We start from the raw sequence: 45,693 nt of genomic DNA, 5'->3' as shown, positions 1-45,693 counted from the left end.
GCCCGGTAGCTAAGTTCGGAATCGATAACCGCTGAAAGCATCTAAGCGGGAAGCGAGCCTTGAGATGAGTTTTCCCTGGCGCTATAAGCGTCCTAAAGGGTTGTCGTAGACTACGACGTTGATAGGCAGGGTGTGTAAGTGCTGCGAGGCATTGAGCTAACCTGTACTAATTGCCCGTGAGGCTTAACCATACAACACCCAAGGGGTTTTGTGGACTCAAAGACAGACCTTGAATGAGTTTGAAGAGAATAACTTTTAGATAAGCTTTCCAGATTATTTTTCCTTCAGTTTTTAAAAGCTGAAAGTAAAAGCAAAATTTGCTTGGCGACCATAGCATTGTGGACCCACCTGATTCCATGCCGAACTCAGAAGTGAAACACAATAGCGCCGATGGTAGTGTGGGGCTTCCCCATGTGAGAGTAGGACATCGCCAGGCTTTAAATTACGTTTTCAGTTAACTTATCGTTTAGAGAAATACTGAAAGCAAAACTAGAAACAGCACACAAGTAAGACTGATTTTAGTAACAATTTGTTGGAGGGATGGCTGAGTGGTCGAAAGCACCGGTCTTGAAAACCGGCAACCGTTAATAGCGGTTCTAGGGTTCAAATCCCTATCCCTCCACCACCATTAGAAAGCCCGCTGAAAAATCAGCGGGCTTTTTTATTATCTGCTTCAAATCATTATGTATCAGCCAAATATTTACACATTCATTTAATTCACTTGCGGATACTGTCAGAGCTTCCTAAATCATCTCATTAGGCTGTTTGCTAACAAAGTTAATGAAGCTCTTGGATAAGTAAAATCGAGCTGATATCAGCTTACATAGTGATAAATAAGAGACAACTTGATGTGCGGAGAAGGTTACTTACTAAGTAACTTTATGGTGTTCAGAACCTTCTGTACCAGTTGTTTGCTTAGTCGATTTTTCTTATCTTAAACTCACTTGTTAGCACTGAGTCGTACTCTTTTCCTGTGTACTTGGTATTGAAGATACTTTTGTTTTGCTCTGTCTGTTCTGAAGATATTCCTATCCATTGTGCAAATGTGTCTGAAAAGTCTCTCAGATTGTATTTGACCGAATGTATTTTCGTTTCTTGTGGGTCATTACTCATTGCTATGAAAGGTACTTCTACTGCCTGCCTAGAAAAATGTGAGCCAGTACCGTGAATTAGATACGGTGGAACGTTTACAGACGTTAGGCCATGATCCGAAAAATAAATGATTTTATATGTTTTATCATGCATCGTGAGTAAGTCTCTAAGCTTCTCTATAAAAGCCACGCCATAAGCCACTGATTTTGAATAGCATTCTAGGTATTTGTTATCTGAGGGTTTTAGTGAAACCTCCTCATCAAATCTCTTACAAAAGTCATAGTGTGACCCCATGGTATGAATGAAAATGACTTTCGGTTTATTAGTTTCTTCACGAATCGCCTTGATCACTTCTGGTAGGAGAATATTATCGGGTTCAGCTTTATCATAAGACGTATTTTTATAATATTGGTAATGAGCCCTACTCGCGATTGCGGATACCTGTGTCTCGTATTGCCCGATCTTAGCTTGATTTGATATCCAATAAGTTTTCATTCCAGCATCATTAGCAAGATCTATCACATTTAAGCCTTTATCATGCCTGTTTACATCTAGGCTCTTTGATAATATTCGAGGAACTGAAAAATATGTAACAACGGATGGGGAAATAACACCATTAAATATTTCTGCTCCTTTTATCTTTCCATTCTCTTCGTTATACGATGGGTAATAATTTTTAATCACAGATTCACCGATATTTACGATATAAATATCCTTTAATATCTTATTTGTATGGACGTTCTCCCATTTTGAAGAGATTATTGATTTTCCTCCTTCGAGAAGAGATAGTTCATAATATAAAGAAATAGGTTTAATAACTGTAATTAGTCCTAAAAAACTAAACCACACTTCATGATGGATTGTTTTTAAGTATTCTTCATTGAGGTATGTCGTCTTTTTATTATCATGTAAGCTATAAAATTTTGTGATTAATATGCTGGAAAATAATATTAACATAATTAATGAAAATGACTTACCAACCTTTCCTAAGGTAATGTTAAATGATAAAAAAAGTAGAATGGAAAATATAGTAATCTTTACATATGTTATGACGCTAATGATTTTTATATGTTCAAGTGCTTCACCTCGATTAGACTCTAAAACCGAACCTAAGACACCTAAATCTAAGCTGAGAGAGTTTAACCTTAAGTAGAAGTCGAAAGTCATTATTACCGTGAGAAGAAGAAATACAAATCTATTACCGACAAATGCTATTATAGTTGCTATAAATAACATGTTTAAACTCAATATTGACAGGGTAAACCATACATTATCATCAGCCCCAGTTATCAACAGGTAAAATGTCATGATACTTAAAGGAATCAGAGTCTTAATATCAATATTTTGTCTAGTTCTCATATGTTTTTGGGTAGCTTTTTTTATCGGCCCTTCGATGAGTGTAGTCATTGATGTATGGAGAGGCAACGTAAAGGCATATCCAAATACGCACAATAATATCTCCAATATTATCGTTAATTCAGGCAGTTTGATTGCACATGCCGGCGGGGGAATCGATGGTTTAAAATATACAAACTCCTTAGAGGCTGTAGAGAAGTCGATAGAAAATGGTTTTAAGATGATAGAGCTAGATCTTCTTGTATCGTCGGATGGAAAGATCGTCGCTGTTCATGACTGGAACTCTTTCCATTTGATGACAAATTCTAATAAAAATGGTCCTATTGCTTCAGAAGAGTTTGAGTTAAAAACAATTAACGATAATTATCACACTTTAAATATTTCAGAGGCGATTGAAATTTTAAGTGAGAATGAGGTTATATTAGTTACGGACAAAATAGAAAACCTTGTACTATTATCAAAAAGTATAATTGATAAAGACAAATCTATTGTCGAAGTTTTTAGTTTAAAAAAATATAATGAAGCAATAAAGTTAGGGTTCAATAACGTTGCATTAAATATAGATTTAAATACGCCGCTTATTATTGATTGGATTGAATTGAATAAAATAAGAACTGTGACTTATCGAGGTGATAACCTCAGTTTGCTTGGGAATGAATATAAAAAGGCTATTACACTGAGTAATATGGGGATCTCAGCGATGATATATTCAAGCAATGATTTGGATTTGGACACTATCAAAGCGTATGGGATCGTTAATTTCGCGATCTATGTCGATTTTGTTCTACCGTTAGATCGTTTATAAAACTGTAACTTGCACAAAAGCAGAGCGGTTACGCTCTGCTTTTGTGTTTAACTGAATGCTCTATGTGATTTTTCTAGAGGTGGTTTACTTCGCCACGTTACCCGCCACGTTCAGTGCATCCCAAGTACGAGCAAATGGTGGGGCGTAGCAGAAGTCCATATAGCCTAACTGCTGAGTGGTCATTTTCGCCGTGATAGCAACAGCTAATGCGTTGATTCTGCCCACAGCTCCTTTCTTACCAATGATTTCTCCACCAAGTAGTACATTGGTTTCTGGGTGGTAAACCAGCTTCACTTTTATGTCTTCTTGACCTGGATAGTAGTCGGTTTGGTTCTTGTCAGAAATTGTTGATACTTTCACATCTAAGTTATGTTCTTTCGCCAGAAGTTCATTCACGCCAGTACATGCCAGCTCGTAATCGAGAACTTTCAAGCAAGATGAACCTAAGAAGCCTGACATGTAAGTATCTTTACCTGCTAGCTTATCAGCCATCATGCGCGCTTGTTTGTTAGCAGTGGTTGCAAGTGGTACATATACTGGTTTGCCTAATGCCATGTGATGAACCACTGCACAGTCGCCTACAGCATGAATGTAAGCGTCTTCAGTTGCGCCATATTCATTCACTAACAATGCACCATTTGAAGATTTTGGTAGTTCGAATACTTCTGTGTTTGGTTTGAAGCCGAGCGATAGGATCACGACATCCGCTTCTACAATACCGTTATCGGTCTCTACAATGTAACCGCCTTGCTCTGCATCGCGAATTGCAGACACGCTGCACCCTGTTTTAAGGTCTGCACCTGATTCTCTAATAGCCCCTTCAACTACTTCAATGATCTCTGGGCTGAACTGGCGGCTCATGATGTGCTGTTCACGTTCGATGATGGTTACGTGCTTGCCGAGGCCATGAGCTGCGTCGAACACTTCTAGACCTATAAAGCCAGCGCCAATTACGCACACTCGTTGCTTATTACTGTCTTTCAAAGCTTCTTTTACTGCTAATCCATCTTCCATGCTTGTCAGTGTATATACGTGTTCTGAGTTGTATTCACCGAACGAAGGAACAATTGGGCGTGCGCCTGTGGCAATCACCACCATATCGTAATCGATGATGCTTTCTTCGCCTTGATGACGAACTTTAATCTGCTTTTCAGTGCGGTCTAGTGCGACCATTTCAGTTTCAATGCGAACGTCTAAGCCTGATTTAATCGCTTGTTCTGGCGTACGAGAAATCATGCGTTCTGTGTCATCAAACATGCCGCCCGCAAAGTAGGGTAAACCACATGCTCCAAAAGAGATGTAACTACGCTTATCTAGAACAATGACTTCGTCTGTTGGCTGATTACGTTTGTATTTTGCTGCGAAACTCATACCAGCGGCGCTACCGCCTATAACAACAACTTTCATATTTATTACCTAAATAACCTGAACTCAGGAAAAACAGAAGAGCACTCATGAGGAGTGCTCTTAATTAAGCGTGGGAATTATACTGCTGCTTCTTTTGAAACCGTCGCAGCAACATCAGCGTCGTATTGCTCTGTGTTTAACGAGCCGTTTTTCTTAGCCGTTAGAACACCAGATAACATAGAGCCTGAGATGTTAAGTGCGGTACGAGCCATGTCGATTAGCGCTTCGATAGAAACCAGAATCGCTACCACAGTAATATCTAGACCCATGATGGTTAGTACCGCTACTGCGGCGAACGTTGCACCGCCACCAACACCTGCGATACCGAATGAAGCTATCGCGATAACAGCAATCAGTTGTAGGATGAAGCCTAAGTCAACGGGCATACCCATAACTTGTGCTGCCATGATGGCTAGCATTGCTGGGTAGATACCTGCACAACCGTTCTGACCGATACTGGTACCGAATGTCGCTGACATGTTTGCTGTTTCTTCGTCCACACCTAGGCGCTGAGTCTGTGTTTCAACGTTTAGTGGGATAGCCGCCATGCTTGAGCGAGAACCAAAGCCGAATACCAATACTGGCCAGATTTTCTTCATGAACTTAGCAGGAGAAAGGCCGAACATAGACACCATGACGAAGTGAATGCCGAACATCACGCCGATTGCCACGTAGCTCGCTAGTAGGAAGCGGCCCATTTCAGCTAGTGCGAATAGGTCGTTGGTCATCATGAACGTGGTCATCAGAGCGAATACACCGTAAGGTGTTAGCTTCAAAATTTCACGTACCATTGACAGTACAACTTCTTTTGCAGAGTTGATGAAATCAACGAAGTTTTGCACTTTTTCAGGCTTACGGTTTTTCACTTGCAGGATACAGTAACCAAGGAACATACCGAACAATACTGTCGATAGTGTAGAGGTACGCTGAGAGCCTGTTAGCATGTCAAAGATGTTGGTTGGGATGATAGACAGAGCCATACCAGAAAGACCACTGCTCGCCATTGCATCTTGTGTTGCTACCAGTGAATCGCCGCGCGCTTCAATCGCGCTGTTTGTTCCAATGGTGCTCACTAACGCGTTTGCATCGATACCAAATAGGTAAATACTTGCGATACCAACTGCCGCTGAGATTGCACAAGTGAAAAGTAGAATACCGATGATTTTTGGTGCGATACGAGATAGTGCGCCACCACCTTCAACGTTCATGATCGAAGAGATCATCGCCACGAATACGAGTGGGATAACGATCATTTGTAGAAGTTTGATGTAGCCTTTACCGAACACTGAAATCAGTTCAGCAAAGCCGGAAGTTGCGACGTTACCAACACCGAAAACAAGTTGAATTGCGCCACCGAACAGCAAGCCAGCAGCAAGCGCACTCAGTACGCGGAAATTAAAACTTTTCTTTTGCTTTTTGAAGTTCGACAGCAGTGCGTAGAACCCAAAGAACAGTATGCTTAATCCAATAAATGAAACGCTCATGAGAATCTCCTATGATACCCATTAATACCTAAATCGGTTATTTTTTATATGCGATGGCTTCAACTTCAACCAGTGCGTCTTTTGGTAGTCGTGCTGCTTCAACACAAGAGCGAGCAGGTGCGTTCTCTGTACCAAACACCTCTGTGTACACTTCGTTAAAGGCAACGAAGTTTTCCATGTCAGATAAAAAGCAGGTTGTCTTAAGCACTGTGTCCAGTCCCGCGTTACTCGCTTCTAATACAGCTTTTAAGTTTTCTAGCGACTGACGAGCCTGTTCTTTAATACCGCCTTCAACAAACAGCATGGTTTCTGGAACGAGAGGTAATTGACCTGATGTATAAACCATGTCGCCGTAAGACGTACCTTGTGAGTAAGGCCCAATAGCTGCTGGTGCTTGTTCAGTGGCAATGATCTGTTTCACGATGTAACTCCTAAATTATTGGTTTTATTCTGATTTAAATTCACGGATAAACTTGTAAACCGCCTGACGGCTAATCCCAAGTTGTTCTGATACTTGTGTCGTCGTCTCTTTTAGCTCAAATACGCCGTTATCAAATAAACAACGAATGATGGCTTTGTTACGACTTTTGCAGGAAATCGTTTCGTCTTGTTCCACTTCTTTTATTGCAGCGGTCAGCGCTTGTTGAATCACGTCGTTTGCACTTTTGCTGAAAGTCTCACTGACTAGTGTTTGAGACACATTGCACGTTGGCATCAACGTTTTAACGATTTCAGGGAATGGGAAGGATAAGTTCATGTTGATACACAGCATGCCAATCGGCTTTTGCTGTGGTCCGGCTAGCACACAGGTCGTTGATTTAAGTAGGGAACCGTCTGCTGCATTGGTGAAGTAACTCTTTGGAGAAACTTCGCCGGTTTTCTCGAATTTACTCCACATACGTAAACCTAAGTCTGTGATAGGAGAGCCGATTTCACGACCGGTATGATGACCGTTGACGATTTTCACGACCGAGTTTTCTAAGCTTTCAAATGAATGAATGACTACTTCACAGTAGGGGCCAATCAAATCAGCGAGCGTGTCTGCTAAGCGGAAGTAATTGCTTAAACATTCTCTGTCTTCATCGGTGAATCTAACTTGTTTTACATTCATAGTTTCGGTTTACATTTTTGAACTTGATGGCTGAAATCTACTCCTTTGGTGGTATTTGAGCAAGGTGCAGTAAACTTCTGTAAACCGTTAAAAAGCGTCTAAAACATCAACAAATAGCGGGAATTCAACTGAAATTAAGAGTGAAATTTGAACAGGATCACCAAACTATCCTCAATATGGTTTAATTTCTTAAACCCCATCAAAGTTTAAATATTTAAAATCAAAGATTGCATTTTTGAACACTTTAATGATCTAGAACAAATTCATGATTGAGGTGAAACGAGCATTCCATAATGGAGTGCTTTTTTATATGCGAGCTTATTAGTTATTGGAGGTGTTTATCTCTCGATCAAAGATCTATAAGACGTTGCCGTCATTATTGAGCTTTTTATTGTCAAATTACTGTGAATTACCTCTGTATATAAGTTGATATTCCCCATCAAATCTCTCCTTCTTTTTACATTTAAAACAGCGAGTTAAGTTTGTCTAGACAAGTTAGTTAACTGCTTGAAATATTTCATTTCTGCAAATAAACCGACACGTAACTTTAATAATCAGACGTCAAAGTGGCCTTAAATCAAACAGGGACACTGACGATGAATAACATCATTGAAGTTAAGAAGGTCAACAAGACATTCGGCTCAAATCAAGCGTTGAATGGAATCAATCTGACTATTACCAGCCGTAAGATGACGGCACTACTTGGGCCATCGGGCTCCGGAAAATCAACACTGCTTCGACATTTAAGTGGTTTGATCATTGGTGATAAGAACGCGGACTCTCAAATCAACGTGCTTGGTCAAACTGTGCAGGCGAATGGCAAGGCAGACAGTAATGTTCGCAACTGCCGTGCACAAGCGGGTTACATCTTCCAACAATTCAATCTCGTTAACCGCTTATCAGTGATGACCAACGTACTGATTGGTGCATTGAGCTCTACTCCTAAGTGGAGAGCGCTAACGGGTATGTTTACGGTTGAGCAGCAGCAACAAGCACTTGAAGCACTGCGTCGAGTAGGCATGGAAGACTTCGCGGGCCAACGTGTTGGTAACCTATCTGGTGGTCAGCAGCAACGTGTAGCGATTGCTAGAGCTTTGATGCAGAAAGCCAAAATCATATTTGCGGATGAGCCTATTGCCTCACTCGATCCTGAGTCTGCACGTGTTGTGATGGAGCTACTCACTGATATCAATCAGAAAGAGGGCATTCCAGTCATCGTCACACTTCATCAAGTCGACCACGCACTTAAATATTGCGAAAACATTGTGGCTTTAAAAGATGGCCAAGTGTTTTACGAAGGAAAAAGTGCAGAGCTGACCAAGCCACAATTGGAAAGTTTATACCGTTCGAAAAAATCAGTCGACACGCAAAATATTCAACCATCTGACGTGCTTGCTGCGTCGTTCTAAATATCAGGGAAGTAAGATGTTTTATTCAATGAAGTCGGGAATTAAGAAGGCGATAACGCTAGCAACTGCACTTATGGCAACGCTGACAGCAAGCCATGCAATTGCAAAAGAAGAGATTAACTTCGGCATTATCGCGACCGACGCTCAGCAAAACTTACGTCAGCGTTGGGAGCCTCTCTTAGATGATCTTGGTGAGGCGTTAGGGGTATCAGTGAAGGCCTATTTTGCCCCTGATTACGCGGGAATCATTCAAGCGCAGCGTTTTGGCAAGGTTGATTTTGCCTATTACGGCAACAAAGCAGCAATGGAAGCGGTGGACCGTGCTGATGCCGAGATATTTGCGCGTTACATCGATGAAGATGGCCTTCAAGGCTACTACAGCTTGCTTATCGTCAATGCGGAAAATGACAACATCAACACACTGCAAGACGTTCTCGATCAGCACGAAACGCTCAAACTTGGTAATGGTGACCCAAATTCTACGTCTGGTTTTTTAGTCCCTAACTTTGAGGCGTTCGCAAACAACGGAATTTCTGCAAATGACTTTGACCGTACTGTTATTGCAAGTCACGGCTCGAATGTGATGGCGGTTGCGAATAATCAAGTGGACGTCGCAACTAACCACACTATGAACCTTATCCGTATTGAAGAGAGCAACCCTGAGTTGTTCAAAAAACTAAAGGTGGTTTGGCAGTCAGAGCTTATTCCTTCAGACGTGGTGACGTATCGCAAGAATCTCGATGCAGATATGAAGAAGAAAGCACGTGATTTCTTTGTCAACTACGGCAAGAACGGTAATAAACAGCAACTTGAGAACCTACACCAATTGGCGTGGTCTGGATTTGCGGCAACTGATAACAATCAATTACTTCCCATTCGTCAAATGGAAGCGTTCAAGAAGCTAGTTGAAGCGGAGAACAACAGCAACCTAAACGAGAAAGACAGAACAGATCGCATGGCGCAATACCAATCGGAAATCGACCAGCTGCAAACAGAAATTGATGCGCTGAAAGGTTAATCCCAACTATTGCGCCGCTGTGGGCGGCGCAACAACAGAGTAAGAGAACAATGACTGCAATAACTCAACGTTACGAGCCTTCATCGAAGCTGTCGATTAAAAACGGCGTAATTGCTGTGATAACGCTACTGGTCCTTAGCTGGGCGTGGCAAGGCGCAGAAATGGCACCAATGATGTTCTTTGAACACCCGGAGAACATGGTTCAGCTTGGTAAAGACTTTTTTCCAGCTGACTTCAGTGAAAGCAATGTGTACTTCAGCGAAATGCTGGTGACGATTCAAGTGGGGATCTGGGGAACCGTGTTATCGATTCTGTTAGCGATTCCATTTGGCATTCTGAGTGCTGAAAACCTGATGCCGAGCTGGGTGACATTTCCAATTCGCCGACTGATGGATTGTCTACGCGCTATCAACGAAATGGTGTTTGCGATGCTGTTTGTAGTGGTCGTTGGGCTGGGACCGTTTGCTGGTGTGATGGCACTGTTTATTCACACTACCGGTGTGCTTGCCAAACTGTTTGCTGAGGCCATTGAAGCGATTGAACCCGGGCCGATGGAAGGCGTGAAAGCGACTGGTGCAAACCCATTTGAGGTAATTCTATACGGTGTAATTCCACAAGTGATGCCACTCTGGATTTCATATTCGCTGTACCGCTTAGAGTCGAATATTCGCTCGGCAACGGTTGTAGGTATGGTTGGCGCGGGTGGTATCGGTGTACTGCTTTGGCAATCTATCTCAGGTTTCCAGCTACAACAAACCGCAGCAATCATGTCGATCGTTATCGTGACGGTGAGCGTTATCGACTTCGTTTCTCAAATCATCCGTAAGAAGTTTATCTAGGCATCTTAGATGTCTATTTAAGCAAACTTGTCTAGATAAGTAATTGAATTATAGAGAAGGAACACTTTATGCCCGTTTACTTAGATATTGCTTCGCAGCTTGAACAAGAGGTGAAAGATCGTTTTGTTCCCGGTGATTACCTGCCTCCGGAGTCCAAACTGGCTGAGCGCTTTGCCGTGAATCGTCACACGCTTCGCCGCGCTGTCGATGAGTTGGTATCCACGGGATTGATTCAACGTCATCAAGGCAAAGGCAACATGGTGATTCGTGAGCCAAGTGAGTATCGACTTCATTCTGGAGCACACTTCACCAAGAACCTGATTGAACAAGGTGCGATGCCACGATGTGAAGTGCTTCAGTCTCGCCTTATCAATGTATCCCCCAAAATTGCGGGTTACTTGAAGATTGAAGAGGGGAGCAAGGTTATTCACATCCGTACTCTGCGAAAAACCGGAGAGACACCGAGAACCATTATCGACCACTACCTGCCGAATCTGGCGTGGTGGCCGATTCTCAAGAACTTCACCAACGGTTCTTTGCACCAGTTTATTCAGCGTGGCTTGGATACTGATTTAGAGCGAAAAGAGACTCGTGTGGGGGCGAAAATCCCAAGCAATGAAGAGTGTCGTTTACTGCAAATCAGCACTAGCACTCCGCTACTCAAAATTAAAACCACCAACGTAATCAAAGGCACGCAAGTGATAGCGGAATTTTCAAGTTCCAACACCCGTGCCGACGCAACCGAAATTGTAATGGAGCACTAAATGACAGCTTTGAAAGAGCGACAAAAGTGGATGTCAGTACTCGCGCAGAGTCAGTTTTCAGAACTAAAAACGCGCTGGGAAGTATTAGGGCTAGAAGTGGAATACGCCATGGTTCGTCAGCCAGAGATTGGTTTAGCACAAGTGCGAGCTCGTATGGGCTCAACAGGTCGTCAGTTCAATATGGGTGATGTCACCGTGACTCGAGCCGTAATCAAGCTAACAACTGGAGAGCTTGGCTACAGCTACCTACAGGGACGAAGTAAGCCGCATGCAGAGCTAGCAGCAGTAGTCGATGCCTTGATGCAAAACGGGCAACAAGCCGAAGTGATCAACGCGCAACTTATAGAACCGTTGGCAGCGATGAAGCACGAACGAGACAGTCGACGTCGCCAAGAAGTCGCCTCAAGCAAAGTGGACTTTTTTACCATGGTTCGCGGAGAAGACTAGGCCCGTGGAGAAGACTGGCTTAGTAAAGAAAAGCTTCGCGGAGAAGCTTGTTTCGGAGAGAAGAACAGCTTCGCTCGCAAGCAAAAGAACCACATGTCATTCAAGAATAAGATTAACGAATTAAACAGGTTAGAACGAATTCAATGAGTATGATTTCTCCTGCATTTCAAGATGCAGTTCATGACAGCCAGCAGTGCTTTCGATTGCTGCTGAAGGCGATGTCAGAACCCGGCACCGTAGTAACACTGAACCGTTGTGAAGGCTTTGGTTCAATGATGAGTGCTGCTGCTCAAACACTACTTTCAATGGCCGACAATGCGACGCCAATTTGGCTATCTGCGACATTACAGGCCGACCACGCCGTCACTGAAAACGTTAAATTTCATGTTGGCGCACCGATTGTAGAGCAGCCTCAACAGGCCAGTTTTGCGGTGATATCAGAGCAAGATTTACTGGATATTGATTGGTCAGAACTGACATTTAATCTCGGCAACGAAGAGTATCCAGATACTTCAACAACGGTTGTTATTGAAGTGGATAGCTTAACGTTTGGTACTGAGCTGCACCTGAGTGGCCCGGGCATTCAAAGTGAGCAAATCGCTTCATTCACCGGATTACCTGAAAGTTTTATTGCTTACCTTAAAGAACGTCAATCATTGGTGAAGTTCCCATTAGGTGTTGATTTTATCTTTGTCGCAGAGCAGCAAGTGCTGTGTCTGCCTCGTACAACCAAAGTGGAGGCGACATCATGTACGTTGCTGTAAAGGGTGGGGAAAAGGCGATTAGCTTGGCGCACCAACTGCAAGCCAAGAAGCGTCGCGGTAATCCAGAGCTTCCAGAGCTGACTGTAGAGCAGATTCAAGAGCAGTTGTCGGGTTCGGTGGACCGAGTGATGACGGAAGGCGGTATTTATGACAAACAACTTGCGGCATTAGCAATCAAACAAGCGGCTGGCGATCTTGTCGAAGCGATTTTCTTGTTACGCGCTTATCGAACTACATTACCTCGCTTGATCACAGCGCAACCTGTCGATACGAGCGCTATGCGAATCGAGCGCCGTATTTCGGCAACCTATAAAGATTTACCTGGCGGCCAAATCTTAGGTCCAACCTACGATTACACACATCGATTGTTGGATTTTAGCTTGCTTGCAGAAGGTGAGGCTCCCCAAATCCCAACTCAAGATGTCGCTGAGTCTGAACCTTGTCCACAGGTATTGGGTATTCTTGAAAACCTCGACATGATGTTGATGGAACATGACGACCTGCAGACTCCCGAAGACATCACTATGAATCCGGTGAACTATCCATGCGACCGAAGTGCACGCCTACAAAACTTGGTGCGTGGCGATGAAGGGTTCTTACTTGCACTGAGTTACTCGACTCAGCGTGGCTATGGTCGTAATCACCCATTCGCGGGTGAGATTCGTACCGGATTTTCAACCTTATCTATTGAACCTGAAGAACTTGGATTCAGCATCGATATTGGTGAAATTGAGCTAACAGAGTGTCAGATGATTAATGGCTTTGTTGGTAATAAACAACAGAAAGCCAAACTCACTCGCGGCTACGGTTTAACGTTTGGTGCAACTGAGCGTAAAGCGATGTCGATGGCGTTGGTTGATCGTTCTTTGCAAGCTGCTGAGTTTGATGAGCCTGTTGATAGCCCAGCTCAAGATGAAGAGTTTGTGCTTTCTCATTCAGACAATGTTGAAGCCGCTGGCTTTGTGTCCCACCTAAAACTGCCTCACTACGTCGATTTCCAAGCGGAATTGGAACTGCTTAGAAAAATGCACAAAGAGCACGATGAATTGATGGCTCAGCCAGCTAATGACGAACACGGAGGTCAGTCATGAACACAGCAACACTTAATGCGCCGATAGACAACACTTCACAGATATTGAACTCTGAGGAGACAGCATCTGACAACCCAGTAGGGGCTACGGGGTACAACTATGGCTACCTTGACGAGCAAACCAAGCGAATGATTCGTCGTGCGTTGCTTAAAGCTGTGTCTATTCCGGGTTACCAAGTTCCATTTGGCGGTCGTGAAATGCCCATGCCTTACGGGTGGGGAACCGGTGGTGTGCAGATCACCGCGGCGATTATCGGCCAGCCAGACACGCTAAAAGTGATCGACCAAGGTGCTGACGATACAACTAATGCTGTATCGATTCGTGAGTTCTTCAAGGCTATCGCCAGTGCGAAAACGACTGAGAAAACCACCGAAGCGAGCATCATTCAGACACGACACCGTATCCCAGAAGTCGATCTTCAAGAAGACCAGATCTTAGTGTATCAGGTGCCGATCCCTGAGCCGTTGCGCTTCATTGAGCCACGTGAAACCGAAACTCGCAAAATGCATGCGCTGCAAGAGTACGGAATCATGCATGTAAAACTGTATGAAGATATCGCACGCTTTGGCCATATCTCAACGGCTTACGCTTACCCAGTAAGAGTGAATGATCGTTACATCATGGATCCATCACCAATTCCTAAATTCGACAATCCGAAAATGGACAACATGGCAGCATTGCAACTGTTTGGTGCGGGGCGCGAAAAGCGCATCTACGCGGTTCCTCCTTACACCAAAGTTCAGAGTTTAGATTTTGAAGACCATCCGTTTGAGATTCAGAAGTGGGACGAGCCGTGTGCAATTTGTGGTTCAAAAGATACCTTCCTTGATGAGGTCGTTATGGATGACCAAGGCTCACATATGTTCGTTTGTTCCGATACGGATTACTGCCGCGAACAACAGGAGAACAACGCATGAATGCTTTGATTAAGATGCAACAACAACCGAACCCGTCGGAGCAGCCATTGTTGTCTGTCTCTAACCTGACCAAACTCTACGCACCGGGCAAGGGCTTTCAAAACGTGTCGTTCGACCTCTACCCGGGTGAAGTGTTGGGTATTGTCGGTGAGTCTGGCTCAGGTAAAAGTACCTTGTTGAAGTCACTTTCTGGTCGCCAGACACCAGATAGTGGTGAAGTGATTTACTTGCGTGGTGATGCGGATAAGCAAATCTCTCAGCTTGAAGACTTATATCAAATGGCGGAAAGCCAGCGCCGTCACTTGCTGCGCACAGAGTGGGGCGTGGTGCATCAACACCCCATGGATGGCCTACGTGGTCGAGTATCGGCGGGCGGCAACATTGGTGAGCGCTTGATGGCCGTGGGCGAACGTAACTATGGCGAGATTCGTGAGAAATCGGCGAAATGGCTTAGCGATGTTGAGATCCCAACGGACCGAATGGACGACATGCCGACGACTTTCTCTGGTGGCATGCAGCAAAGATTACAGATCGCACGCAATCTCGTGACTCACCCTAAGTTGATCTTCATGGATGAGCCGACTGGCGGCTTGGATGTGTCGGTCCAAGCCAAGTTGCTCGATCTTCTTCGTCGCTTAGTCACGGAGCTTGAGTTAGCTGTGGTGATCGTAACTCACGATCTTGCAGTGGCTCGCTTGCTTGCACATCGACTCATGGTAATGCGTCGTAGTGAAGTCGTAGAAAGTGGCCTTACCGATCAAGTGCTTGATGATCCTCAACACCCATACACACAACTGCTGGTTTCTTCTGTATTGCAGAATTAAGGACGATGACATGAATACCAAACTAACCGTAAACAACGTCAGCAAAACCTTTGTGCTGCACAACCAAAATGGCGTAGAACTGCCTGTACTCACTGGTGCGAACTTTTCTGTAAACAGCGGCGAGTGTGTGGTTCTACACGGTCACTCTGGCTCAGGTAAATCCACACTGCTGCGCGCGCTGTATGCCAACTACTTGGTGGACTCAGGCTCGATTAATATTGTGCATCAGGGCAGCACGCTAGACCTTGCAAAAGCAACACCAAGAGAAATCATCAATGTACGTAAACACACCATAGGTTGGGTGAGCCAGTTCTTGCGTGTGATTCCGCGTATCAGTGCGCTGGAAGTGGTGATGCAACCTATGTTGGAAATGGGTGGCTGCGCGCAAGAAGCTGAAGAGAGAGCCAAGTTATTGCTGACTCGCTTAAATGTCCCAGAGCATTTATGGCATTTAGCACCAGCAACTTTTTCTGGTGGCGAACAGCAGCGAGTGAACATCGCACGTGGTTTTATTGTTGATTACCCAATCCTACTGCTTGATGAACCAACCGCTTCGCTCGATGCGACTAACAGTGCCGTGGTCGTGAGTTTGATTGAAGAAGCTAAAGCGGGTGGCGCTGCAATCATCGGTATTTTCCATGATGAAGCAACACGAGATTTAGTCGCAGACCGTCTGTATGACGTGAAGCTTCAAAAAGACATTTCACCAAAAAAACTCACTACAGCGTGTGCGTAAAGGGAGCTGACGCAAATGATTATTACCAACGTAAATCTGGTGCTTGAAAATGAAGTGGTACGTGGCTCGGTTGAATTGCGAGACGGCGTGATCGCCAACATGTCTGACTCAACAAGCCAACTTCCAGGTGCTTTTGATGGTGAGAATGGCTTTTTAATGCCGGGCTTGATTGAGTTGCATACTGATAACCTAGAGAAGTATTTCACGCCAAGGCCTAAGGTGAACTGGCCTCCGCTTTCAGCAATGAGCGCGCACGACACGCAGTTGATAGGTTCTGGCATCACCACAGTGCTTGATGCGGTCGCTTTAGGGGATTACCGAGATGGCAATCGCCAAGAGAACCTTGACCAGTTTATTAATACCGTGGCCGAGAGCCAGAAGCGTGGCTTAACTCGTGCTGAGCACCGTATCCACTTGCGCTGTGAAGTACCGCACTCGACTACCGTTGGTTTGTTTGAGCGTTACGTGAACATGCCAGAAGTGCAGTTAGTCTCCGTAATGGATCACGCTCCTGGTCAGCGTCAGTTTGTAAATCTAGATAAGTACCGCACTTACTATCAAGGTAAATACAACATGACGGATGCTGAGATGGCGGTGTATGAAAAAGACCAAGTTGCTCAGTCTGAACGTTGGTCGAAACAGAATCGTGATGAGATCACTCGTCAGTGCCGTGATTTGAACATTCCAACGGCAAGTCATGATGATGCGACTAGCGCACATGTTACCGAATCTAAAGAGTTGGGTATGGTGATTGCTGAATTCCCTACCACGGTCGAAGCAGCGAAGCGCTCTCACGAATTAGGTTTGAAAGTGATGATGGGAGCGCCAAACGTGATTCGTGGCGGTTCGCATTCCGGTAATGTTGCAGCACATGAATTGGCGTCTTTGGGCGTGTTGGATATCTTGTCATCCGATTATTACCCTGTGAGTTTGTTAGACGCAGTGTTTACGCTGGTCAACGATGAACGTAACCACCTTGATATGGCACAAGCGGTGCAACTGGCGACGTTGAATCCAGCGCAAGCCCTTGGCTTACACGACCGAGGTGTGATTGCAGAGGGTAAACGTGCTGACTTGGTGCTCGCGCATCGTGTTGATGGTCATCAGTTGGTGTCTCGTGTGTGGCGCGAAGGCAAGAAGGTATTCTAATCCATGTCTAAAGGTTACTCATTTGATGTGAATGGGGTGGTGAACGCTGCCCCTAAAGCTGACAAACCGGGTCAGCTTTATTACGTAATTGGTCCTTCTGGAGCAGGGAAAGATTCGATTATCTCGGCGCTGCGTGAGCAGTTCGTTAAAGACTTAGTGGTTGCTCATCGCTACATTACACGTGCGGCCGATGCTGGTGGAGAAAACCATGTAGAACTCAGTGAGGATGAATTCTTTATTCGCTACTCGCGCAACATGTTTGCAATGAGTTGGCAGGCTCACGGCATGAGCTATGGCATCGGCCAAGAGGTTCATCAATGGATGGATGCGGGCTTAAGTGTCGTGGTTAATGGTTCGCGTGCGTATTTGGATGCAGCCAGAGACTTGTTTGAGGAGCGGTTAGTTCCCGTTGTAGTGAGCGTTAAGCCTGAAGTGTTAGAGGCACGCTTACGAGCTCGTGGTCGAGAGAGTGAAGCTGAGATTGCCCTTCGATTACAACGTGCTGCGGACTATTGTGTGGACTCTGTGTCGGGAGTGTCGACTCTCAATAACACACTGTGTATTGATAACAGTGGCACGCTTGAACAGAGCATTGCGCAGTTTGCTCGGTTAAAAGAGCAAGCTGAAAGGCTCGCAGAACCAGCAGGCGGTGTCGCATGAAGTTGACCATGTTAGGCACTGCCAACAGCGCGATGGTACCAGTTTACGGTTGTGACTGTTCGGTGTGCGTGTCTGCCCTTGAAAATCCGAGCTTAAGGCGCGAAAAGTCATCGGCTTTCCTTGAACATAATGGTAAGTATCTACTGTTGGATGCTAATGCTCCTGATCTTATGTGCCGATTCCCCGCAGGATCGATTGACCAGATCTTACTAACGCATTACCACATGGATCATGTTCATAGTTTGTTTGATCTTCGATGGGGCGCTGGCGATAAGATCTCAGTGATTTCTCCTGATGATCCACTTGGTTGTGATGATCTCTATAAACACCCAGGTATCTTGGATTTTTCATCGCGTGCTCAAGCGTTTAAGTCGTTTGATTGGCAGGGTATAACCATCACACCACTGCCTCTGAACCATTCAAGACTTTGCCTTGGTTATTGCTTCGAACTGAATGGAAAACGATTAGCGTATTTGACCGACACTGTGGGGCTGCCAAAGCAAACCGAACGCTGGCTGAAAGAGTTTCCTGTCGATTGGTTGATCACCGATTGTAACTACCCACCGATTGAAGACTCTCAAGTTCGAGCGAGCTCCAATCACAATGACTTCCACCACATACTTGGTATTGATGAGAACTGTCGTCCGAAAAAACTTGGCCTGACTCATGTTAGCCACCACATGCTTGGATGGGCAACACAACACCCACACGCCTTTTCGCAGCGATTGCGTATTCTCAACGATGGCGAGGAGATAACCCTATGAGCCAACCTCTTTCCCCAACCTTAAACAGCGAACCTAGCGTTGCTGAAAGCAGTAAGTTACACAACGTTGAGCTAGGGCGTTGGACTGAAATCGCCGACCGTTGTGTGTTAAACAACGTGTTGGTTGGAGATTACAGTTATATCCAAAATGACTGTAATCTGATGTTTACCGAAATAGGTAAATTCACATCAATAGCCGCGTCGGTTCGCTTGAATCCGAGTAATCACCCGTGGTGGCGTCCAACGCTACATCACTTCACTTATCGCCCTGGGAAGTATCAGCTAGGCGAAGATCCTACGTCACTGGATGATGAAGTTTTCTCGTGGCGTGAAGAAGATAAAGTACATGTTGGGCACGATGTGTGGATTGGTCACGGAGTGATTGTGCTGCCGGGTATCACGATTGGTAATGGTTCGATCGTTGGTGCGGGAAGTGTGGTTACGAAAGACGTACCGCCATACTCAATTGTGGTTGGTAACCCTGCCAAGGTATTGCGTCCTCGCTTTGATGACCCTAGCTATGCTGAGCGACTAGAAAGCCTTGAGTGGTGGCATTGGGATGATGAAAAACTGGCTGAAGCATTGCCATTGTTTCAAAAAGATTGTGGAGAGTTTTTGAGTCACTTTGAACAATCTTAAACTCGATACCTCTTAAAGCTATAATCTAAAAAAGCAGCCTAAGTGGCTGCTTTTTTGCGTATGAGCTAGCGTAGACATTTTGTTTAGTTGAAGTAAACAGTTCTTTGATCATCAGTGTTTGGCCAATAAGAAATCTTTAAAATGAATAGCAACTGCGGACGCGGTTGTTGCTGGTTGATAGTACATATTTAAACTCCAAATACTGGTGTCATAGTATTCAAAAATAGGCACTAGCGATTTTTCATCGATATGTTTTTCTACTAAAAATCGTGGTAGATAAGCGATACCAGTACCGTTCAGTGCAGCTTGCAGCAATAGGTCACTATCATTCACTTCCAATGACTTGGGGATTTTAATAATCTGGCACTCATTACCCTGAGTAAACACCCAGTCATTGCTTCCGGTGAGTGTCGTTGCAAACAAACATAAATGAGTTTTTAATTCAGAAGGGTTTTGTGGGGTACTGTTTTTAGCAAGATACTCTGGAGAAGCGACGACGATAAATGGGCTCTGCATTATTTCACGACGAACTAGGAGTAAGTCTTTTTCTCGATAGCCTTGATAGGATGCGTTCGCACTGATCGTAATATCACTGTCGGCGGCATGATCAAGTGCCCATGGTGTAATGTTGAGATTAAAAGTGACATCGGGGTTAGTGCTGAGATATTCGCTGATGTGACTCATTAAAAAATGATTGGCATAAACTGGGGTGCAAATTACATCAATATGACCTTTATCGTGTTTTTGATAATCTTGCATGGTACGCATGATGATTTCAGATTGGTCAACGAGTACTGAAAACTCATCAAATAAAGTTTGACCCGCAGGGGTGGGTTTTAACAAGCGGTTGTTACGTCGATAAAGTGGCATTCCAAATTTTTGTTCAAGTTCCTGAAGCCAACGGCTACCTGCTGATACTGATATGTTGAGCTTCCGCGCTGCGGCAGAAATTGACCCTGTGCGTACAACGTAAATAAAAAATGCCATTTTATCTAACATCAAAATCTCCTAGAACGAGCAAACGAAAAGACAGGCAATGTTTAAAAATGCCTGCCTCTAATACTATTTACACCGTTGCTTCTGTTGTTTTACTTGGAACTTTTTTACCTAATTTTTTAGCCATTACTTTTTCCATGTCTTCAAGGGCTACTCCTTTCGTCTCTGGAACGTACTTAACAACGACTACCATACAAATCAGGGACAACGCAGCGAATACCCAAAAGGCGAAAGCGCCGTTAAAGTTTTCTTTTAGATATGGGTTTTCGTTAAGCATTGGGAAGCTTTGAGTCACAATAAATCCTGTAAACCATTGTGCACCCACGGCGATAGCCATTGCCCTTGAACGAATACTGTTTGGGAAGATTTCTGAGATCATCGTCCAACATGCACAGCCCCAGGATGTGGCATAAGCGACTACATACAAACACAATGCAAACAGTGCAGCGTAACCTTCCGTTCCGGTATAGAGCACATATCCAACGATAGTCATGCCGAGTGCACAGCCCAAAGTTCCGTATTTCATGAGCGGTAGGCGACCAACTTTGTCGATTAAGTACATACCTAATCCGTTACCAAGAATGAACACCACACCTACAAATGTTGTTTGGAACAACGCGTTCTCGGTACCACCCGCAATAGGTTTTAGAATTTCTGGTGTGTAATACATAATGACGTTGATACCAGTAAGCTGCTGAGCTGCCGCAACAAATGTACCGATGACAAGAATGGAGAAAAGAAGGGGAGAGCGTAAGCTTATTTTGCTGTTTTTTGATGCATTTGCAGGAACTAAAGATTTTTGGATCTCAAGAATAACTCTGTCTGCATGTTCCGGGTTGGAAATTCGAGAGAGTGTTTCTTTTGCCTTATCAATTTGTCCTTTAAGTACTAGCCAGCGCGGGGATTCTGGAATCATGATTAATAGACAGCCGAACAGTGTCGCTGGCAAAACTTCAGAAGCTAGCATCCAGCGCCATCCAACATCAACCAACCAGGCTTCAGACATCCCTTTCGCAATTAGATAGTTAACATAGAACACACCAGTTTGACCTATAACCGCTGATTGTTGAAACATACTGACTGCTCGACCGCGAAAATCTTTTGGTGCAACCTCAGACATGTACATTGGGGATACCACACAAGCGATACCAACTGCCACACCGCCGATGATTCTGAGCAACACATAGATGGTAAATGTAGGTGCGATAGCGGAACCTATTGCGGAGATGACAAACAATACAGCAGACAAAAAGAGTGCACTTCGACGACCGTATTTGAGGGCAACCGTTCCAGCGGATACAGCACCGATAATACTTCCTAATACTACGCTAGACACTGCCCAGCCTGTTTGAGCGGGTGTTAAACCAAAATGATCTCTGATTGGCCCAATTGCACCGGATATTACGGCGGTATCGTAGCCGAGTAGGATCCCCCCTAGTGCGGCGATACAACAAATTCTAACTATGTAAGCGATATTATGTTTGTGAGACTGTGTCCCATTATTAGGTGACATTACATACTCCTTTGTATTGTCCATACACTCTCTTAACCATCAAATAAGCGAGTGCTGGGCGATTATTCGATACTCGGTGAATGTAGGGTTAGAGTATCGAATGAATAACTCGCCAATGAATTTAGTAATAATAATAAATAGATTTGATAAATATTTTTCATTCTAGCGACGTTGAGAATCATAATAGCTCAGAATGACTACGGCCATTAAATTAATGTCTCTTTGGTCAATAATGTTAACCTGATCAAGGTGTGGAAAATATTTTTCAAATGTTTTATTTTAACTAAGTTATTGTTTTTAGTTGAATTAAATTAATTGTGATCTGTGCCATTCTTTTCTTGAACCCCCCGTAAACACTCGTTTTTTTCATGTTTTTTTTAAAATTAAAAACAAATTAGTCAAAATGAAAAATATTTTTCATTTGGTTTGGTTTGGATTATATTGAGTCTCAGTGAAGCAAACCTGTATGGTCAAAGTTTCAATCAGATGCAGCGAAACAATCTAATTGAAAATTAGTTGGCCTAAGTACATTAAATATAAAAATTTTGGAGTACGACCATGAGCAAAGTTCAATACGGAATTAGCCCTTTAACTTGGACAAACGATGACATGCCAGAACTGGGTGGTGAGATCCCGTTGGAGACATGTTTGAGTGAAATGTCTGAGTCTGGCTTTACTGGTACCGAGCTAGGCACTAAATACCCGAGAGATCCGGAAACTCTTATTCCTTTGTTGAAAAATCACAACCTAGTATTGGCATCTGGTTGGTTCAGCGGAAATTTGATGACATTAACTGCAGAAGAAGAAATTGCAGAAATGCAAGGTCATATATTGCTGCTTAAAGCTGCTGGTTGCAAAGCGATGGTTTATGGCGAAGTGAGCAATACAGTGCATGGCGACATCAGCAAGCCGTTATCATCTCGTGTGATTCTGACTGAGGAAGAGTGGAAAACTTACGCTGAAAAACTAACTACTGTTGCTGATTATCTGTTGAATAAACATGACATTAAGCTTTCTTTCCACCATCACGTAGGAACGATTGTGGAGACAGAACAAGATATCAATCGTTTGATGGAAGCTACAGGTGATTCTGTTTATCTGACACTTGATACAGGCCACATTACTTATGGTGGTGGCAACCCTGTCAATGTTATTGAGCGTTGGGGTCATCGTATCGGTCATATGCATTTTAAAGACCTTCGTATTGAAGTTATGAACGCAGCTCGTGATGCTGATAAATCATTTTTAAACGCAGTGCTTGATGGGGTATTCACTGTTCCTGGCACAGGTGATGTGAATTACGACGATGTGTTTGCTGCACTAAAAGCGCGTAATTATGAAGGCTGGCTACTGGTAGAAGCGGAACAAGATCCCGCTAAAGCACATCCGCTTACGTTTGCTAAAACGGCTTACGAGAACATCACGGGTTACGCAAATAAATACGGCTTGTAATAACAAATGGCTTATTGAAGGGCTATCCCACCAATAAGCCAGAGTCGACACATGGACAATACGTAGTTGGCAAGATAACACGCCAATTACGTATCAGAAAGATCGAGGAAGAAGATGAAAACTGTACGCCTAACCGTTGCTGAAGCCTTAGCTAATTATCTTGCAGCGCAGAAAATTGTAGTCGATGGAAAAGAAGAGCAATTATTTGGTGCTGCTTTCGCCATTTTTGGTCACGGTAATGTGACATGTTTTGGTCAACAGCTAAAAAACATCGAAGAAAAAATTCCAACGTGGCGTGGTCAAAACGAGCAATCAATGGCTACGGCTGCTATCGCTTATGCAAAAGCAAATAAACGTCAACGTATAGGTATTGCGACTAGCTCAATTGGCCCTGGCGCCACTAATATGGTGACTGCTGCAGGTATTGCCCATACAAACCGCCTGCCATTATTACTTATCTCTGGTGATGCTTATGTAAGCCGTCTTCCAGATCCAGTCTTACAACAGCCAGAAAACTTTGAAGATCCATCGGTGACCTCTAACGACGCATTCAAACCATTGACTCGTTACTGGGATCGCGTTTTGTCGCCAGCTCAATTGATGCATACGCTTCCACAAGCACTAGATACTATGCTTGACCCTGCGACTTGTGGACCTGTTTTTCTTGGATTACCGCAAGATGTTCAAGGTATTGCTTATGATTTCCCAGAGATATTTTTCGAAGAGAAATGTCATCGTATTCGCCGCCCCGAGCCGGAAACGGTCGTATTAGAAGAAGCGAAAGATATCTTAATTAAAGCGAAGAAGCCTTTGATTATTTCAGGTGGCGGAGTGCATTACTCGCTTGCAACCGATGAACTAGCTGCGTTCGCAGCTAAGCATAACATCCCTGTTGTCGAAACTATCGCAGGCCGTGCCACCATGCTGCAAGACAATCCACTCAATGCTGGGCCTATTGGCGTAACGGGGTCTAACTCTGCTAACCATATGGCTAACGAAGCAGATGTTGTACTCGCGATTGGTACACGTCTACAAGATTTCACTACGGGATCTTGGAGCGTATTTAAAAATCCAGAAATGCAGCTAATCAGCATCAATGTGGCTAAATTTGACGCAATTAAACATCGCTCTTATCCCGTTATTGGTGATGCGAAAAACAGTATGACGAAATTGTCTTGTCTTTTAGCTGACTGGCGATCAGGTGATGAGTGGTCTGAAAAAGCGAAAGTAGAAGCCGATGAGTGGAAAGCGTTAGTTCAACGTCGTACTCACCCACAAGCCGGTGAATTGCTTGAAGGCACCTCTTCTTATGCTGAAGTGATTGGCAAGCTAAACCGCAGTATGGAAGAGGGCGATACAGTATTAACTGCCGCTGGCGGATTGCCTGCTGAACTGTCCATGAACTGGCAGAACTACCAAATCGGTAAATTTGATATCGACTTTGGGTACTCGTGTATGGGTTATGAGATCGCGGGTGGTTGGGGGGCGAAAATCGCAAACCCAGATAATGATGTTGTGGTTCTTGTCGGTGATGGTTCGTACCTCATTCAAAATTCAGATATTTACTCGTCGGTTCTTACTGGCCACAAAATGATCGTTGTCGTTTGTGACAATGGCGGCTTCGCTGTTATTAACAAGCTTCAGAATAATACGGGTAATGAATCATTCAATAACCTGCTGGAAGATTGTCGCCGTCCGGACGGAGAGTTAGCTCGCGTTGACTTTGCAAAGCATGCAGAAGCACAAGGTGCCATCAGCGAAAAATTGACCTCGATTACCGACTTTGATGCTGCATTCGCAAGAGCGAAAGAAGCTGACCGTACCTACGTTATCGTTGTGGACATTGACCCAGTATCTCCAGCGGCATGGTCGAAATGTGATTGCTGGTGGGAAGTAGGGCTTCCTGAGGTTACACGTAACGAAGAGACTGCAAAGAAAGTCGCTGATTGGGAAGAAGGACGTGCGGCTCAGCGTCGCGGTGTTTAATCAAGAATATTCAAAATTAAAATCACAATAACTTTAACCACTGATACATCACTCAATCAGTCGATGTATCAGGTAACGGAGCAAGATTATGTTTAATGAAGAACGTCGTTTTGAACAACCTCTACGCTGGGCAATGATTGGTGGGGGACGTGGCAGTCAGATTGGTTATTCACACCGAAATGCAGCACAACGAGATGGACTCTTTAAGCTCGTTGCTGGCGCTTTTGATTTAGATGCTGAGCGCTGCAGAGATTTTGGAACCAACTTAGGGTTAGACCCTGAGCGTTGTTATGCGAATTATAAAGAGATGTTCGCAGCAGAATCACAACGTGAAGATGGGATTCAAGCCGTGTCTATTGCGACGCCAAATTCTACACACTATGAAATCTGTAAGGCGGCACTCGAGGCAAACCTTCATGTTGTTTGTGAAAAACCTATCACATTTACATCAGAAGAAGCGGAAGAGTTAAAAGTTATCGCTGAGCAAAACAATCGAGTGATTGGCGTGATGTATGGCTACAGCGGTTTCCCTATGGTTCAACAAGCTCGTGAAATGGTACAGCGTGGTGACTTAGGTGACATCCGCGTTATTAATATGCAGTTTGCTCATGGTTTTCATAACGAAGAGTACGAACTTAATGATCCAGGCTTGAAATGGCGCGTGAGCCCTGAAGTTTCAGGTCCAACGTATGTACTGGGTGATATCGGTACGCACGCATTTTACTTGTGTGAAGTGATGACTGGCCTTGAAGTCGATCGTTTAGCGTGTATGCGTCAGAGCTTTATTAAGTCACGTACACCGTTAGAAGATAACGCACACGTAATGATGGAATTCAAAGGTGGCGCAGTAGGCACACTTTGGGCTTCTGCGGTGAATGCTGGCTCTATGCACCAACAAAAAATTAGAATCGTAGGCTCTAAAGCATCAATTGAATGGTGGGATGAGCAACCCAACCAACTGCGCTTAGAAGTGCAAGGTGAGCCATCGCGTATTCTTGAGCGTGGTATGGGGTACTTGCACCAAGATGCGCCTGGCGTTGCTGTGAATCGCGTGGGCGGTGGTCATGCGGAAGGCTACTTCGAGTCTTGGGCGAACCTTTATCATCGTTTCGCGCTTGCGTTTGACGCGGCAGACCGTGACGACCAGCAAGCGCTATCTGATATTTGGTTCCCTGGTATTGATGCGGGTATCGAAGGTGTTCGTTTATGTGAGAAGTGCGTGGAGTCTGCGGACCAAAACGCTGCTTGGGTTGAATACAGCAGATAGGAACTGACTATGACAAAGATTGCACTTCCAAAAGATCGCAAGCTGGATGCCATCGTATTAGGCCGAGCTGGCGTTGATCTCTATGCTCGCGAATTCAATACGGACATGGCTGATATTTCAGGCTTTAACAAATTCGTTGGCGGTTCTGCAGCAAATATCGCAGTAGCAGTTAGTCGTTTGGGTGGTAGGACAGGCTTTATTGGTTGCGTGGCAAATGACGCGTTCGGTGACTACGTAAAAGGTTACATGCAAGAGCAGGGTATCAACCTTGACGGAATGATGACTGATGACACAGGTTCTCGAACTTCTGTTGCATTTACCGAGATGAAGCCAAGCGACTGTACAGTTCTGATTTATAGAAACAACGCATCAGACTTAACCATAAAACCAGAACAGGTGAGCGCAGATTACATCGCAAGTTCCAAGACTTTGGTTGTAACGGGTACTGCACTTTCTGAGAGCCCAAGCCGTGAAGCTACGCTCATTGCTATGGAACATGCTCGTAGAGCGGGCACTATAGTGATTCTTGATGTGGACTACCGTCCATATTCTTGGCGCACAGATGTCGATGCGTCCATTTATTACGGTATCGCTGCGGGGCTATCTGACATTGTTATCGGCAATCGTGAAGAGTTTGACATGATGGAAACGGTCCTGGCACCGGGCAATCAAGATGATGACCAAACGGCAGAACGATTTCTACGTGAAAACACTCAAGTGGTTGTGATTAAGGCTGGAGAGTTGGGTTCTAAAGTGTATTGCAAAGATGGCTATAAGTTTGAACAAGGCATCTTTCGAGTCAAAGTGAACAAACCATTTGGTTCTGGAGATTCGTTTGCTGGCGGTCTTATCTGGACGCTCATCAATGATGGTGAACTTGAAGACGGTGTTCGTCACGGATCGGCTGCTGCGGCAATCAATGTGAGTGGTGAAAGCTGCACTGAAGCAATGCCAACGAAAGAAGAACTACTCGATTTCATTGAGAGTCGAGCGTAACGCTTTTGACTTAAACCTTCTTTACAAATCAAGGGATGAGTCAGTCGGATCGGTAATTTGCTTAGTCATTAATACGTTCAGTCATTAATACGCTTTGGATTACGAACCATCTCGGTCCGACATTTTTATTCGTTTTGAATTAAATAATAAGAACTATGTTGAGTTGCAATGACGACTCGACGAATGAGGAGAAAGGATTATGGGTAAGCATATACCCCCATTTAATAATCAGAACCAGCCAATCATTGATGTTAACGATGAGGTTACACCACTTTGTTATTTCAACCAGGTTCACTTAAGCCAAAGTGAGCAACACACCCATACCGTTGAAGGGTATGAGTCAGTAGTTGTACTTGCTGGTGGTACGTGTTGTATCACAGTGAGTAACGGTGTCGATGAGCCTCAAGTCTTTGACAATATCGGTAAGCGTCGCACTGTATGGGACGGTGAACCTGAGTCTGTTTATGTGCCGCTTGGCTATACAGCGACCATTGACTGTGTAAGTGACAACGCTGATGTGATGATTGCTGGTGGTAAATTTGACGCATCATTAGAACCGTTCTGCGTTCGTGCTGATGAAGTTGAAATGGTTCAATACGGTTCAGATGATACAAAAACACACCGTAAGATTAAACATGTGCTTGGGCAAAGTAACGCAGACAAACGTGGCCGTTTGCTTGTCAGTGAGCTATTTACGGTTGGTGCTGGTGGTTGGTCTGGTTTTCCTCCGCATAAGCATGATGAAGACCGTGTCAAAGAAGACGGCAGCAAAGAGACATTGTACGAAGAGGTGTATCAATTCCGTTTTAATCCAGATTTTGGTTTCGGCGCACAGTTTTTATACGAGCATGAAGACGATTTCGGTCCTGTTTATCACGTTCGTACGGGTTCAGTGATTGCGATTGACAAGGGTTACCACCCAAGTGTAGCTGCGCCGGGTTATGAAATGTATTACTTCACTATCATCGTAGGGAAAACGTCAAAGTCTTTGATTCAGCATTTTGACCCTCACCATGAATATCAGGTTGAAACCATTCCAGGCATCAAGGATATGATCGCCAAGTTTAAGTAGAGGGAAGCGTTATGTTGGTTAATTTAAACGATTTATTACCTGATGCAGCGGCATCAAATTACTCAGTTCCCTGCTTTAATGTCTTCGGCTTTGAAGATGCTCGCGCAGTCGTAGAGGCTGCGGAAGAAGTGAACAAACCGGTTATCTTAGCGTGTAACAAAGATGTTGTTGATTTTTATGGGGTAGAAACTGCAGCTGCGATGTTTTTAGGTCTAGCAACTAAAAGCACAGTGCCAGTTTGTCTGCACCTTGATCATACCTATGAAGAAGACATTGTATATCGAGCATTAAAGGCGGGGTTCAGCTCGGTGATGTTTGATGGTTCACAGCTGAGTCTAGAAGAGAACATAGCTCGAACTCGCAAAGTCGCAGATGTTGCTCATGCATTGGGTGCTTCAGTAGAGGGCGAGATTGGCTCTGTTCCATACGATGAAGGTCGTGACCATATCAAAACGATAGATACTAGCCCTGCTGATGCCGCTAGGTTTGCTCGCGAAAGTGGTGCTGATTGCGTCGCGATTTCTGTCGGGAATGTCCACCGTCTAACCGAACCAACATGCACTATTGATTTTGGCTTACTTGATCGTATTGCGGCCGAAGTGACGATACCACTGGTGATACATGGGGCTAGTGGGATTCGAGACGAGGATATGGCGAGACTTAAGCAAAGTCGTGTCTCTAAGTTCAATATCGGCACCTGCTTACGTCAAGCCTTAGGCAACAATCTACGTGGCTATATGAATGATGAACCAGAGAAGTTTGATAGAATTTACTTCATGCAAAAAGCAATGCCGTACGTAAAAGACGAAGCGATTCGAAACTTCGAACTTTTATCTTAGAATTAATACCCCAAGTGTCAAAGCTTGGGGTATTATTGATTTATAAACCAATATTTAACGGGAAATAAGTTAGGTATGGAAGTTGAAACTAACGAGATTGTACATGTGCCTAGTGATTTAGACTCTCTGAAAGAGTTAATCGTCAAACGCTATGACAATTTGAGTCAACGCTTACAGCAAGTCGCGGACTATGTGTTAGCCCAGCCTATGCTAGTTGCCGTTGAGACGATGGCGACCATCGCGGAACAAGCAAATGTACCATTGTCGACCTTAAGTCGATTTTCAAATGCGATGGGTTTTAGTGGGTTTAGCCAAATGCAGGCGCTGTTTAGAGACCAATATCTAAATAGACCCCGTGATTATAAAGACCGAGTGCGTCAAGCAAGGGACCAAGAAACATATCAACCAGAATCGCCAACCGCTATTTTTAATGATTACGGTGTCGCTAACGTTGAAGCAATAGAGAAATTACAAGTATCAGTTTCACCACAGAAGCTTGAAAGAGCCGTGAGCTTGATGGATCAAGCTGAAACGATATATATACAAGGAATGCGCCGAGCTTATCCGGTTGCTTTTTACCTTTGGTATGCTCTTATGAAGTCAGATAACAATGTTGTGTTGCTTGATGACCATGGAGGGATGCTTACCCCTATGATCCGCAATATGAGCGAGAAAGATGTATTGCTTACCGTGACTTTTGCCCCTTATGCAATGGAAACCAGTAATGTCATAGAGTGTGCTCATGACCGAGGTGTTCCTATCATCGCGATCGCAGATAATCAGATGATGGCGCATGGCAGTAAGATGGACGTGTGTTTTGAAGTAGAAGAAGGGGAGGTGATGGGCTTTCGATCACTGAGTTCTTCGATGTACCTAGCTCAAACCTTAGCCGTTAGTTTGATGTGCCGTGAGATTAAATAGCGTTGATCTCAGAACGTTCTAGATAACACTAAAAAGCCGATAATTATCGGCTTTTTTAATGCTTGCGAAAAGTCTAAATAAAGTCACTGATGAACATAGAAAAAGCTACCGTCTTGGTAGCTTTTTTTGGTTTAGGGTTGTTAGAGTGATTTGGTTATGAGAACAAACGCTTCATTCCTGAAAGCATGCTGGTGGCTGTCTCGTAATGATCGCCTTCCCAAAGTTGGTCATTGAGAAACTCACCAGAATAGAACCCGTCATACCCCGTACTTTGAATAGCTGACGTCCACTCTTGTAGTGGGATTTCTCCTTGGCCTAGCAAGCAATTTCGAAGCTCTTTCTCATCGACCCAAGGCGCACCAACTTCAGGGCGGTGTCCATTGGAAAGGTGAACATTGTAGATGAGCGATTTATCAATCTTAGCCATATCTTCCGGTGTTGCCCCGCGGCATGCCCAAAAGTGCCAAGTGTCGAGCACAAAGCCAAAGTTATCTCGGTTAACTGCTTCATGTAATTGATAATATTGTTCCAAGGTAGCAATGGGGGTCCATGCTGCGCCTTCGTATTGAAAGCGGATTCCATGCTCTTTTCCGATATCGGTTATATTGCGAATGTTTTGCGCAGTAATGCGAATGTTATCTTCAACTGATAGGCCTGTCAGCGCCTCAAAAGCGTTCAATTGAATGGTTGGCGCACCAATGTCTTTGGCAAATTGACACAGAGTCTCTGTATCTCTAAATAACTGGTTTTGTGCTTCTTTGGTCGTACTTTCTACACTACCGATAATATCGATCGCAGAAGGTGAAATATTGGCGTTGTTTAGCCTTGTTTTTAGGTCTTGGCTCGTTAAACCAGCATTGATGTACCGCCACAACTTTTCCGTATGGATTTCTAACCCGTCATAGCCTGTTTCTTTGGCCAAGCGAATATCGCTAACAATATTATTGTGTAGTGAACACATCCCGTGTAGTGCATAGCGCATAAAGTAGTCCTTTTTGAGTTGCCTAAGAGCTTGTGCTTCTGGCGTAATTAATCGCGTTATTAACATTATTCTCTTTGTGATAAATTTTTTCCATCTTCGTGCCTTTTATCTGTGATGTTAACTAAGTAAAAAACAAAGCAGACCATTTATTGTTCGTTATTGCGTAGATTTACGGATTGGTCTCATGTAGATTGAGTGATAATATTTTTTCATTCCTCGCTTTAGCTGTTAGTTATTTGTTCCAGAGTAACGGGTGCTGTTAATAAAAATGGAATATAAATTAGAAATCAGAGGGTCACGATGGTGTGACTGTATTTAACTATCGCTGTTTAGTTATCTAAGCAGCCACTCTACGTCATGAGGGAAAGTATGTTTAACATCGCTTTATTTGGTGCGGGACGCATTGGCAAGGTTCACGCGGTTAATATTAATAACCACCCGAGAACAACCTTGTATTCTATTGTAGATCCATATGTGGAGGGCGCTAACCAACTAGCAAGCCAGTACAATGCAAAAATCCAAACAATTGAAGAGGCTATGGCTGACCCCAATATTCATGGAGTATGTATCGGTTCTGCAACCGACACTCACGCTGATTTTATTGAGCTAGCGGCAAAGAATGGTAAGACGATCTTATGTGAAAAACCGATCGACTTAGAATTGAGCCGTGTTCGTGATTGTTTGGGCGTAATTGAACAATATCCGGTGCCAATGTTGGTTGGTTTTAATCGCCGCTTTGATCCTCAGTTTCGAAAGCTAAAAACTCAGTTAGGTGCAGGTGTGATCGGTAAAGCAGAATCGTTGCTGATCACGTCTCGTGATCCTTCGCCACCACCGGCACATTACGCTAAAGCTTCTGGTGGTATGTTTCGCGATATGAGCATCCATGATCTTGATATGGCGCGCTTTATTCTTGGAGAGGATCCAATCTCAATTACGGCACACGGTAGCTGTATGGTTGATAAAGCTATTGGTGAAGCTGGAGATATTGATACTGCTGTTATTGTTATGAACTTTCCATCGGGTGCGATTGCCACTATTTCAAACAGTCGTCGTTCTGGTTATGGCTATGATCAGCGTCTTGAGTTACATGGCGAGAAAGGCTTACTGCAAGCGGGCAACATGAAAGAGGATCTGGTTCAGCACTGGGGGGATAGTGGTTGTGTTAGTGCGAAACCGCAACACTTCTTCTTAGAGCGTTACGAACAAGCATACATCAATGAATGGGATCATTTCGTTGAGATTCTAGCGGGGGAAGCAGCGCCACTTTGCAGTGGTAAAGATGGAGAGTTTGCTCTCGTGCTTGCTGAGGCAGCTCTAGAGTCCATGCACACAGGTGCAACAGTCAAACTCTAGCCAGTGAGCTAGTCGCTTTATTTATTCGCCTGGTTTTCACTGGCTTAGCAAGGCAGAACTTAGAATTAATCGAGGGTTCTGCCTTTTTTAAATGCGAGTGATACTGCCAAAGATTGTGCAAGACATAATGAAGCCGATTGTGAACGAAATGCATCTACGCTGGCTTCTTTTACTGTAAAACACACGTCGCTGAATGCCGACAGTGGGCTGACTTGGTTGTCGGTAATCACGATTTGTTTAGCTCCCGCTTCAGACGCTATTTCACACAGTTTGATCGTTTCTTCTGCATATGGGTTAAAGCTAATTGAGACAACTACATCGTTAGGCCCAACCATACTGACCTGCTCTTCAAACATTCCACCTAAACCATCGATAAGGAATGCTCTACATTCGATATGACGTAGTGCATATGTGAGGTATGACGCCACGCTAAAAGAGCGTCTTAGTCCAATTAGATAGATGTTATCAGCACTGGCCAGAACATCTACGGCTTGCTTTAGCTTCTCGGGAGAAGTGAGCTTGGCAAGCTGCATCATTGCTTGTGAGTTGGCTTGAGCAAATTCGTACAAAATGTCTTCAGGTTCTTCTCGCAAGTTTTCATCGTTAAGTGCCTTAACTAGACGCGTGCGTTGAGTGTAGCTGGTGGTTTCTTCTACAAGATTTTGTCGAAATATTTGTTTTACTTCGTTGAAACCCTTAAATCCAAAGGCATTTGCAAAGCGAATGAGTGTCGAAGGTGGAACATCGGCTGCTTTGGCAATCACGGCAACGGTATCAAAGGCAATGCTGTTTGAGTTTTCGAGTACGTAATGTGCGACTTGTTGTAGCCTTTTGCTTAACGTACTGTGTTTTAAACGAATTTGGTTTTCTAGTTCGTTGAAATTCGTTGCAACATGCATAACACAACATCCTAAATTTAATGGAGAAAGAGGAGCGAATGTTTCCTATATTACAGAGTAAATAGGTGATGTGAAGTTGAGTTAGCTTAAATGAAATATTTATTTCATTTGGCATGACGGTTAAGAAAGAGGTGAAACAATCATTCTCTAAACAAAAAAATGCCACGAGAGTGATGAGCTTACGTGGCATGGAAAACCTCATTTGAGGACCCTACATTCAACTTTTTGTATGAGCGATTTATTAATGGTTAATACCATTGCTTAGCGCTTCTTGCGTATCACATCAGTATTCTTAATCACGATGTTAAAGTCAGCGTAAAGTGCATAGCGGCTACTCATTTACATATTTATTTGCTTTTCTTTTGGCGCTTCATATCAAAAATAACGGCTACGACAATCACTAAGCCTTTTACTACTTGTTGCCAATAGGCTGATACATTGAGTAGGTCGAGCCCGTTTTGTAGCACGCCCATAATCATGGTGCCTACGATAGTTCCTTGGATTGTTCCAATTCCGCCGGCATGTGATACCCCACCGACAGTGGCAGCAGCGATAGCATCAAGCTCATACATGTTACCTAGGCCGGGTTGACCCGAATTGATTCGAGCCGTCAAGATAAGCGCAGCAATACCAGCCAAAAGACCAGCGTAGACGTAGACAAGAATTTTGTATTTGGTTACGTTGATGCCTGATACGTAAGCTGCAGTTTCGTTGCCTCCTATTGCATAAGCATATTTACCAAATCTGGTGTAGTTGAGTAGCACATAGGTGAACAATGCCATAACGAGGAATATCACCACGGGCACGGGGATCCCCGCTATGTTTCCTTGTCCGATCCATTGGTATGAATCGATTAAGCTACTGATAGGGCGACCGTCTGAATAGAGTAATGCAGCCCCGCGAGCTATGATCATCATCCCTAATGTTGCAATGAACGGGGGGATACCTGTATAGGCGATTAACGCACCGTTAATCAGACCACAGAGAGCTCCCACACCTAGTGCAACCAAAATAGGGACAATAACAGGTAACTCAGGCAGGTTGGGGTACATTCTCATCCCCCAATCGAGGGTTTGAGCCGTGCTGGCTGAGACTACAGCTGCAACCGCAAGTACTGAGCCGGATGAAAGGTCAATACCGCGAGTGATGATGATGATTGTTACACCTAAGGCGAGTAGGCCGATACTGGCCATTTGAGTCATGACATTAAGTAAATTGGCAACGGTGAGAAACACCGGAGACAAAATGCTCATGACAATACACATGCCGACAAAGACGACGTAGATCGCGTACTTGGATAAAAAACGTGTTTTTTTGCCAGTTTCGGGCTGTTCTGAAGTGGCTTGAAGAAGTTTAGCTATCATAACTACTTTCCTTGATATGTTGGACTAGCTTATTGTTTTTAGTTGAACGCCAATGACATGACTTGTTGTTGTGAGGCTTCGTGACCGTCGAGCTCACCTTTAAATTGCCCATCGTGCATGACGAGAATGCGGTCGCTCATTCCAATCACCTCTGGTAACTCAGATGAGATCATGACCAAGCTTTTACCCATTCCGGTGAGCAGGCGCATCAATTTATAGATTTCAGATTTGGCGCCAACATCAATGCCTCTAGTTGGCTCGTCGAGAAAGAGAATGTCTGGTTTCGTTAACATCCAACGCGCGAGCAATACTTTTTGTTGGTTGCCACCACTTAAATTATCAATGGCTTCAGACATGCCAGGCGTTTTTACTTTGAGAGTCGAACATTGCGTTGAGCAGTCTTTTTGCATTTTTCTTACATCAAGTAGGTTAACGACTTTATTGCGATAAGCATCAAGGTGGGCGATGGAGGTGTTAGCGAAAATATCCAGCATCAAGTAAAGCCCGGAGTGACGTCGGTCTTCTGTTAGGAAGGCCATTTTGTGATTGATAGCATCGGTTGGCGTTTTGATTTCTACTTGATCGCCGTTGATCCAAATCTCACCGACATCTTTTTGTCTTACGCCAAACAGAGTTTCAATTAATTCGGTGCGCCCTGAGCCAACAAGGCCTGCGATGCCAAGAATTTCACCTTCATGCAGCTTGAAGCTGATGTCACTGAATTGCCCCTCAACAGTTAGATTTCGGACGTCTAATCTGACTTTTCCCGGTTTGGCGGTGATCGGTGGATAAACATCGCCTAAATTGCGTCCTACCATCATGTGAACGAGTTCGTCATTATTAGTCGATGAAGCTTCTCTCTCGCCAATAAAATTTCCATCTCGAAAGATTGTAATGTCATCACAGATACGGAATATTTCGTCCATTTTATGGCTGATATATACGACCGCCACTCCCTGAGATTTAAGTAGTTCTATGATCTCAAATAGGTGGTCAACTTCTTTACCTGTAAGGGCTGAAGTTGGTTCATCCATGATGATCACTTTCGAGTGATACGAAATGGCCTTTGAAATCTCGATCATCTGCATTGTGGCTACCGTGAGCTCACTCATAGGCGTTCGAGGGTCGAGTTGCAGGTCCAATTTTTCTAACAGCTTGGTAGTGTCGCTGTACATTTTTCCGTGATCGATAAGGTTGAATGGTCCTTTGGTCGGCTCTCTACCTAGCCAAATGTTTTCTGCAATACTTCGGTGAAGTATTGGGGACAACTCTTGGTGGATCATCGATATTCCAGCTTCAAGGGCATCTTTAGCACCACTGAAGTTAACTGGCTGACCTTGATAATGGATGGTGCCGCTATCTCTTTGGTAAATACCAAAAAGAACTTTCATTAGGGTGGACTTACCTGCGCCGTTTTCGCCCATTAAGGCCATGACACGACCTTCTTTTAATGTGAGTTGCACATTATCAAGGGCTTTCACTCCGGGAAATGACTTTGATATTCCACGCATTTCTAGTAAGGCTTGACTCATATTTACTGCTCCGATTGAAATGATCTATGCATCGAACCTTGTTAGTGGGTTGGCACATAGATCATATGAGTGAAGAGGGCGTTAGCCTTGCTTAGCTTTGAATTCTTCTAGGTTGTCTTTGGTAACAAGCTCTGCAGGGATCCAAGTAATTTTCTCGCGTGGCTGATTTTTGATACCACTGATTGCGGCATCAATTGCGCCCCGAGCTTGGCCGCCACCATCTTGGAATACTGTGGCGTCAAGAGCGCCATTTTCAATTGCCATTAAGCCATCAGGAGTTGCATCAACGCCGACCACAATCGTGTCATCGAGTTTTCCAGCAGCACGCAGAGCTTGAATTGCACCTAGAGCCATATCATCGTTATTGGCAATAATTACATCGAGTTTATCTCCCGAATTGATCCAGTTTTCCATTACTACCATTGCTTGTGATCGTTGCCATAGAGCGGTTTGTTTACGAGTGATGTTGAAATCAGGCTTATCTTGGAAGTAATCTTCGACGCCTTCTGTACGAAGAATTGCAGCTTCAATTGTCATCATGCCCATCAGAATTCCAATGTTTCCACCTTCACTTTTATCTGCGACGTACTTAGCTTGTTCTTTACCAAATTGCAGCTCTTCAGAGCCAACGTACGCAACACCTTCAGGTAAATAAGAAGGTCGACGATTGAGGTAAACGAGCTCAATTCCGGCGTCTAGAATCTTGTCCGTCATAGGTTGGGTCGCGTCAGTATTAACTGGCACTAAAATGATGCCGTCGACTTGTTGGATAATGAAGTTTTGAACTTGGCCAAGCTGTTTCACTGTGTCTTCCTTGGCGTCTACAAAAATGAGCTCTACGTTATCTTGCTTTTCAGCATATGCCGTCATGGAGTCTTTCATGTTTACAAGAAATGTATCGTCGAAGTTGGGAATCGCGACACCTATTGTGACGACATCACTTTTTGTCTCTTCACCACCACAGGCAACGAGGCTGAGTAAACCTATTGCAATAAACCCTGTTTTTACTCGTCTTGCTGCTGAGCTTTGGAAGATAGTGGTTTTGTGAGCAAAACGACGTATGAACTTTGAAAATGTGTTGGTTATCGATGACATGTTATGTCTCCTTGTTGTTATCACTGCTTCTGCCAATTACAAGATATTTTGTGGTTGTCTCTCTGAGAGTGCTTTATTTCTCCTAGAGATTTGGCAACTTTCATTCCTTTAAGTAGACGTTTTAAACTTCCACTTCATTGAAAAATATTTTTCATTTTTATCGTGAGCAACTATATATTCAGAATTTTTTTTTAGCCATTAGATATAATGTGCAATTGTTATAATTGTTACATAGATCTTGTGGTTGTTAACTTTCTTAGTGAGGTTGCTTTTTCTTAAGTTATTGATTTTAAATATCTTGTGGTTGGGTCTGTCATTTTAGTTATGGCTAAGTTATTGATTTTAATTGTTAAAAAAATATAATTGTTGAAATTATGTGAATGAAAAAGTTGGTGAAAAATATTTTCTAATTTTTCCTTTATTTCTGAGGTTGAAGTCTACTTTTACGATTAAATGTAAACTCGATCACTTTAATGAACTGTATGTTTCGTTTTTCTTTGATTTTGGAATTTTTATTCCATATAAAGGGGAGGGTGCAGTCTACAGGTGAGATTTATTTCTATGGCTGAGTCTTAGTTTGCAGAGGTGACAGCGTTTCTTCTTTGTAAGCGTTGAAGCTGAATATAAGCGAACCAATTTGTCTACGAGGAATGGGATTATGCAGTTAGAAGATAAAACACTGGATTTGATTTGTTTGGGGAGAGTGGCGGTTGACCTCTATGGGCAACAAATTGGTTCGCGATTAGAATCTATGGGGTCATTTTCGAAATATTTAGGAGGGTCGTCGGGCAATGTTGCCTATGGAACAGCAAGGCTTGGATTAAAGTCGTCAATGCTTGCTCGTGTTGGTGATGAGCATATGGGGCGGTTTGTTCGCGAGGAGTTGCAATCTGTAGGGGTTGATACTCGCCATCTCATCACCGACCGCGAACGCTTAACAGCTTTAGTATTGTTAGGCATAAAAGATGAAGAGACGTTTCCATTAATTTTCTATCGTGATAATTGTGCCGATATGGCGCTCAGTGTGGATGATATTTCAGAATCTTACATAGCTTCAGCACGATGCTTAGCGGTTACAGGTACTCATCTTTCAAATCCGAAGACCCGAAGGGCGGTATTACTCGCCTTAAAATATGCTCGCAAGCACGGAGTTAAAACTGCGTTGGATATCGATTACCGGCCTGTTCTTTGGGGGCTAACTAGTCTTGGTGATGGCGAAACTCGCTATATCGATTCAGCTGAGGTTACGCATCAACTTCAGCAAGTGTTACCGCTTTTTGACCTTATTGTTGGTACTGAAGAGGAATTCCATATTGCTGGTGGCTCTACAAATACAGTTGCGGCTTTGAGGTCGGTTCGAACTGTTAGCCAGGCTGAACTCGTGTGCAAAAGAGGCGCGTTGGGTAGTTCTGTTTTTTCTAGCGATGTACCAGATTCACTGGATGAGGGTATCACTGTAGAAGGCGTTAAAGTGGATGTTCTTAATGTACTTGGTGCGGGGGATGCCTTTATGTCTGGCCTGTTACGAGGTTACCTCAATGATGAAAGTTGGGAGAAAGCTTGCGCTTATGCCAACGCGTGTGGTGCGTTAGTGGTTTCACGCCATGGCTGCGCGCCTGCTATGCCTACTAAAGAAGAGTTAGATAACTATTTAGCTCGTGCCCAAGATGTTCTGCGACCAGATCAAGACAGTCAACTAAACCATTTGCACCGAGTTACTACACGTCAAACTCAGTGGGATGAATTATGTGTTTTGGCATTCGATCACCGTAGCCAGTTTGAAAAGATGGCGAAAGATGTTGGCGCAGATCTTGACCGTATTTCGATACTGAAGCAGTTGATCTATAAGGCGTCACTAGATGTGAGCCAAGAAGATAATCTGTCTGGACAGTTTGGCTTGCTTTGTGATGGTACTTTTGGTCAGCCAGTCCTTAATTCTGCAACCGGTACAGGTACTTGGATTGGTAGACCGGTAGAAGAACCTGGGTCTAGGCCTTTGCAATTAGAGCATGGAGACATCGGCAGTCAGTTGAGAACCTGGCCACTTGAGCATGTCGTAAAGTGTTTGGTTTTTTGCCACCCGGACGACGACATTGCTTTACGTCTATCACAAGAAAAGACAGTTAAAGAAGTCTACGATGCGTGTTGCCAATCGGGACACGAATTGCTGCTAGAGGTTATTTTACCTAAGGAAATGACGTTGGGGGATAGGCAGTACCTTACGTTGATGAATCAGTTTTATTCTATTGGTGTTAAACCTGACTGGTGGAAATTACCGCCGCTTTCTGAATTATCCTGGAAACAAGTGGAGTTGTTGGTACAAGACAACGACCCACATTGTCGAGGCATATTGATTCTTGGGCTGGATGCACCATTAGATGAGGTGCAAGCTGGATTTAATGCTGCAGCAAACTGTTCGCTGGTAAAAGGCTTTGCAGTTGGGCGAACAATATTTGGATTGCCATCCAGTTTGTGGCTAGCGAATAACATAAATGATCAGGAGCTCATTGCCCAAATCAAGTCGAATTATTCGAGCTTGGTGAGAGCATGGCAACAGCGCAATTTATCTGTACCTTGTCACTCATCTTCACAGTCTCGTCTTAAATCACAAGGCGCACCTTCATTGATTTCCAATTAAAGGACCCAGTTATGAAAACCGTATTTAATTTTATTAATGGTGAAATAAGCGAATATCAAACGGAACGTGTTGCTCCGATCTTTGACCCAGCAACAGGTCAGCAAACAAAGCAAGTTGTATTAAGTAATGAAGAACAAACGGCACAAGCTATTGAGTCCGCTCAACAGGCTCATCTAGGTTGGGCTAAAACATCACCATTGAAACGTGCCCGTGTGTTGTTTGCATTTAAAGCCTTAGTTGAAGCTAATCTTGACCGTTTAGCGCGCCTGATCTCTAGTGAGCATGGGAAGATCTATTCAGATGCCATTGGGGAGTTAGCTCGAGGGCTCGAAGTGGTTGAGTTTGCTTGTGGTATCCCACACCTACAAAAAGGTGAGCACTCATCTAATGTTGGCACTGGCATAGATAGTCATTCATTAATGCAGCCATTGGGCGTTTGCGTTGGCATCACACCATTTAATTTCCCTGCAATGGTTCCTATGTGGATGTTCCCTGTAGCACTGGCTACGGGTAATACATTTGTTTTGAAACCGTCTGAAAAAGATCCGTCGCTGGCCCTCGAGCTGGCGTTGTTACTTAAAGATGCAGGACTACCAAATGGCGTCTTCAATGTGGTGAATGGTGATAAACAAGCTGTGGATGTATTGCTTACCGATGAACGTGTACAAGCGGTAAGCTTTGTTGGTTCTACACCGATTGCCGAGTACATCTATACCACGGCTTCTGCTCATGGTAAGCGTTGCCAAGCGTTGGGTGGTGCAAAAAACCACTGCTTAGTGATGCCAGATGCTGACCTAGATATGACCTCTCAAGCCATCATGGGAGCCGCATATGGCGCGGCGGGTGAACGCTGTATGGCATTATCTGTGGTAGTGGTTGTCGGGGATCAAACGGCCGATCATTTAACCGATAAATTACAAACGCAGATACAGTCCATGCGAGTCGGGCCTGGGATTGTGGAAGGACAGGAAAACGATATGGGCCCTGTTATTTCTGCGGCTCATCAACAAAAAATCTGTGACTATATCTCAGAGGGAGAGCTGCAAGGTGCTTCACTTCTGGTTGATGGACGCTTGCTTGAGGTGGATGGCCACAAAGAGGGGTATTTTGTAGGGCCGACTTTGTTTGACCACGTCTCTCCTGAAATGACAATTTACAAAGATGAAATCTTTGGTCCAGTGTTGGTGATTGTGAGGGTGCCCAATTACGCAACGGGTTTAGACTTAATTAACCGACACGAGTATGGCAATGGTACGGCAATTTTTACTCGAGATGGAGAGGCTGCGCGCCAGTTTCAAGAACAGGTGTTGGCTGGGATGGTGGGTATCAATGTTCCTCTTCCTGTACCAATGGCATTTCATAGTTTTGGTGGGTGGAAACGTTCGATCTTTGGGCCTTTAAATATGCACGGTAATGATGGGGTTCGTTTTTATACAAGAATGAAAACCGTCACGAGTCGCTGGCCTGCCAGCGTGCGATTGGAAGAGCACACCAGCAGCTTTAATTTTCCGACGATGTAGTAGGAGTTATTATTTTAGATAGTTTCCCAACAAGCAGTAGCCATTTAGGTTACTGCTTTTTTCGCTAGAAGAGGAAAGTACGCAGTTACCGCATTAGATGGTACGTTTATTTAATCGAAGGGATCGGTGCATTTCAATAGACAATCTTGGTGCAGCCGTGAACACAATAAATGCCCATGCTGTTTCAGCATGGGCGAATATGACGTGGAGCAGCCATTACACATAAAGGCGTAGTAACATGATTTACTATTTAGAAAACCTAATGTTTTGGAAGTGGCATAATGTTGAGAGGGGTTGGGATGATCAAGGTCGCTTCTGTTGCTTGTTGCACTTCTTCTGGTGTGTAGCCTGGGGCTATTTCCGTTAATATCATTTGGGAGTCATGAATGGATATGACGCCCATCTCTGTGACGACCATGTCGACCTGATTAAGTGCGGTTAATGGCAGATAGCAGGTTTTAAGAAGCTTGTGTTTACCTTTCGCCGTATGCTCCATTGAGACGATGACTTTTTTCGCACCAACGACTAGATCCATAGCACCTCCCATACCCGGAACCATTTTCCCTGGGATAATCCAGTTAGCAAGGTTACCTTGCTCATCGACTTGTAGTGCTCCGAGAACCGTTACGTCGACATGACCACCACGAATAATGGTGAAGGAGTCGGCACTGTTAAAATAACTAGCGCCTTTGGTTGCGGTAATCGGTTGTCCACCTGCATTGACTAAGTCTGCGTCCGTATTGCTGTCGTCAGCAATAGCATCAATACCGAGTAATCCATTTTCAGATTGCAGTATGAGTTCGACTTCCGAGTCAATTTCATTTGCAACCAAAGATGGCATGCCGATCCCCAAATTCACGACGTCGCCGTCATGCAGTTCTTGAGCCACTCTCCAAGCAATATTTCGGCGAATTACTGCCTTATTGGTAATCTTGCTTGCCAAAGGCGCATCGCCATAAACAGGTTGAGGTTTACAAATAATATCCGTCACTATTTTGCTTCCTTTTGATAGACGTGATCTACATATAGACCTGGGGTATGTACTGATTCTGGTTCGATATCGCCAACTGGAACAAGTGTTTCAGCTTCAACAATCACGAGGTCGGCAGCAGTCGCCATTAATGGATTGAAGTTTTGAGTGGTTTTTTTGTAAAACACATTTCCTTTGGTATCGACAACTGAACCGCGTATAAAAGCGAGGTCCGCACGCAGAGGTTTCTCTAGTAAATAATCTTTCCCATCAATATTGATAACTTGTTTACCCTCAGCCACCATCGTGCCAAGGCCTGTTGGGGTGAGAATACCGCCAAGTCCAGCGCCTCCTGCGCGAATACGCTCGGCTAATGTACCTTGTGGTACCAGTTCAACATCTAGCTCTTGATTGTTCATTTGGTTCCCCGTTTCTGGGTTGGTACCAATGTGAGAGGCATAGAGTTTTTTAATGAGTTTTGCTGCAATAAGTCGACCGGAACCGGTGGTTTGATTCCCGGTATCGGTCGAAATTAGTGTGATGTCTTGGATGTTGTGCTCGAGTAGTAGGTCGATAAGGCCCTCTGGTGCGCCATTTGCCATAAAGCCGCCAATCATGATAGTCATTCCATCATGTAATTTTCCCGCAATCTCGTTGGCAGTAATTTTTTTTCTCATAATTCGCCCCTATACAGAGTTGGCTCATTGCCTTGTCTAACTTAATTTTTTGGTATGACGGCTAATATAATTTTGACGCCGTCATGCTAGTCATTCTTTACTTGGTCGTGTTCTACTTTGTCGTATAGTACTTAGCTACGAGCAGCGTTTGATGATCACGGCAGTACCCATACCTCCACCGATACATAAAGATGCTAAGCCATAGTCTTGTTGTTTTCGCTCTAGTTGATAGGCCAAGCTGACAAGAATACGGATCCCGGACGCACCAAGAGGGTGACCTAAAGCAATAGCACCGCCGTTGTGGTTTGTGCGTTCTAGGATCCAGCTTTGATCAACGTTGTGATGCTCAGCGAGCTGCTTTGTAACGCCGATAGCTTGAGCAGCAAAGGCTTCATTAAGCTCGAAATACTCGATGTCTTGAAGTGAAAGATCAGACTTTTCCAGTACATTCGCGATAGCTGGAACAGGCCCTAACCCCATAATTTCCGGAGACAAACCTGCTTGAGCGTAACTAATGATTTCAGCCATTGGTTTTAGTTGATACCGTTCCACAGCTGATTTAGATGCTAGGATGACCGCGGCTGCTCCATCATTGATGCCTGAGGCATTTCCCGCTGTAACAGTGCCGTCTTTTTTAAAAGCAGGACGTAAACGAGCAAGGATTTCTGATGTGCTATCAGTTTTTGGGTATTCATCAAGTTCCACGGTATGTTGTTTGCGACGCACCGATACTTCTATTGGTTCAATTTCACTTCTAAAACCGTGGCTCTCCAGTGCACTTGCTGCGTTTAACTGACTTTTGAGTGCAAACGCATCTTGTTCTTCTCGCGAAATAGACAAGGATTCTGCAATGTTTTCTGCTGTGATACCCATGTGATATTGATTAAACGCGTCGGTTAAACCATCGGTAATGATGCTGTCTTCTAACGCAATATTTCCCATACGAACGCCACTTCTAACTTTGTGCGTTTGTAGAAATGGGGCTTGAGACATGCTCTCCATTCCGCAGGCAACAACGATCTCAGCATCACCCGCTTTGATATGACTTGCCGCATCCATGACTGTTTTCATCCCACTTCCACAGATCATATTGAGTGTGTATGCGGGGACCGTTTCTGGAATACCGGCTTGAATTGAAGCTTGGCGTCCCGGTCCCATCCCAATACCAGCACTGAGCACATTACCGACTATCACTTCATCAATAAGCGTCGGGTCGATATGACATTGACTGATTGCACCTTTAATTGCAGCAGCGCCTAGTGTGGGTGCCGAAACTGAAGATAGTGCGCCGTTGAAGCTGCCAATTGGTGTACGTTTCGCTGCAACAATGTAGATAGGTTCCATCGTAATATCCTGTATCAAGGTAAAGCTGAGTTAACAGTTCAATGAGGTGCTGAGAGTTCGTAAATACACAAAACGCAGCGAGCAGTTATTTTTTGTTGATGGATTCATTCTAAAGGCGCTTAGAAAGAGGTGTTATAGCTGTTGGTAGAAACGCGGTTTGCATAAATGCAACATGAGTCTGCAAGTAATTGGCGTATATTACTTGAGCGTTATTGCAGCGTATTAACGCTAAATCGAATGGAGAATGATCATGAATAGCTTAATTGCGTGCGCACCTTGCTGTTGGGGCGTTGAGTCTGCCACTAACGTCCATAATCCATCATGGAATACCGTCATCGTGGAAAGTAAAACTGCTGGATATCAAGGAATAGAGCTTGGCCCGTTTGGCTATATGCCTCTAGAGGGGGAGTTGGTTAGTACGGCGACTAGAGATAATGGTTTAGTGATCTGTGCAGGTACACTTTTTGAGCCACTTTCCTCTTTAGAGCATAAAGAGGACATATTGGACAGAGCACATGATTTGTGCTCGATGCTTCAACGTATTGGCAGTGAAAAACTGGTCGTGATTGATTGTGTAAATGGTGTGCGTAGTGCATACGCTGGGTTGAGTGACGAAGCTCCGAGGTTAAGCGACGAACTTTGGGACATAATGATGCAAACTATTCGTGAGATTGCTGTTATTGCGAGGCATTATGATATTCGTCCTGTCGTTCATCCTCATGCGGGTGGCTACATAGAGTACCGTGATGAAATTGACCGAATGTTGGCCGATTTGACGAGTGAAGAGATCGGGCTCTGTTTGGACACTGGTCATCTGTATTATGCCGGCATGGATCCAGCGAAAAGCCTAATTGAGTACGCATCTCGATTAGAGTATGTTCATTTCAAGGATATCAATGAGGCCGTGTTTTCCGATGTTATCGAAAGTAAGGTAGGTTTTTGGACTGCTTGCGAACAAGGAGTGATGTGTCCTATCGGTGAAGGTGTGATCAATTATGC

41 protein-coding genes, 1 tRNA gene and 2 rRNA genes (1 of these 44 only partly in view) are annotated in these 45,693 nt (G+C 44.2%); 29 read left to right on the top strand and 15 right to left on the bottom strand.

Translation table 11 applies throughout. The features are described from left to right. From L4C44_RS05780 to L4C44_RS05770, 3 genes are all read left to right on the top strand, one after another. Nucleotides 1-191, top strand: a 23S ribosomal RNA gene (locus tag L4C44_RS05780); the annotation flags it as partial. A 129-nt stretch (nt 192-320) separates the two neighbouring features. Beyond that, nucleotides 321-436: ribosomal RNA gene (gene rrf, locus L4C44_RS05775) — 5S ribosomal RNA — on the top strand. 98 nt (nt 437-534) lie between these two features. Continuing rightward, nucleotides 535-625, top strand: a tRNA-Ser gene (locus L4C44_RS05770). Between the two features lie 290 nt (nt 626-915). Here L4C44_RS05770 and L4C44_RS05765 read toward each other — a convergent pair. After that, on the bottom strand, nt 916-2,328 hold the full coding sequence (locus L4C44_RS05765; RefSeq protein ID WP_285955094.1) for a sulfatase-like hydrolase/transferase: 1,413 nt from the start codon (nt 2,326-2,328) through the stop codon (nt 916-918). Nucleotides 2,329-2,398: 70 nt separating this feature from the next. On the opposite strand from L4C44_RS05765, the gene L4C44_RS05760 reads away from it, so the two are divergent. Continuing rightward, nucleotides 2,399-3,253 carry a glycerophosphodiester phosphodiesterase family protein gene (locus tag L4C44_RS05760; protein ID WP_428804575.1) on the top strand — a complete coding sequence of 285 codons (855 nt, stop codon included), beginning with the start codon at nt 2,399-2,401 and terminating at the stop codon, nt 3,251-3,253. Between the two features lie 84 nt (nt 3,254-3,337). Here L4C44_RS05760 and L4C44_RS05755 read toward each other — a convergent pair whose 3' ends face one another. The 4 genes from L4C44_RS05755 to L4C44_RS05740 form a co-directional block, all read right to left on the bottom strand. Further along, complete coding sequence (locus tag L4C44_RS05755; protein ID WP_428804574.1) at nt 3,338-4,660, bottom strand: CoA-disulfide reductase; 1,323 nt, start codon at nt 4,658-4,660, stop codon at nt 3,338-3,340. A 77-nt stretch (nt 4,661-4,737) separates the two neighbouring features. Beyond that, entirely contained in the window at nt 4,738-6,144 is a 1,407-nt protein-coding gene (locus L4C44_RS05750) for a cation:dicarboxylate symporter family transporter (protein ID WP_086712474.1), read from the bottom strand. Nucleotides 6,145-6,181: 37 nt separating this feature from the next. Then, nucleotides 6,182-6,565 carry a RidA family protein gene (locus L4C44_RS05745; RefSeq protein ID WP_086712475.1) on the bottom strand — a complete coding sequence of 128 codons (384 nt, stop codon included), beginning with the start codon at nt 6,563-6,565 and terminating at the stop codon, nt 6,182-6,184. 24 nt (nt 6,566-6,589) lie between these two features. After that, entirely contained in the window at nt 6,590-7,255 is a 666-nt protein-coding gene (locus L4C44_RS05740; protein WP_017111553.1) for a helix-turn-helix transcriptional regulator, read from the bottom strand. 596 nt (nt 7,256-7,851) lie between these two features. Between L4C44_RS05740 and phnC the strand changes: the two genes are divergently transcribed. The 14 genes from phnC (at nt 7,852) to L4C44_RS05670 (ending at nt 19,275) form a co-directional block, all read left to right on the top strand. After that, on the top strand, nt 7,852-8,664 hold the full coding sequence (phnC, locus tag L4C44_RS05735; RefSeq protein WP_428804573.1) for a phosphonate ABC transporter ATP-binding protein: 813 nt from the start codon (nt 7,852-7,854) through the stop codon (nt 8,662-8,664). A gap of 16 nt (nt 8,665-8,680) precedes the next feature. Then, entirely contained in the window at nt 8,681-9,682 is a 1,002-nt protein-coding gene (phnD, locus tag L4C44_RS05730; protein ID WP_086712477.1) for a phosphonate ABC transporter substrate-binding protein, read from the top strand. A 50-nt stretch (nt 9,683-9,732) separates the two neighbouring features. Continuing rightward, nucleotides 9,733-10,521 (top strand): phosphonate ABC transporter, permease protein PhnE, encoded by a 789-nt coding sequence (gene phnE / locus L4C44_RS05725; protein ID WP_192891833.1) that lies wholly within the window; start codon nt 9,733-9,735, stop codon nt 10,519-10,521. A 68-nt stretch (nt 10,522-10,589) separates the two neighbouring features. Then, a complete protein-coding gene (gene phnF, locus L4C44_RS05720; protein ID WP_428804572.1) occupies nt 10,590-11,285 on the top strand; it encodes a phosphonate metabolism transcriptional regulator PhnF in 696 nt (231 codons plus the stop codon). Next, on the top strand, nt 11,286-11,732 hold the full coding sequence (phnG, locus tag L4C44_RS05715) for a phosphonate C-P lyase system protein PhnG (RefSeq protein ID WP_428804571.1): 447 nt from the start codon (nt 11,286-11,288) through the stop codon (nt 11,730-11,732). It abuts the gene before it with no gap. Between the two features lie 143 nt (nt 11,733-11,875). Then, the gene (gene phnH, locus L4C44_RS05710; RefSeq protein WP_428804570.1) at nt 11,876-12,496 is read left to right on the top strand and encodes a phosphonate C-P lyase system protein PhnH; all 621 of its coding nucleotides are present in this window, start codon (nt 11,876-11,878) and stop codon (nt 12,494-12,496) included. Further along, nucleotides 12,481-13,587: a carbon-phosphorus lyase complex subunit gene (locus tag L4C44_RS05705; RefSeq protein ID WP_428804569.1), complete on the top strand. Its 1,107-nt coding sequence runs from the start codon at nt 12,481-12,483 to the stop codon at nt 13,585-13,587. The genes phnH and L4C44_RS05705 overlap by 16 nt, the downstream gene beginning before the upstream one ends. Next, nucleotides 13,584-14,504 carry an alpha-D-ribose 1-methylphosphonate 5-phosphate C-P-lyase PhnJ gene (locus L4C44_RS05700; RefSeq protein WP_428804568.1) on the top strand — a complete coding sequence of 307 codons (921 nt, stop codon included), beginning with the start codon at nt 13,584-13,586 and terminating at the stop codon, nt 14,502-14,504. Before L4C44_RS05705 ends, L4C44_RS05700 begins: the two co-directional genes overlap by 4 nt. Beyond that, nucleotides 14,501-15,328 carry a phosphonate C-P lyase system protein PhnK gene (gene phnK, locus L4C44_RS05695; RefSeq protein WP_428804567.1) on the top strand — a complete coding sequence of 276 codons (828 nt, stop codon included), beginning with the start codon at nt 14,501-14,503 and terminating at the stop codon, nt 15,326-15,328. Before L4C44_RS05700 ends, phnK begins: the two co-directional genes overlap by 4 nt. 10 nt (nt 15,329-15,338) lie before the next feature. Then, nucleotides 15,339-16,064 carry a phosphonate C-P lyase system protein PhnL gene (gene phnL / locus L4C44_RS05690; RefSeq protein WP_428804566.1) on the top strand — a complete coding sequence of 242 codons (726 nt, stop codon included), beginning with the start codon at nt 15,339-15,341 and terminating at the stop codon, nt 16,062-16,064. Nucleotides 16,065-16,079: 15 nt separating this feature from the next. Beyond that, nucleotides 16,080-17,213 carry an alpha-D-ribose 1-methylphosphonate 5-triphosphate diphosphatase gene (gene phnM / locus L4C44_RS05685; RefSeq protein WP_192891841.1) on the top strand — a complete coding sequence of 378 codons (1,134 nt, stop codon included), beginning with the start codon at nt 16,080-16,082 and terminating at the stop codon, nt 17,211-17,213. A 3-nt stretch (nt 17,214-17,216) separates the two neighbouring features. Beyond that, complete coding sequence (gene phnN / locus L4C44_RS05680) at nt 17,217-17,873, top strand: ribose 1,5-bisphosphokinase (protein ID WP_428804565.1); 657 nt, start codon at nt 17,217-17,219, stop codon at nt 17,871-17,873. Next, complete coding sequence (gene phnP / locus L4C44_RS05675; protein WP_428804564.1) at nt 17,870-18,637, top strand: phosphonate metabolism protein PhnP; 768 nt, start codon at nt 17,870-17,872, stop codon at nt 18,635-18,637. Before phnN ends, phnP begins: the two co-directional genes overlap by 4 nt. Then, nucleotides 18,634-19,275, top strand: a complete 642-nt coding sequence (locus L4C44_RS05670; RefSeq protein ID WP_332414097.1) for a DapH/DapD/GlmU-related protein — start codon at nt 18,634-18,636, stop codon at nt 19,273-19,275. The genes phnP and L4C44_RS05670 overlap by 4 nt, the downstream gene beginning before the upstream one ends. 111 nt (nt 19,276-19,386) lie before the next feature. On the opposite strand, the gene L4C44_RS05665 is transcribed toward L4C44_RS05670, so the two are convergent. After that, nucleotides 19,387-20,274, bottom strand: coding sequence for a LysR family transcriptional regulator (locus L4C44_RS05665; RefSeq protein WP_086712489.1), 888 nt, complete (start codon nt 20,272-20,274; stop codon nt 19,387-19,389). 67 nt (nt 20,275-20,341) lie between these two features. Beyond that, entirely contained in the window at nt 20,342-21,784 is a 1,443-nt protein-coding gene (locus tag L4C44_RS05660; protein WP_428804563.1) for a sugar porter family MFS transporter, read from the bottom strand. A gap of 558 nt (nt 21,785-22,342) precedes the next feature. Between L4C44_RS05660 and iolE the strand changes: the two genes are divergently transcribed. The 7 genes from iolE (at nt 22,343) to L4C44_RS05625 (ending at nt 30,317) form a co-directional block, all read left to right on the top strand. Beyond that, complete coding sequence (gene iolE, locus L4C44_RS05655) at nt 22,343-23,236, top strand: myo-inosose-2 dehydratase (RefSeq protein WP_428779851.1); 894 nt, start codon at nt 22,343-22,345, stop codon at nt 23,234-23,236. A gap of 114 nt (nt 23,237-23,350) precedes the next feature. Beyond that, nucleotides 23,351-25,222, top strand: coding sequence for a 3D-(3,5/4)-trihydroxycyclohexane-1,2-dione acylhydrolase (decyclizing) (gene iolD, locus L4C44_RS05650; protein WP_428804562.1), 1,872 nt, complete (start codon nt 23,351-23,353; stop codon nt 25,220-25,222). Between the two features lie 88 nt (nt 25,223-25,310). Further along, a complete protein-coding gene (locus L4C44_RS05645) occupies nt 25,311-26,489 on the top strand; it encodes a Gfo/Idh/MocA family protein (protein WP_428804561.1) in 1,179 nt (392 codons plus the stop codon). 9 nt (nt 26,490-26,498) lie between these two features. After that, a complete protein-coding gene (gene iolC / locus L4C44_RS05640) occupies nt 26,499-27,485 on the top strand; it encodes a 5-dehydro-2-deoxygluconokinase (RefSeq protein WP_017111573.1) in 987 nt (328 codons plus the stop codon). 199 nt (nt 27,486-27,684) lie between these two features. Then, complete coding sequence (locus L4C44_RS05635) at nt 27,685-28,557, top strand: 5-deoxy-glucuronate isomerase (protein ID WP_428804560.1); 873 nt, start codon at nt 27,685-27,687, stop codon at nt 28,555-28,557. Between the two features lie 11 nt (nt 28,558-28,568). Beyond that, entirely contained in the window at nt 28,569-29,396 is an 828-nt protein-coding gene (locus L4C44_RS05630) for a class II fructose-bisphosphate aldolase (RefSeq protein WP_061019696.1), read from the top strand. A 75-nt stretch (nt 29,397-29,471) separates the two neighbouring features. Then, nucleotides 29,472-30,317 (top strand): MurR/RpiR family transcriptional regulator, encoded by an 846-nt coding sequence (locus tag L4C44_RS05625; protein ID WP_428804559.1) that lies wholly within the window; start codon nt 29,472-29,474, stop codon nt 30,315-30,317. A gap of 154 nt (nt 30,318-30,471) precedes the next feature. Here L4C44_RS05625 and L4C44_RS05620 read toward each other — a convergent pair whose 3' ends face one another. After that, nucleotides 30,472-31,299, bottom strand: a complete 828-nt coding sequence (locus L4C44_RS05620) for a sugar phosphate isomerase/epimerase family protein (RefSeq protein WP_428804585.1) — start codon at nt 31,297-31,299, stop codon at nt 30,472-30,474. Nucleotides 31,300-31,668: 369 nt separating this feature from the next. Here L4C44_RS05620 and iolG point away from each other — a divergent pair, with 369 nt between their 5' ends. Next, complete coding sequence (iolG, locus tag L4C44_RS05615; protein WP_086712498.1) at nt 31,669-32,655, top strand: inositol 2-dehydrogenase; 987 nt, start codon at nt 31,669-31,671, stop codon at nt 32,653-32,655. Between the two features lie 65 nt (nt 32,656-32,720). On the opposite strand, the gene L4C44_RS05610 is transcribed toward iolG, so the two are convergent. The 4 genes from L4C44_RS05610 to L4C44_RS05595 all read right to left on the bottom strand — a co-directional run bounded on the left by L4C44_RS05610 (nt 32,721) and on the right by L4C44_RS05595 (nt 37,545). Beyond that, nucleotides 32,721-33,554 (bottom strand): MurR/RpiR family transcriptional regulator, encoded by an 834-nt coding sequence (locus L4C44_RS05610; protein ID WP_428804558.1) that lies wholly within the window; start codon nt 33,552-33,554, stop codon nt 32,721-32,723. Between the two features lie 347 nt (nt 33,555-33,901). After that, nucleotides 33,902-34,918 carry an ABC transporter permease gene (locus tag L4C44_RS05605; RefSeq protein ID WP_061038539.1) on the bottom strand — a complete coding sequence of 339 codons (1,017 nt, stop codon included), beginning with the start codon at nt 34,916-34,918 and terminating at the stop codon, nt 33,902-33,904. A gap of 38 nt (nt 34,919-34,956) precedes the next feature. Next, nucleotides 34,957-36,450, bottom strand: a complete 1,494-nt coding sequence (locus L4C44_RS05600; RefSeq protein WP_086967519.1) for a sugar ABC transporter ATP-binding protein — start codon at nt 36,448-36,450, stop codon at nt 34,957-34,959. 81 nt (nt 36,451-36,531) lie between these two features. Continuing rightward, entirely contained in the window at nt 36,532-37,545 is a 1,014-nt protein-coding gene (locus L4C44_RS05595; RefSeq protein WP_061019689.1) for a sugar ABC transporter substrate-binding protein, read from the bottom strand. A 658-nt stretch (nt 37,546-38,203) separates the two neighbouring features. On the opposite strand from L4C44_RS05595, the gene L4C44_RS05590 reads away from it, so the two are divergent. Together L4C44_RS05590 and L4C44_RS05585 are read left to right on the top strand one after the other, a co-directional pair. Beyond that, on the top strand, nt 38,204-40,183 hold the full coding sequence (locus L4C44_RS05590) for a bifunctional 5-dehydro-2-deoxygluconokinase/5-dehydro-2-deoxyphosphogluconate aldolase (RefSeq protein ID WP_428804584.1): 1,980 nt from the start codon (nt 38,204-38,206) through the stop codon (nt 40,181-40,183). Nucleotides 40,184-40,194: 11 nt separating this feature from the next. Beyond that, nucleotides 40,195-41,703, top strand: coding sequence for a CoA-acylating methylmalonate-semialdehyde dehydrogenase (locus L4C44_RS05585; RefSeq protein WP_428804557.1), 1,509 nt, complete (start codon nt 40,195-40,197; stop codon nt 41,701-41,703). A 259-nt stretch (nt 41,704-41,962) separates the two neighbouring features. Here the strand turns inward: L4C44_RS05585 and L4C44_RS05580 are convergent, their stop codons facing one another. The 3 genes from L4C44_RS05580 to L4C44_RS05570 form a co-directional block, all read right to left on the bottom strand. Beyond that, entirely contained in the window at nt 41,963-42,685 is a 723-nt protein-coding gene (locus L4C44_RS05580) for a 3-oxoacid CoA-transferase subunit B (RefSeq protein WP_428804583.1), read from the bottom strand. Between the two features lie 8 nt (nt 42,686-42,693). Further along, on the bottom strand, nt 42,694-43,350 hold the full coding sequence (locus L4C44_RS05575) for a CoA transferase subunit A (protein WP_373959843.1): 657 nt from the start codon (nt 43,348-43,350) through the stop codon (nt 42,694-42,696). A 135-nt stretch (nt 43,351-43,485) separates the two neighbouring features. Beyond that, on the bottom strand, nt 43,486-44,694 hold the full coding sequence (locus L4C44_RS05570) for an acetyl-CoA C-acetyltransferase (protein ID WP_428804556.1): 1,209 nt from the start codon (nt 44,692-44,694) through the stop codon (nt 43,486-43,488). Nucleotides 44,695-45,031: 337 nt separating this feature from the next. Between L4C44_RS05570 and L4C44_RS05565 the strand changes: the two genes are divergently transcribed. Beyond that, nucleotides 45,032-45,693, top strand: partial view of a TIM barrel protein gene (locus tag L4C44_RS05565; protein WP_428804555.1) — the 5' portion only. Its footprint extends 142 nt past the window's final position; the window shows 662 of its 804 coding nt (coding positions 1-662); it begins with the start codon at nt 45,032-45,034; the stop codon falls past the right edge of the window.

The sequence above is a fragment of the Vibrio satsumensis genome (genome assembly GCF_050337435.1).
Lineage (GTDB): Bacteria > Pseudomonadota > Gammaproteobacteria > Enterobacterales > Vibrionaceae > Vibrio > Vibrio satsumensis.
Note: the sequence above shows the minus strand (reverse complement) of the source record. Positions and strands in the feature narration are given on the sequence as shown.

Bases quoted from the DNA above. Each gene is read 5' to 3' on its own strand.
- L4C44_RS05765 (WP_285955094.1), bottom strand. From the start codon at position 2,328: ATGTTATTTATAGCAACTATAATAGCATTTGTCGGTAATAGATTTGTA.
- L4C44_RS05760 (WP_428804575.1), top strand. From the start codon at position 2,399: ATGATACTTAAAGGAATCAGAGTCTTAATATCAATATTTTGTCTAGTT.
- L4C44_RS05755 (WP_428804574.1), bottom strand. From the start codon at position 4,660: ATGAAAGTTGTTGTTATAGGCGGTAGCGCCGCTGGTATGAGTTTCGCA.
- L4C44_RS05750 (WP_086712474.1), bottom strand. From the start codon at position 6,144: ATGAGCGTTTCATTTATTGGATTAAGCATACTGTTCTTTGGGTTCTAC.
- L4C44_RS05740 (WP_017111553.1), bottom strand. From the start codon at position 7,255: ATGAATGTAAAACAAGTTAGATTCACCGATGAAGACAGAGAATGTTTA.
- phnC (WP_428804573.1), top strand. From the start codon at position 7,852: ATGAATAACATCATTGAAGTTAAGAAGGTCAACAAGACATTCGGCTCA.
- phnD (WP_086712477.1), top strand. From the start codon at position 8,681: ATGTTTTATTCAATGAAGTCGGGAATTAAGAAGGCGATAACGCTAGCA.
- phnE (WP_192891833.1), top strand. From the start codon at position 9,733: ATGACTGCAATAACTCAACGTTACGAGCCTTCATCGAAGCTGTCGATT.
- phnF (WP_428804572.1), top strand. From the start codon at position 10,590: ATGCCCGTTTACTTAGATATTGCTTCGCAGCTTGAACAAGAGGTGAAA.
- phnG (WP_428804571.1), top strand. From the start codon at position 11,286: ATGACAGCTTTGAAAGAGCGACAAAAGTGGATGTCAGTACTCGCGCAG.
- phnH (WP_428804570.1), top strand. From the start codon at position 11,876: ATGAGTATGATTTCTCCTGCATTTCAAGATGCAGTTCATGACAGCCAG.
- L4C44_RS05705 (WP_428804569.1), top strand. From the start codon at position 12,481: ATGTACGTTGCTGTAAAGGGTGGGGAAAAGGCGATTAGCTTGGCGCAC.
- L4C44_RS05700 (WP_428804568.1), top strand. From the start codon at position 13,584: ATGAACACAGCAACACTTAATGCGCCGATAGACAACACTTCACAGATA.
- phnK (WP_428804567.1), top strand. From the start codon at position 14,501: ATGAATGCTTTGATTAAGATGCAACAACAACCGAACCCGTCGGAGCAG.
- phnL (WP_428804566.1), top strand. From the start codon at position 15,339: ATGAATACCAAACTAACCGTAAACAACGTCAGCAAAACCTTTGTGCTG.
- phnM (WP_192891841.1), top strand. From the start codon at position 16,080: ATGATTATTACCAACGTAAATCTGGTGCTTGAAAATGAAGTGGTACGT.
- phnN (WP_428804565.1), top strand. From the start codon at position 17,217: ATGTCTAAAGGTTACTCATTTGATGTGAATGGGGTGGTGAACGCTGCC.
- phnP (WP_428804564.1), top strand. From the start codon at position 17,870: ATGAAGTTGACCATGTTAGGCACTGCCAACAGCGCGATGGTACCAGTT.
- L4C44_RS05670 (WP_332414097.1), top strand. From the start codon at position 18,634: ATGAGCCAACCTCTTTCCCCAACCTTAAACAGCGAACCTAGCGTTGCT.
- L4C44_RS05665 (WP_086712489.1), bottom strand. From the start codon at position 20,274: ATGTTAGATAAAATGGCATTTTTTATTTACGTTGTACGCACAGGGTCA.
- L4C44_RS05660 (WP_428804563.1), bottom strand. From the start codon at position 21,784: ATGTCACCTAATAATGGGACACAGTCTCACAAACATAATATCGCTTAC.
- iolE (WP_428779851.1), top strand. From the start codon at position 22,343: ATGAGCAAAGTTCAATACGGAATTAGCCCTTTAACTTGGACAAACGAT.
- iolD (WP_428804562.1), top strand. From the start codon at position 23,351: ATGAAAACTGTACGCCTAACCGTTGCTGAAGCCTTAGCTAATTATCTT.
- L4C44_RS05645 (WP_428804561.1), top strand. From the start codon at position 25,311: ATGTTTAATGAAGAACGTCGTTTTGAACAACCTCTACGCTGGGCAATG.
- iolC (WP_017111573.1), top strand. From the start codon at position 26,499: ATGACAAAGATTGCACTTCCAAAAGATCGCAAGCTGGATGCCATCGTA.
- L4C44_RS05635 (WP_428804560.1), top strand. From the start codon at position 27,685: ATGGGTAAGCATATACCCCCATTTAATAATCAGAACCAGCCAATCATT.
- L4C44_RS05630 (WP_061019696.1), top strand. From the start codon at position 28,569: ATGTTGGTTAATTTAAACGATTTATTACCTGATGCAGCGGCATCAAAT.
- L4C44_RS05625 (WP_428804559.1), top strand. From the start codon at position 29,472: ATGGAAGTTGAAACTAACGAGATTGTACATGTGCCTAGTGATTTAGAC.
- L4C44_RS05620 (WP_428804585.1), bottom strand. From the start codon at position 31,299: ATGCGCTATGCACTACACGGGATGTGTTCACTACACAATAATATTGTT.
- iolG (WP_086712498.1), top strand. From the start codon at position 31,669: ATGTTTAACATCGCTTTATTTGGTGCGGGACGCATTGGCAAGGTTCAC.
- L4C44_RS05610 (WP_428804558.1), bottom strand. From the start codon at position 33,554: ATGCATGTTGCAACGAATTTCAACGAACTAGAAAACCAAATTCGTTTA.
- L4C44_RS05605 (WP_061038539.1), bottom strand. From the start codon at position 34,918: ATGATAGCTAAACTTCTTCAAGCCACTTCAGAACAGCCCGAAACTGGC.
- L4C44_RS05600 (WP_086967519.1), bottom strand. From the start codon at position 36,450: ATGAGTCAAGCCTTACTAGAAATGCGTGGAATATCAAAGTCATTTCCC.
- L4C44_RS05595 (WP_061019689.1), bottom strand. From the start codon at position 37,545: ATGTCATCGATAACCAACACATTTTCAAAGTTCATACGTCGTTTTGCT.
- L4C44_RS05590 (WP_428804584.1), top strand. From the start codon at position 38,204: ATGCAGTTAGAAGATAAAACACTGGATTTGATTTGTTTGGGGAGAGTG.
- L4C44_RS05585 (WP_428804557.1), top strand. From the start codon at position 40,195: ATGAAAACCGTATTTAATTTTATTAATGGTGAAATAAGCGAATATCAA.
- L4C44_RS05575 (WP_373959843.1), bottom strand. From the start codon at position 43,350: ATGAGAAAAAAAATTACTGCCAACGAGATTGCGGGAAAATTACATGAT.
- L4C44_RS05570 (WP_428804556.1), bottom strand. From the start codon at position 44,694: ATGGAACCTATCTACATTGTTGCAGCGAAACGTACACCAATTGGCAGC.